The sequence below is a fragment of the Streptomyces sp. NPDC049627 genome, from assembly GCF_044465645.1.
Classification (GTDB): Bacteria; Actinomycetota; Actinomycetes; order Streptomycetales; family Streptomycetaceae; genus Streptomyces.
Genome location: NZ_JBITLW010000014.1, coordinates 199,221 through 254,307 on the forward strand (window position 1 = coordinate 199,221; position 55,087 = coordinate 254,307).

A 55,087-nucleotide genomic window follows, 5' to 3' on the forward strand; every position below is an offset into this window, starting at 1 on the left:
GCTCGGGGGGGGGGCGCGCCGGCGGGCGGTGCGCGCTTTAAGACCGTCGCGCGCGCGGACTCGCCCGGGGAGCGGGGCGCGTAAGCCCACAAGAGCGCGGGCGGGGGGGCGGGGTTTGACACCCCCGCCCCCCTCAGGCGTCCCCTTGCCGCTCACTTCCAGGCGCGGTCCAGGAAGTCGGCGATCAGCGGGGCGATCCGAGGCAGGTGGGTCTCGAGTGCGAAGTGACCGGTGTCGAGGAGGTGGAGTTCGGCGTCGGGCAGGTCGCGCAGGTAGGAGCGGGCCCCGGACTCGGTGAAGAAGGGGTCGCCGGTCCCCCAGACGATCAGGGCGGGCGGGGTGTGCCGGCGCAGCCACGCCTGCCAGTCGGCGTAGCGCTCGACGTTGGAGTGGTAGTCGAAGAGCAGTGCCTGCTGGGCCTCCTTGCGGCCCGGCAGGTCGAGGAAGTGCTGGTCCAGGGTCCAGCCGTCCGGGGCGACGAGGTCGGGGTCGGTGACGCCGGTCTCGTACTGGCTGCGGGTGCCGTCGAGCGTGAGCAGGCCGTGGACGACGTCCTGGGCGCCGGGGGTGTCGGGGGTCAGGCCGATGAGTCCGCGGGCGGCGTCCGAGAGGCCTTCCTCGTAGGCGTTGGCGTTCTGCACGACCAGCCCGGCGATCCATTCGGGGTGGCGTTCGGCGATGCGGAAGCCGATGGGTGCGCCGAAGTCGAAGACGTACATCACGAACTGCTCGAGCCCGATGTGCCGGACGAACCCTTCGGTGATGCCGGCGAGTTCGTCGAAGGAGTAGGTGAAGCCGTCCGGCGCCTGGGTGTGCCCGAAACCGGGGTAGTCCGGGGCGATCAGCCGGTAGTGCGAGCCGAGCACGTCGATGAGGCTGCGGAACTGGTGGGAACCGGACGGAAAGCCGTGCAGGAGCAGCAGGACGGGCGCGTCGGACCGGTCGGGGAGGGACTCCCGGTAGAAGACGCGGACGCCGTCGACCTCGACGTGGCGATGGCGGATGCGGGTGATCGGCGCAAGCATGCCTAATCCCTTGATTGTCGATTGATGCATTAGGTGTACCTCCTGGCGGCCTAACGCGTCAAGGGGCTCGTGTAGCATTAGCCCTATGAGTGATCTCGCGCCGCTGACCGGAGAACCGCTCGCGCTGGACCTGGTCAACACCCGCACCTCCGCCGGCGACGCGCTCACGACACCCCGCGACCTGCGGGCTTGGTGGACATTGCAGGCCGACCGCCTCCCGGACGAGATGCCACAGGAGGTCACCGCGGCGGACCTCAGCGCCGTGCGGGCCGTGCGCGAGCACACCGCCCGCGCGCTCGACCGCGTGCGGCGGGGCGACGAGCCCCTGGCCGCCGATCTGGAGGCGCTCAACCGGGCACAGCGCGCCGCGCCGGCGATCAACGAACTGATGTGGGACGGGTCGGCGGTGACCGCGACGCGCCGGCGCGACGGCTCACCGGGCCGACGGCTGGCCGCCTGCCTCGCGGAGGCCGCCGCCGAACTGTTGGCCGATCCGGCCGTCACCAAGATCCGCAAGTGCGAGGCCGACGACTGCGTGACGCTCTTCCTGCCCACCCATCCACGCCGCCGCTGGTGCTCGGCCGCACGCTGCGGAAACCGCATGCGCGTGGCCCGCCACTACCAGCGCCACAAGGCCGGCTGAGCGGTTGAGGGGTCAGCGGTCGGCCACCAGCAGCCGGTAGCCGACATCCATGACTTCGAGGGTGTGCAGCTCGGCGTAACGCCTGTGCCAGCGGCCGGTCTTCAAGTCGTCCGCCAGCCGGGCCAGCCCCGGCGCGAGCGCGTCGTCTCCGGTCTGGGCCAGCATGGAGATCCCCGCGCGCACGTGCGGGTCGAGGTAGGCGTGCGGACGGCGCCAGTACGCGGCGCCGAAGCCGTCGACGCAGTCATGGGGGACGGCGACCGGTTCCTGGCGTCCGCCGCCGAGCAGATCGATCAGCTGCTCGCAAGGAACAGCGCGGGTGTCGTCGTACACGGCCGCCTCGGGGAGGTAGTCGCGCACGAGCCAGAACCGCTCACGGAAGACGCGCTGGTCCCAGGTCAGGACGACGATGCGGCGGCGGGCGACTCGGCGCAGTTCTCTGATCCCGGCCCTCAAGTCGGCCCAGTGGTGGACGGTCAGCAGCGCCATGACGGCGTCGGCGGCGTTGTCGCGCAGCGGGAGGCGTTCCGCGACGGCTTGCACCGCAGGCGCCGCTCCGGGCGGACGCTGGCTGATCATGACCCGGCTGGGCTCGACCGCGAGGACCGTCCGCGGTGGTTCGTACGAGCCGCTGCCCGCCCCGACGTTGACCACGTGTTCGGCGTCCCCGAGCGCCGCGTGGATCTGCGCGGCGATCCGGGGATCGGGCTGTCGGGTCCGGGCATATGTCGCACCGAGCGCGTCATAGATAGCCACGGCAGTAAGTATGCGAGGCGGGCAGCGGTGATCGCCGCCTGTTAGCGTCCCTCGGTGTTCTCACTTCTGGAGCCCCCCTTCTTCACCCGGCTGCGCGATGCGCGGCGGGTCCTCGTCGCCGGTGCGGGCGGCGGTTTCGACGTGTACGCCGGTGTGCCGCTGGCCCTCGCGCTGCGGGCGGCCGGCAAAGACGTCCATCTCGCCAATCTGTCCTTCGCGGACCTGTACGGGCTGGCCCTCGACGTGTGGGTGGACGTCGATGTCGCCGCGATACGCCCGGACACCGCTACCCGCGGCGACTACTTCCCCGAGCGCACCCTCGCGCAGTGGCTGGGCCTACAGGGCCTGCCGGACACGGTGTACGCGTTCCCGCTCACCGGCGTCCGGCCGCTCAGGGCCGCCTACCGCACGCTCCTGGAGCACCTGGGCGGCGTGGACGCCATTGTGCTGGTGGACGGCGGGACCGACATCCTGATGCGCGGTGACGAGAACGGCCTGGGCACACCGGAGGAGGACATGGCAAGCCTCGCCGCCGTGGCCGGACTCGACGAGGTTCCCGTGCGGCTGGTGGCGAGTCTCGGATTCGGGGTCGACTCCTATCACGGGGTCAACCACTCCCTGGTGCTGGAGAATCTCGCCGCGCTGGACCGCGAGGGCGGCTACCTCGGCGCCTTCTCTCTGCCGCGCGACAGCCGTGAGGGGCGCCTCTACCTCGACGCGGTGGAGCACGCCCAGCGGTGCACGCCGGACCACCCGAGCATCGTGCAGGGTTCCGTCGCCGCCGCCGCGCGCGGCGAATTCGGCGACGTACGGTTCACCGAGCGGACCAAGGACAGCGAGTTGTTCGTCAATCCCCTCATGGCGCTGTACTTCTGCGTCGACGCGCCCGCCCTCGCGCGGCGCAACCTCTATCTCGACCGGCTCGAGAACACCGCGCTCATGCGCCAGATCAGCTCGGTCATCGCAAAGTTCCGCGACGGGCTGACTCATCAGCGGCCACCGCGTGCCTACCCCCACTGACCCGCCCACGTCTCACATTTCGGCGAAACCGCACCGCCACGCGTGGGCGATGCCTACACTCCTGATCTTCACGGAAGCTCCACACAGGGGGGATGTTTCTCCATGCGCATACGCCATTTCGCCACAACCGCCGTCACGGCCGGCGCACTCGCCGCGCTGTCCGCCGTACCGGCCCAGGCCACCGAGTACTCGTCCGCGCTGAAGATCAAGGGCATCCAGTACGACGCCCCCGGCCGGGACTCCAACAACTGCTCCACGGGCAACACCGACGAGGAATACGTGACGATCAAGAACTACTCGTCGAGCAGGACCGTGAACCTCAAGGGTTACGTCGTGCGGGACGCCAGCAGCACCAACAAGTTCGTCTTCACCGCGAACCACTATCTCCAGCCCGGTGACTACGTGAAGCTCCGGGGCGGCCACGGCACCGACTCCGACAGCAGGAACGTCGTGTACCGCGACAACTGCAACTTCATGTGGAACAACGACAAGGACACCATCAAGCTCTACAAGCCCTCGGGCGCCGGCGCCGACCTGCACTCCTACACCAAGAGCGGCAGCGACCCGGACGGCAACGGCTACATCACCTACCACGGCTGAGCCGACGGCACGGCGTGAGCAGGACCCGCCCCAATGCGGATGGTGGGCGGGTCCTGCTCACCGAGTCATTGTCATGACCGAATGTGGCGCGGGCCACGAGTGAGCGGCAGTTGAGCTGTGCGGACCGCGCACACCCCGTGTGCGGACCCCGCCTGACCGACATCCGGCGGCGGCGACGATACTGGTACGCGCACGTGCCCCCGGCCACAGATGGACCGATGCCCAGCTCCTCCAGCGCCCGCCCCACGACCCCGCCCTCGGTGTGGTTGGCCCGTGGCCGCCACCTCGGACCCGCCGCTGAAGACGTCCTCCGGCTCAGCCTGCGGCAGCTCAAGGACAACGGGGTCATCGACGACTTCCTGGACGACTCCGTGGAGGTGCCCGAGGCCGAGGGCACCCCGCTGCAGATCTTCGAGGCCCGGTGGCGGGTCGCCGGGTCGGTGACCGTGCGGGCCCGGCTGACCCTCCAGCCGGGTTCCGGCGACGGGCAGGAGTGGGTGCTGGCCGCGGAGGCGGAGGCCCCGTGGGACCCGCGATGGCCGTCGCCGGCCGCCATGTTCTGGCCGCAGGAGCCGGACGCGAGCTGGGACCACGAGGCGGTCACGGGCCTGCGCCTGCGGGACATCAACCCGCTCCCGTCGGACGACAAGGCCGTACGGCGCGGGTTGCGGGACGCCGCCCGCGACCGCTGGAGCATCCATGTCGTCGTCCACGAGGCCATGACCCCGGACCGGCACGGCCGCGTGCCCCTGGCCGGGATGCTGCCACCGAGCCTGCGCCACCGGGTCGTCGAACACCGGGCCGCGCCGAGTCAGCTGCGCGTCGTGAACTGGGCACTGCGGGACGTCGGCGTACAGGTGCCGCGCGGAGGCGCCGTGGTGCTGCCCGGGGCTCCCGTGCCGGCGGACTACGAGGCGGACGACTTCGCCGTACGCACCGTCTTCCTGGACGGCTCGGAGCCGGCCGAGCTCATCCATGCCGTGACGCGCTTCGCCGCGCTGCAGCGGCCCCTGCCGGACGGCGGCGAGGAAGCCGTCACCGCCCTGCGGGAGGACTGGCGGCTGCTGACGCTCGAGGAGGAGCTGGCCCGCGAGCGCAAGCTGGTGGCGATGTACGCCGAGGCGCTCGAGGCGATGACGAAGTCCCGCGACCTGTACCGGGAGGCGGCCGAGCAGGCGCACGCGGCGCTGGCCGCCTACCGGGAGTCCGCCGACACCGTGAGCGGGGCGTCGCCCCGGTCACTCGCCGCCCCGCCGGCGTCTCCCCTTCAGCAGCTGACCCGGACCTTCGAGCGCCTCAAGAGCTCCGCCCGCTCACGCAAGGCCGCCTCGGACGCGAACGGTACGCGGGAAGACGGAGCCGTCCAGACGCAGCCGGAGGCGTCGGACCGCTAGGCCGTGTCCGCAAAGTCCCGTCGTCCGCCCGGAGGGCGGGCCCCGCGGCGTCTGGTGCGTGCTCTCGGCGTGCCGGGCGGAAGCCCTCGTACTGGGCGTACTTGGGCTTTCGCCCGGTGCGGCGAGAGGGCGTGCCAGGCGTCGCGGGGCAGGCGGGACTTTGCGGACACGGCCTAGCGGCGGCGGAAGGAGCACGGGGACCGGCGTGCGGGCTCGTGCGCCCTGTGCGTACGGCGGCTGCGCAGGACTCGTACAGGGCGCGTACTGCGTCGAGTGGGTTCACTCCAGTGCCGGTGTGGACGGTTCACGCACCTGGCCAGGCAGGTGGCTCGGCCGCATTGCGCGTCTTCCGTCCTGACGGGTGAGGGGGTGCGTCTGGTGACGGCCGTCATGCAATGCGTTCGCCGCAAGCGGGAATCCGACCAGCAGTGCGTGTGGTGCGCACCCCCGCAGAAGGAGGGTCCGTGGAGTCGACCACCACGCTGATCGTCGTCGCCGCTGCCCTCGCGGCCGTCCTGCTCGCCGTGGCCGTCGGGGTGCTGGTGCGACTCGTGCGCACCCGGCGCATGATGCGGCGCGCCGGACTGCCGACCGGGCCGCGATGGGTGTTCTGGGGCGCCCTGCTGTACTTCGTGCTGCCGGCCGATCTGGTGCCGGATCCGGTGTATCTGGACGACATCGGCGTGCTCCTGCTGGCACTGCGCGCGATGCGCCGTTCCCCCCGGACGGGACCGCCCGACCCCGTTGATTACAGAAAGTAAGGAAACCAACCACGCGTTCGATTCGTTTAAGTAAGAGAAAGCAAAAGGGCGTCGACGGACCGAGGGGCGGCGCCGGGTGATCAGGCTCGTTCGGAGCAGCACCTGTGAGGGAGAGACGATGCAACCGTTCGCGCTCAACTACGCACGGCCGGCAGCGGAGTTGGAGGCCACCGCTCCGTACGTCTATGACTCCGGTCTGCAGTTGAACGTGCTGCGTGACGGGCGGATAGCCGCCTGTGATCATGCGCTGTTGCGGGAGCTGGGCACCACGACGTCCACCGCGGGCTCGAAGACTCACTTCGACGACTGAACACAGGCCGACGTCGATGACCGTCTTGATTCTGACCAGCGAAGCGGACGTGACGGCGGACATGGTGGTCGTGCACCTGAACGCCTCGGGCGTCCCGGTGGTCCGGCTCGACCCCGCCGACCTGACCGGCGGGGTCGCACTGTCGGGCGAGTATGTGCACGGCGCGTTCCGCGGCCATCTGTCGGCTGCGGGACGGCTGGTGAGCATCGGCGGGCTGCGGTCCGTGTGGATGCGCAGGCCCGGGACCCCTGCCGCCCGGGCGGCCGCACCGTCGGCCTGGCTGGCGGAGGAGGCCGGGCAGGCGCTCTACGGCATGCTGCGCGGGTGTGACGCCCGCTGGATGAACCACCCCGACGCGGCGCGCCGGGCCCGTTACAAGCCCTGGCAGTTGCGGCTGGCCCAGCGCTGCGGCCTGCCCGTGCCGGCCACGCTGATCACGACGTTCCCGCAGGCCGCCCGTGAGTTCGCCGAGCGGTACCCGGACCTCGTGGTCAAGCCGGTGTCCGGCGCGCATCCGCAGGACCCGCCCCTGGCGGTGCCGACCAGCAGGGTGGCCCCGGACGCGGACTTCTCTGCGGTCGCGTTCGGCCCCACCCTGCTGCAACGGCGCGTGGCCAAGCGCGCCGACATCCGTCTCACCGCGGTGGGCGAGCGACTGCTGGCCGCCCGCAGGACCGCCGACGCCGAGGCCGAGGTGGACGTACGCTTCGACGGGTCCGGGGCGCCGTGGCATCCCGTCGACGTCGCGCCCCGCGTCGCCGAGGCCGTCCGCGCCTATCTGCGGGAGGCCGAACTCGCCTACGGCGCCTTCGACTTCGTCGAGGACGCCGACGGGACGTGGTGGTTCCTGGAGTGCAATCAGTCGGGACAGTTCGGATTCATCGAGGTCGACACAGGGCAGCCGATCGCCCGCGCCATCGCCGAGTGGCTCGCCCGGCCCACTTCCGGGCGGGAGTCGCACGTCAACGGGGCGAGCGCGAAGGTCATCTGAGCGGGCTCAGCGGTGCGGCGGGCCGGGCGGCAGGGCGCTGCGCTGCCATGTCGGGGGCGGGGCCGTGGGGAGTCCGGTGGGAAGGCCGGGGGCCGGCGCGTTGCCGCCGGACAGCAGCGGCTGCATGGCGAACTCCACTTCCCTGCTGACGCGTTCGGCCTCCCTGCGCACCTGGGTGGGGATGTCGCCGCGCTCCGCGATGAGCCGGTCGTAAATGGGGGAATCCTGGAACACCCGTCAACGCGCCTTTCCTGTCGTGGCCCTGTGTGCATATGGGCAAGGCTGTCGAGTCTAGGCGCCGACGCACACTGAAGTACGAATTCTGCCAGAGCGCTTGACGGCACTTGACGGCAGACGACCACGGACTGCCGCCCCGCAGCGTCACCGTGGGCCCCTCCCCCGGTTCAGGCACCCGTCGTCGAGCCCGGCCGGACGATCATCAGGACGGTGACGGTGGCCCACAGGAGGTTGAAGACGCCGGTGAACAGGGCGAGTTGCACGGTGGCCGGGCGCTCGACGGGCTTGGCGGCGTTCAGCCGGTCGAGGAGTTCCTCCTGGCGGGGCAGGACGAAGGCGACCAGGATTCCGGCGGCCGCGGCGGTCAGCCCGATGGACGCGACGAGCCAGCCGCTGCCCAGGACGTCCATCGCCAGGGCGGTGGCCAGGCCGAGGACGGGCACCGAGACTCCGATGCCCGCGTAGACGCGGCAGATGCGGTGCAGGAGCCGGACGGTGCCGACCGCCACCGCACCGTCCGCCGCGGGGACGCGGCGCGCGGCCGGCGGGAACATGCTGGCCGCGACGGTGACGGGACCGACGGCGACGATGGCGGCCAGGACGTGAAGCGTGAGAAGGATCTTGGTCATCGGGTGGTGTCGGTCTCCGTGTCGGCGTGGTGGTCAAGGGCCCCTGCCCTGTCGGTGCGGGCGGCCCGGCCCGGACCACGTTAGGGATCTCCCCGGTGATCGCACAGGGGCTGAAACGACAGCACCCAACGGGTTCTCGCCACCAGTGTGTCCAGTGCCCCGCTTCACCCGTCGCTCGTGACCTGCTCTTTTGTGGATGGCGGGAATCCGCCTAGGGTGGCGCCTCATGCACAACGTCGCGATCCTGGTCCTCGACCACGTGGTGCCGTTCGACATGGCGACGCCCTTCCAGATGTTCGGCTGGACGCGGCTTCCGGACGGCCGCCGCCCCTACCGCGTCCGGCTGTGCGCCGAGTCGCCGGAGGTGCCCACGGAGGGCTTCGCGCTGCGGATCGACCGGGGGCTCGACGCGCTTGCGGACGCGGACACGGTCATCGTGCCGGGCTGCGACGGGACCGGCCCGCCCTCCGCCCGGGTGGTGGCGGCCCTTCGGGAGGCCGCGCAGGCCGGCACCCGGATCGCTTCCGTGTGCGTGGGCGCCTTCGTCCTGGCCGAGGCCGGGCTGCTGGACGGGCTGCGCGCCACCACCCACTGGATGGCCACCGACGAACTGGCCCGGCGCTTCCCGCGCGTCGATGTGCAGCCGGACGTGCTGTACGTCGACAACGGGCAGATCCTCACCTCCGCCGGAGCCGCCGCGGGACTGGACATGTGCCTGCACATGATCCGGCAGGACCTGGGATCGGCCGTCGCCGCGCACACCGCGCGCATGTCCGTCGTACCGCTCGAACGGGAGGGCGGGCAGGCGCAGTTCATCGTGCACGAGCACCCGCCTGTGCCGCGCGGCTCGGCGCTCGAACCTCTCCTGGAGTGGATCGAGGACAACCTGGCCCGGGAGATCACCCTGGCGGAGATGGCGGCGCACTCGGGCATGAGCGAGCGCACCCTCAGCCGCCGCTTCCGTGAGCAGACCGGCACGACTCCGCTGCAGTGGCTGCTGCGGACACGTGTGCGGCGGGCGCAGTATCTGCTGGAGAACAGCGATCACCCGGTCGAGCGGATCGCCCGCCAGGCGGGGTTCGGCTCACCGACGGCGTTCCGTGACCGTTTCCGCCGGGTGGTCGGCACCACGCCGTACGCCTACCGCTCGGCGTTCCGGGGGAAGACCGCGGTCCTCGCCGAGGACAGGCCCTAGTCATTACCGGTGGAGGGCCGTCGTCAGTCACGGTGGAATAAATCACCCGAGTCCCCATGGGCAGTCAGTAGTTGGACAAGGTGTGTCGATCCTCCCGAAGGACGGTGTACACCCATGAATCACTACAGCCGCCTCCTCTGCGCCCTCTACATCGCCACGAGCGCGGGGCTCGCCTGGACCTCTGTCCTCGAAGTCCGGTACGGCCCCGCGTGGGCCGCATGCCTGTTCGCCGCCGCCGGCCTTGTGCCGCTCATCGCCGTCGTACGGGAGACCGTGATCGGCGAACAGCGTCGGTGGCTCCTGGAGATGGTCGCGCAGGCGGGGCGCGGTGGCGATGCCGCCGAGGCGATCGTCCGGGCGGAGCTCGACTCGGCGTGCTGCGAGCGCTGGTGGACGAGCCTCGGCAGCCAGCACGACGTGACGTGCCGGCACGGGATGCCGCGCAGCAGCAGCGCCGCGTGAGCATCCGCGCCACCGTTGCGCGGAACAGCGGGCGAGGGTGCATACGGGGTGTTCGTCACGGCAGCGGTGGTCGAGCGGTCTGTCGTACACGCGCTCGACCACCGGTTCCCGGAAGAGCCTCAGACGGCGTCCAGCTCCGCGATCTCCTCGGCGGAGAGCAGGAGACCGGTCGCGGCGAGCGAGTCCAGGATCGTCTCCGGCCGGCTCGCGCCCGGAATCGGCACGACGACCGGCGACTTGGCGAGCATCCACGCCAGGCACACCCGCTGCGGGCTCACCCCGTGGGCCCCGGCGACCCGGGCGAACGGGGCGTAGGCGGACCCCAGTTCACGCGCCCGGGAGATGCCGCCGAGCGGGCTCCAGGGCAGGAACGCGATGCCGAGCTCGTCGCACAGGCGCAGCTCCGGCTCGCTGGAGCGGAACGCCGGGGAGAACTGGTTCTGTACGGAGACCAGCCGACCGCCGAGGATCTCGTTCGCCTGCCTGATCTGGTCGGGGTTCGCGTTGGAGATCCCAGCCATGCGGATCTTGCCCTCGTCGAGCAGGTCGCGTACGGCGCCGACCGACTCGGCGTACGGCACCCGGGGGTCGGGGCGGTGGAACTGGTAGAGCCCGATGGCCTCGACGCCGAGCCGGCGCAGGGACGCCTCGCAGGCCTCCTTGAGGTGCCGGGGGCTGCCGTCCAGGGTCCAGCTGCCGTCGCCGGGGCGCAGATGACCGCCCTTGGTGGCGACCAGGACGTCCTTGCCCCGGTCGTGGGAGGCGAGGGCCTTGGCGATCAGGGTCTCGTTGTGGCCGACCTCGTCCGCGTCCCGGTGGTAGGCGTCCGCGGTGTCGATGAGGGTCACGCCGGCATCGAGCGCGGCGTGCAGCGTGGCGAGAGAACGTGTCTCGTCCGGGCGCCCCTCGATCGACATGGGCATCGCGCCCAGACCGATCGCGCTGACCTCGACGTCACCGATGCGGTGGGTGTGCATGGGCTCGTGACCTCTTTCCGGCTGTCGCTCGGGAACATTACGGGGAACGGCACCCTGTGCCGGACGTACACCAGCGTGGCTGTAGCGCCCGCGCGAGGTCCAATGGAAGAAAGAGAACGCATTCAGCGACGGCACCACTGAATCCCTGGCGGTGGGACGGGCCCCCGGTCCACTTGCGCGGCCTCCCGGTTGATGTGCACGCTCGTGCCCGACCAGCACAGTGAGAGGCGGCGGCATGCGCATAGGACTGCTCGGCACCGGCCCGTGGGCCCGGATGGCCTACGCTCCCGCCCTGAGCCGGCACAGCGAGCTGGAGTTCGCGGGAGTGTGGGGCCGACGTGCGGCCGCCGCCAAGGAGTTGGCCGACAGCCACGGCGTGCGCGCCTACGACGACGTCGACACGCTGCTCGCCGACGTGGACGCCGTCGCCGTGGCCCTGCCGCCGGCCGTCCAGGCCGACTTGGCGGTGCGGGCCGCGCGGGCGGGGCGCCATCTGCTGCTGGACAAGCCGCTCGCGCTGACGGTGGAGGAAGGACGGGCGGTCGCCGAGGCGGCCGAGGAGGCCGGTGTGGCCTCGGTCGTCTTCTTCACGGCCCGTTTCCAGCCGGAGACCGAGGCGTGGATCACCGAACAGGCCGCCTCCGGGGGCTGGTTCACGGGGCGGGCGGAGTGGCTCGGCGCGTTGTTCGGCGGTGACGGCAGCAACCCGTTCGCGGCGTCGCCGTGGCGGCGGGAGAAGGGTGCGCTGTGGGACGTGGGTCCGCACGCGCTGTCCGTGCTGCTGCCGGTCCTGGGTGACGCGCGGCGTGTGACGGCGGCCGCGCCGGGCCCGGGCGACACCGTCCATCTGGTCCTCGAGCACGTCGGCGGCGCGTCGAGCACGCTCGCCCTGAGCCTCACGGCGCCGCCCGCGGCCGCGGGAGCAGCGGTGGAACTGCGGGGCGCCGCCGGGGTGACGCAGCTCCCGGCGAGCAGCGAGAGCGCGGTGTCCGCCCTGATCCGCGCCGGGGACGCCCTGCTGGCCGCCTCCCGCACCGGGCAGGCACACGCGTGCGACGCGGCGTTCGGCCTGCGGGTCACGGAGATTCTGGCCGCGGCCGAAGCGCTGTTGAACGGCGGGGCCTGACGGGGCAGCCACCGACCCGCTTGTGCTGCCTGTCATGGGCGTCACCGGTGCGGACGGTCTCGCGCTGCCTGCGCGACAGCTCTTCGGGGTTAGCGCACGGCATAGAGCCCGGTGATGAGGCCGTCGTCGATGCGTACCGCCGGGACGGTGTCGATGGCGCCGTCGAGCCGGAGACCCAGCGTCGGCCGGCCGTTCACCTGTGCCGGTTGCAGCGTGGCCTGCACGACTCCGTCGCCGTCGCCCAGGAAGACCACATCCGGCGCGAGGATGTCGAGCAGACTTTGCACGTCGCCCGGTGCGACCGCCCGTTGGAATACGCGCCGAGTGCCTCGCGCGTCTCGGCCGGTCCAACCGGTTCGGCGTGATCCTCAACAACCAGGGCGGTTCCTACGCGCCCGGCATGTTCGCCGCCATGACGAGCTGACCGGCGGACCGGACGCGCCGTCAGTCCGCGAACCGCTCCTCGCTCCACCGGAACCAGGCCCTGTCGCCCTCGATGTGCAGCAGGAACTCGGCGACAGGGCCGTCCGGTGAGCACAGCGAGACCCGTCTTCGGATCTCGTCGTAGGCCGCCTCCCACGCCTCCCAGGCGTCGTCGTACCGCTCCAGCAGGGCGAGTTCACGGGCGAACAGGGCGCGGACCGCGTCGTACCCGGGGCCGGGCGTGAAACGGCCCGACAGCCAGGGGAAGTCGGCCTCGTCGATCAGGATCTCCCCGACCGGATCGTCGCCGCCGCGCACCCGCCAGACCTCACCGTCGAAACCCATGCCCCCACCCCCGCGCCCGCTGCCGATCACACCGCCGATCAGCATGCCACCCGGCACTGACAGGCGGCCCGGACCCGAGGCCGGACCGCCCGCTCAGTACTGCCTCTTCGTGCTACTCCTCGCTAGGACCGGCCCGCCGCATGGAAGTTGATGCGCTCCTTGACGATCGGGAAGCCCGCCTTCGCGAAGTTGGCGGCCATGGGGAAGTTGCCCCGGTCCGTCGCTGCGGTGACGAACTCCGCGCCCTGCTGGACGAGGAAGTGGGTGCATTCCGCGAGGAGGTCGTAGGCGTAGCCGCGGCCGCGCTGTTCCGGGACGACTCCGATGAAGCCGACGGTCGGGCCCGAGGGGTTGTGTGCCGGGATGTGGATGCCGGCGAGCTCGCCGTCCGGGGTGTGCGCGAGCTGCCACCACTCCCGCGGGGAGGGGCACCAGTGGAAGAAGTCGAGTTCCTCCTGGGCGGCCCGGTCGAGGCCGCCCTCCTCGATGGCCCGCAGCGAGTGGGCGTCGAGGGTGACGGAATGGATGCGGCGCAGCGCGTCGAAGAAGACCGCGTCATCGGGTTCGGCGTGGAAACGCAGGCGTCCGGGGCGCTCGGGCAGGCCGTGCTCCGGGGTCCAGCGGTACAGGAAGCGTTCCACCAGGAGGTCGTATCCGGCGGCACGTGCGGCGTTGAAGCGGGCCTCGGCGGCGGCTTTCAGCTCGGGCTCCTCACGCCAGTCACCGGGCAGGTTGATCTCGAGTTCGACCTGCCAGGGGGCGGTGCGCAGGAGTTCGGCGCCGGCCTCCTCCTCGCCCTCGGCCACGTCGAACCAGTTGATGTTGATCGGCTCCGAGTCGTCGGGGCCGCCCCACCAGGCGCCCCGGGCGACGACCGTGCCGTCGCGCAGGGCCACCCGCTGCCACTCGGGGCGGAACCGGGTCCGCCGGTGTCCCTCACGGGCGCCGAGCGGGTCGGGGTGGGCGTCGAAGAGATGGGCGTCGCTCGCGGAGAGCGCGCGGATGACCAGATCGGTCACGGATTCCTCCGGGATACAGGCTGCTTGGAGCGCTCCCGGTCAGATCGTGAGAAGCACGCCGGGGCAACGGAAGTGGGAGCGCTGGAAAGGTGTGAACCGCACGGCACTCGCCTCCTTCCGTCCGTCTCAGGGCGTGGAGCAACACAGTACGTGATCTTCCGCGCGCACGTCCACGGAATTCCACGGCCTGCCGGGAGCGCTCTCAGAACCCCTGTACGCCTTAAGTGAGCCTTAGGTCAGGGTTAAGCGGTCGTGGTCATTCCGTGGTCTTTCAAGTTTCCGCAGTTCAGGGCGATTTGGGATCCTCGCAGACCCGTTGGATCGTGCGGGGGCCGTGCGTAGCATCGGGGCCCACCGGTGGCGGTGACACCCGGTGAGAGAGCGCTCTCAGATCGCCCGCTCGCTCGTACGTCTCCCCACCGCGCAGCACAAGTACCCGCACACGTACTCCGGGAGACCCCCCACATGACATCCCGCCATCAGCGCCGTCTCGGTCGCCGCAGGCTCCTCTTCGCCCTCGGCGGCGCGGCCGTCGCCGCGCCCGCTGTCGCCGCCGTTGCCCCGTACGCCCTCGCGGGCACGACCACCGACGGCGCCCCGCGAGCCGCGGCCGACTCGCTGCCGCTCACGATCGTCAACGACAGCGGATCCTTCGACAACGCGAACGTCCACGTCTACATCGTCGGCAACCAGGACGGCAGGCAGGTGCGCGTCACGCCGGACGGCACCCTCGCGCCGATCGCCCTCTCGGACAACGGCGCCGACGGCTTCACCGACTACGCCATCAGCCTGTCCGGCAGCGGCGAGACCCGGCTGTCCCTCCCCCGGATGTCCGGCCGGATCTATGTGGCGCTCGGCCAGAAGCTCAAGTTCAAGGCCGTCGCCGACGGCAACGGCAACGCCGCGCTCCAGTACCCGGCGGGCTGGGTGACGTCGGACCCGAACTACCCGGTGCTGCACGACTGTGCGGAGTTCACCTTCAACGACGCCGGCATGTTCTGCAACACCACCATGGTCGACATGTTCAGCGTGCCCCTGAGCATCCGGCTGACGGGCGCCAAGGACCAGACGACGGGCACACTGCGGTCCGGAGGACGTGCGGCCGCGTTCGCCGCGGTCCGCCAGGTCGAGGAGTTCGCACGGCTCGTCGTCGACGACACCCGCGTGATCGCTCCGGGGCACGGTCTGGACGCCGGCCTGTTCGCCAAGGACTACTTCGCCCCGTACATCGACGAGGTGTGGAGCACGTACACCGGGCGGGACCTCACCGTCACCACCAACGCGGGCACCTTCACGGGGCGGGTGCGCGGTGAGCGGTTCACCTTCGACGGGCCCGCCCAGGTGTCCTTCGCCAAGCCGTCGACCCGGGACGTGCTGTTCTGCGACGGCAGCCTCGCCGCACCCAACGACGGCACGACCGGGCCGGTCGCCGCCGTGCTGGGCGCCGGGTTCAACCGCTCGACGCTGATCAGCCATGCGGCTCAGCCGACGACCGACGCCGCCGCCTTCTACCGGACCGGCCTGACCAACCACTACGCCAAGGCGATGCACGCGGCCACGCAGGACGGCAAGGCGTACGGCTTCGCCTTCGACGACGTGGCCGACTTCGCGTCGTACATCCAGGACACGGCGCCGACGGGGATACGGCTGACGCTCACGCCCTTCGAGGGCTGACGCGAGCCGCCGCCGGCCCGGCCGGGTGGTGGCCCGTCCGGGCCTCGGGCGGTTTCCCTCCGGTGCAGAGAGGTACCCCGGAGGTCCAGGGGCCGACCGGTGCACAGCGGGGTTCGTCCGCCTCCGGATGCAGGGTCCGCTCCGGCGTTGAATGGTGATAACAGACCCGATGACCGCACCGGGCCCGAAGAAGTCTCCGGATCCGAGGAGCAGAGATGATGCCGACGTCCCAGCCCGAAGCCTCCGGGCCGTCCGGGGAGCGCGCCACCCCGGACGACCTGCTCCACGCCCGCACCGGCACCGAGGTGTCCCCCGAGGACATCGTGCTTGCCTCAGGCAAGGACATCACCCCACGCAATCTGGAATGGGCCAAGCGCAAGCTGGAGGCAGAGGGTCCCTCCGCCCTGGACAAGCTGCTGCCCTGACCGCGCCCGCCACGGTCCGCACGGGTCGCTCTCGGGTGCGGTACGGCACCCGAGGCGGCCGATGCGGCTGCTGTGCCGTGCCCGCGGACTCCCCGGCCCAGGGCGCGACGCCGCCCTGACCCGGACGAAGGCCTCTAGGCACGGTCCTCGTCCGGGCACACCACCGGCACCCGCTGCACGAGGTTGTTGGCGAAGCCTCCCCGGTTCCAGGGCGGGACCAGCGGCTGGGTGTGCCCCTCGGCGTCGGTGGCCCGTGCGCTGAGCACATGCTCGCCCGGCGTCGCCGTCCAGCTGTGCCGCCAGCGGCGCCACGCCCACCGGTGCCCCGTGTCCGGTTCCAGCCCGGCCTCCTGCCAGCTGCGCCCCGCGTCCGTGCTGACCTCGACGCGGGCCACTGGGGCCTGCCCGGACCAGGCACGCCCCTCCAGGGCCACCGGGCCGGGCCGCACGACACGGGTCCGGGACATGAAGTCCGGGAAGCCGGGTGGCACCAGCAGGGCGCGCGGCGCGATCCGGGTCACCGGCTCGCCCTCGTCCTCGGGGTGCCGGCGCAGCCGGTAGGCGACCGCTTGCTGGAAACCCGTGAACGGTACGTCCGTGACCGTCACCTCGCGCAGCCACTTCACGTGTGCCATGCCGTACCAGCCGGGTACGACCAGCCGCAGTGGACGGCCGTGCTGCGGTGGCAGCGGGGCACCGTTCATCGCGTACGCCACCAGCACCTCGGGATCGGTGCCCGCGGCCACGTCCAGGGGCAGCGCGCGCTGGTAGTCCTGCTCGACGCCGCGCTCGACCCCGTGATCCGCCCCGGTGAAGACCACGTCGACCGCGTCGGGCTCGACTGCGGCCTCGGCGAGCAGCAGGCGCAGGGGTACGCCCGTCCACTCGGCGGTGCCGACCGCCTCGACCAGCCAGGGCTGGCTGACCGGCCGGGGGGTCAGCAGGGCCCGGCCGTTGCCCGCGCACTCCAGCGTGACCCGGGTGGTGATCTGCGGGAACGTCCGCAGACCGGCCAGATCCAGGCGCAGCGGGCGGCGGACACGGCCACCGAGGGTCAGGTGCCACGGGGAGTCCTCGGGGATGTACGGGATGTCGTAATGGGTCAGGACGTAGTGCAGGCCCGGCGGGGTGACGTCGTGACGCAGGGCTTCGAGCGGGAGGCCGTGGTTGCGGGTCGCCAGCGCCAGTTCGTCCCGGCCGATGCCCTCCTCAGGGGCGGCCAGCCGGGCCGGTGCGCTCGCGTCCGCGAGTCGATGACCCATAGCCGCATTATCGGCCCATATCCGGGTAATGACGCCGATCCGCCGCAAGGCCCAGCCGACCGGCTGCGGGCACTTCGGCCTCGGAGCAAAGGAGGAAGCACAACTTCCGTGGCTTCTCCGGCACTTCACACCATCAATGGTTTTCCGCTCACCCTTTCGTCAGAGGTGCTCCGGCTGTCAGACTCCGGAAGGTGCCCGACTTCGACATGCTCGTCATCGGATCCGGCCCGGGTGGCCAGAAGGCCGCCATCGCCGCGGCCAAGCTGGGCCGCCGGGTCGCCGTCGTCGACCGCCCCGACATGGTCGGCGGCGTCTCCATCCACACCGGGACCATCCCCTCCAAGACCATGCGGGAGGCGGTGCTGTACCTGACCGGCCTCACCCAGCGCGATCTGTACGGCCAGAGCTACCGACTGAAGGAGGACATCACCGTCGCCGACCTGACCGCCCGCACCCAGCACGTGGTCGGCCGCGAGGTGGACGTCATCCGCAGTCAGCTGGCCCGCAACCACGTCGCCCTGTACGCGGGGACCGGCCGCTTCACCGACCCCCACACGGTCGCGCTGCGCGAGGTCACCGGCCATGAACGGCTGCTGACCGCCGAGCACATCGTGATCGCCACCGGTACCCGGCCCGCGCGGCCGGACAGTGTGGAGTTCGACGGGCGGACGATCATGGATTCCGACAACGTCCTCACGCTGGAACGGGTGCCGCGCTCCATGGTGATCGTCGGTGCCGGTGTGATCGGCATGGAGTACGCCTCGATGTTCGCCGCGCTGGGCAGCAAGGTCACCGTGGTGGAGAAGCGGGCGGGGATGCTCGACATGTGCGACGTCGAGGTGATCGAGTCGCTCAAGTACCACCTGCGGGACCTCGCCGTGACGTTCCGCTTCGGGGAGACCGTCGCCGCGGTCGAGCGGCATCCCCGGGGGACGCTGACCGTCCTGGAGAGCGGCAAGAAGATACCCGCCGACGCGGTGATGTACTCGGCCGGACGGCAGGGGCTCACCGACGGGCTCGACCTGGACAAGGCCGGGCTGACGGCGGACCCGCGCGGCCGGATCACGGTAGACGAGCACTACCGCACCGAGGTGCCGCACATCTACGCCGTCGGCGACGTCATCGGCTTCCCGGCGCTGGCGGCGACCTCGATGGAACAGGGGCGCGCGGCGGCGTACCACGCCTGCGGGGAGCCCGTCGGCCGGATGCACAACCTCCAGCCGATCGGCATCTACACCATCCCGGAGATCAGCTTCGTGGGGCGGACCGAGGACCAGCTCACCGAGGACCGGGTGCCGTTCGAGGTCGGCATCTCCCGCTACCGGGAGCTGGCCCGCGGGCAGATCATCGGCGACTCGCACGGCATGCTGAAACTGCTGGTCTACCCCGAGGACCGCACGCTGCTCGGGGTGCACTGCTTCGGCACCGGGGCGACGGAGCTCATCCACATCGGGCAGTCGGTGATGGGGTGCGGGGGAACCGTCGACTACCTGGTCGACGCGGTGTTCAACTATCCGACCCTCGCGGAGTCGTACAAGGTCGCCGCGCTGGACGCCACGAACAGGTTGCGGCAGATCGACCGCATCGGGGACTGAGGCGCCGCGTCAGGGCTCCTGGTCGCCCTCCGGCAGCCGGGTGTCGTCCTCGACGACGTGCATCGCGGCCTCCTCCGCGCCGGCCGCGCCGGCGTCCACGCCCTTGTCGGAGGCGATCTCCTCCTTGGTGGTGTCGGCGTGCGCCCCTTCGTCCGGGGCGACCAGGCGTCCCGCGCGCTCGGCGCCCGCCTCGGGATCCACGGGCTCCCCCGCGCCGCCCGGCAGGTCGCCCACGCCGTCGCCGGCCGGCTCGGCCACGTCGGGGACCTCCTGGGTGAGCCGCTGGTCGAGGGTCTCGCCGTCGTGCTGTTCGGCGGCCGTGATGCCGTGCTTGGTCACGCCGAGCGGCTTCTCCGGCGGGGAGTAGCCCTCGTCGAGGGTGTCGTCGTAGGTCCGCTCGTCGACGGCGTCCTGCAGGTCGAGCGGCGCCGCGTCCTGCTGTTCCTCGTTGCTTCCGGTGGGCTGGTACGCGTCGTCCGCCATCGCCTCGGAGGGCGTGCGTTCGGTCCCCATGGCTGCCTCCCTCGCTCGCGTGTGGGGGCTGGTTCGGCTTGTGCATGTGCTGAACCGCGTTTCCCGTTGCGCGCTCTCCAACCCCGGAAGATTGCAAGGCCCTTGAAGACTCAATGAGCAGGGCTATCATCACTCGCACACACCGCGTGACCGTACGGCGACGCAACGGCGTACCGTATCCCTCACCCCTTCGTTCCGCCCTTGGCCCGAGGCCATCCCCTCTCCGGCTCGTGGTGTCGTTCCACCCCCCACCCCCCACCCTTTACGCCGTCGGGGCCGGTCGGCCTCGCGTCGTGCAAGACGGAAAGCAGCGCATCGATGAGCAACAGCAGGGGCAGAGGTCTGCAGGCCAATGCCCTCGGTATGTTCGACACGGTGGTGATGGCGGTCGCGGGCAGCGCCCCGGCGTACTCGATCGCCGCGACCACGTCGGTCCTCGTCGGCGCAGTGGGCCTGGCCAGTCCGGCCACGCTGCTGTACTGCTCGATACCGATGCTGGGCATCGCGCTCGCCTTCAGCTATCTCAGCCGCATCGACGTGAACGCGGGCGCCAGTTACTCGTGGGTGGGGCGTACGCTGCACCCCTTTCTGGGGTTCATCAGCGGCTGGGCACTGGTGATCTCGGCGACCATCTTCATGGTGGCCGGTTCCCTGCCGGCCGGTTCGATGACGCTCGCCCTCTTCGACGAGGAACTCGCGGAGCACACCGGGCTGTCCACGCTGGTCGGCGCCGGCTGGTTCCTGATCATGCTGTTCGTGGTGCTGGGCGGCGCGCGCCTCACGGTCCGGGCGCAGCTCGTGATGTCCGGTGTCGAGCTGGCCATACTGGCCCTGTTCGCCGTCCTCGCCCTCTTCCACTCGGGCAGCGCCCGGGCGTTCGACTGGTCCTGGCTCGGCTTCGGGCACTTCGACGGGGTGACGGGGTTCGCCTCGGGGGCGCTGATCGCCGCGTTCTACTACTGGGGTTGGGACGTCACCAGCAACCTCAGTGAGGAGACCCGCAACAGCCGTCGTACGACGGGCCTCGCGGGCCTCATCGGTGTGGGCATCGTGTTCCTGCTGTTCGAGGCGTTCACCATCGCGGTGAACGTCATCCTGTCCTCGAAGCAGATCCAGGACAACGACGCCAACGTGCTGGCCGTGCTCGGTGAGGAGATCTGGCCGGGTTGGGGCGGCAAGTTGCTGGTCGTGGCGGTGATGCTGTCCACGATCGCCACCCTGGAGACCACGCTCATCCAGGTCACGCGCGCGCTGTTCGCGATGGGCCGGGACCGTACGATGCCGCCCGCGCTGGGCCGTGTGCACCGCCGCTGGAACACCCCATGGGTGGCGATCACGGTGGTCGGCGTGGTGGCGCTGGCGCTGTTCATCGCCTCCAACGCCCTCGGTACGGTCGGTGAGATCCTCTCCGACGCCATCTCGGCGATGGGCCTGCAGATCGCCGTCTACTACGGGCTGACAGGGCTCGCGGCGGTCGTCGCCTACCGCAGGATGCTGCTGAAGTCGGTGGCCAACCTCGTCCTCGGCGGTCTGTGGCCGCTGTTCGGGGCCCTGTTCATGTTCTGGATCTTCGTCGAGTCGCTGGGCGAGCTGAGCCGTTCGGTGATCGCGATCGGCATCGGCGGCCTCGCGGCCGGGCTGGTCCCGATGCTCTGGTACTGGCGGCAGGGCAGCGACTACTACCACCCGGCCAAGCTGGACGCCGCACGGACCGTCGAGGCGGACTACGTCCCGGCCGGGGCCGGCGGCACGAACTCCCTTGCCCATGAGGGTCTTCCCACCGACTTCTGAGGAAGGCCCCGATGGCGAAAGACCGCTTCGCTCCCGACTTCGACCCCGACTGCGGGGACGCGCCCCTCACCTGTGCCCGCCAGGACATCGTCATCGGCCGCTGGCAGGGCCTGCGGGAGCTGCTGCGGGCCACCGGTCCCGACTGGCTGGTCCGTGGCCACCGGGTCCGGCTGCTCGCGCAGGCCTGTGCGGGCAGTTCGACGGTGGAGTCGTGGCTGGCCGCCGAACCGCACAGCGCCGACGCGCTGGTGCTGCGGGCGGCCACGGAGACGACCCGGGCCTTCAACCTGGCCATCGCCGCGGGCCGGGGCGTGCCGATCGACAGCCGTCGCATCGACGCCGCGGTGCTGTCGTGCCTGAAGGCCGCCGACGCCTACCCGGACGACCCGACGCCGTGGATCTCGCTGATGTCCGTGGCCCGGCTGTATCCGTCGGGTGTACGGCGGCAGGAACTGGGCCGCTGGTGGGACGAGTTGCACCAGCGCGACCCGTACAGCGTGGAGGGGCATCTGCAGGTGCTGCACTACTACTCCTCGCGCTGGCACGGCACCCACGGCCTGATGTACGACTTCGCCCGCGACGCGGCCGGCGTCGCACCGCCCGGCTGTCCGCTGCCGGTGCTCGTGCAGTACGCGCGGGTCGAGGAGTTCCGCTACGCCCTCGACGCGGCCAGGGGCCGGCATGCCTCCATGGCACTGGGCCAGCACTGGAGTCACGACGGCGCCGTCAGCGACGTACGCCGCACCTGGGAGCGCTGGATCACCAACCGCACCTCCGACGAGGTGGCCCCCGGCGAGCTGCGCGACCTCAACTACCTGGCGCACGCGGCGTGCTACGCCGGGGCCCACGACATCGCCGCGTCCCTGCTGCGGATGCTGGGGCGCCGGGCGACGCGGGCGCCGTGGGCGTACACCGGCGATCCGGAGAAGCAGTTCGTCAGGTGGCGCAGGGAGGTGGGTCTGCGCGGGTGACCGGCTCACCGGCCGTGGGAAGGTCCGGGGTGTCAGGGCGCGGCGTTCGGGCCGTCCGGCCGACGGTGGCGCTGCTCGACCATCTCGCGGCTCAGTTCCTCCGTCTCCGACTCGGGCAGCCGCTCGAAGCCGCTTTCCGTGATCACCGAAACGGTGGGGAAGATCCGGCGGTTGATGTCCGGTCCGCCGGTCGCGGAGTCGTCGTCCGCCGCGTCGTACAGCGCGTGCAGCGCCGCCAGCGCCGCCTCGTGCCGCGACATGCCCGCGCGGAACAGCTTCTTCAGCGCGCCTCGGGCGTACGGCGATCCGGAGCCCTCGGCGTGGAAGTCGTACTTCTCGTACGGTCCGCCGGTGACCTCGAAGTCGAAGATGCGGCCTCGCGCACCCTCGGGCGCCCTGACGTCGTAACCGGCGAGGAGCGGTACGACGGCGAGGCCCTGCATGGCCTGGCCGAGGTTTTGCCGGATCATGCCGGCGAGCCGGGACGCCTTCGCCTTGAGGGTCATGGGGATGCCCTCGATCTTCTCGAAGTGCTTCAGCTCCACCTGGTAGAGCTTCACCATGTCCAGCGCGAGTCCGACGGTTCCGGCGAAGGCGACGGCGGTGTGGTCGTCCGCGGGGTGGACCTTCTCCAGGTCGCGCTGGGCGATGAGGTTGCCCATGGTGGCCCTGCGGTCGCCGGCGATCAGCACACCGTCGCGGTAGGTGAGGGCCAGCACCGTGGTGCCGTGCGGAATGCGGTCGGGTGCGGCGCGGACGCCGTCGGGCAACGGGCGGCGCATGGGCAGCAGGGCAGGGCGGTGTGCCGCCAGGAACTCGGTGAAGGACGAGGTTCCCGGAGTGAAGAACTCCTCCCCCAGCCGTCCCTCGTGCTCACTGTTCGCCATGGCACTCCCCTCCTGCGTCCGGCCGACAACCGGACTCCTACCTGAACGGGCCGACCGGGAAACGCCCTCGGAGCTCACAGCGCCCCGCGCCGGACGAGCACCGCCAGCACCACCAGCCCGGGAAGGAGGGGCAGCCACACCGTGAGCAGCCGATAGCCGAGCACCGCGGAGGCGGCCAGCGCGGCCGGGGCGCCGACGGCGGTGAGGGCGAGGGCGAGTGCCGCGTCCAGGGAGCCGATCCCGCCGGGCGTGGGCAGCAGGGCGGCCGCGGTGCCGGCGGCGAGGTAGAGCAGTGCCACCAGGGCGGGTGGGAGGGGCAGGGCGACCGCGCGGGTGACGGCGACGAGTACGCCGCAGTGCAGCGTGACGAAGGCCAGCGAGCCGCCCCACAGGGCCGCGGCCCTCGCGGGTCGCGCGTGCACGGCCGCGAGGTACGCCCGTATCGCCGCCAGGCCCTGTCGTCGCACGGCCGTCGTCCGCCCGAAAAGCCTGTCAGTGGCCGCCGGGCGGGCGGGACTTCGACGGCAGGGCCCAAGGGCCCGCCGGGACCGGAGCCACAGCGGTCCGGCCAGCAGGACGGCCGCGGCGCCGGTCACGAGGCACACGGCGCGGACGTGTCCCCCGCCGACGTGCGGGAGACGCAGCACTCCGGGGCGGGTCGCGACGAGTACGGCGATCAGGGTGCCGCGCACGACCGCGCCGGCCGTGCCCTTGACCGCGACTGCGGTGGCGGCGCCGGCGAGCGACGTGCCGGAGCGCATCAGGAAGCGCAGGTTCACCGCGCCCGAGCCCAGGCCGGCGGGCAGCACCTGGTTGGCGGCACAGGCGGCGAACTGCGCCGCCACGAGCCGCGCCGGGGGCAGCCGGCGGGGCACCGCGCCCTGCAGGGCGAGCGCCGAGCACGGCCACGTCACCAGGGTTGCCGCGGCGGCCACCAGAAGCCAGCCCCGGTCCGCGACGGACAGGCGGACCACGCCGGTGGCGAGCACCGGCCAGTGCCGCCGGGCCAGCCAGACCACCGCCACCAGGACGACGAGCGCCAGGGCGATGTGCCAGGGGCCCGTCTGCGCGGGGGCCCGGCGAGGACCTGCTCCGGCGTCATTCGGGTCCGCCTGCGCCCGGCGCCGGGGCGATGCGGACCTCCAGGCCGTCGAGGCGGTGCGGCTGCCAGTCGCGGGCGTACCGGGGCGGTGTGCCGCCGGGGGTGGTGAGGGCGCCGACCGGGATGTTGCGGGCGGTCCGCAGGATCCCGGCAAGCGTGGTGTTGGCGTTGTGGCCGCGGGTCGCGCCGGATGCGCAGCCGGTGTAGTAGGCGACGGGGATGGCCTCGTGCCCGGTGAGCAGACAGGGCGGACGTACGCCCAGGCGGTGCAGTTCGGCGGCCGAGCGGGCCCAGTCCTGTCGGCCTGCGGTGGTGCGGTCCACGGCACGGGCCAGGACGGCGTACTGCACGGCCAGATGTCCGGCCAGCCCGAACGCCAGCACGCCGGCGACCGCGGGCCGCCACCGGCCGTAGCGCGTCTTGGCCAGGTGACGCAGCGCGTCCGCGACCGGGACGGCGAGAAGGGCGTAGGCGGGCAGGAGGAAGCGGGGTGCCGCGTATCCGATCAGGAAGAGGTACGGGAAGGCGGCCGTCGCGGCGCAGAGCAGCGGGACCAGGGTGCGGGTGGTGCGCCCGGCGAGGATCGCGGCCCCCAGCGCGCAGGCGGCGAGCAGGGGCAGGGCGAACCACCAGGCGTAGACGACCGGGTGGGGCATCTCGCCGGTGCAGGGCCGGCACAGGGCCCGGCCGACCAGGCTGCGCATCTGGTCGTCGACGGCGAAGTTCCAGCCCAGGTCGCCCTGGATGCGGGAGGCCTCGTTCAGCCGCTCCCGCAGGCCGCCGTAGCTGATGAACGCCTCGATCACCCACTCGACGCCCCCGGCCACCAGGCCCGCCGCCAGGGCGGCCCCGAGCCGCCAGTGCCGTACCGCCACCGCGAGGACGAGCAGCGGCAGCGCGACCCATACGGCGTCGGTGGGCCGCATCCACGCCATCACCGCGGCACCGGCCAGGACACCCCACAGGGCCCGTCCGTCGAAGCGGTCCTCTCGGGCGCTCAGGAAGCAGCCGACGCAGACCAGGGCGCCGAACGCGACCCAGAGGTTGGGCATGGCCTGCGGGCCGTAGAAGAGGGTCACCCACAGGGTGACGAACAGGGCGCCGGCACCGGCCAGGACGCGGGCCGGGAACAGTCCGCGCCAGGCGCGCAGGGCCAGGTGCAGGGCCAGTCCGGACAGGACCGCGAGATAGACGCGCAGCAGTGTCGTGGACGACGACCAGGAGGCGACGGGCCACACCAGCAGGGAGACGCCACGCGCGCGTGGGGCGCTGAAGAAGGCGGCCGGGGTTTCGGTGCCGGCTTGGCTGACGTACACCACCTCGTCCCAGCCGAGGCCGATCGAGGGTCCCACGAGGAGGAGTTGGGCGAGGGTGAAGGCGCCTGCCACCGCCGCGAGCAGGCCGTCGCCGCGGGCCCTTCGCGACCTGCCGGACACGAGCGCCTCGTCGCGCCGTCCCCTGCCGACGAGCACGGGCTGCGTGCCGTAGGTCATCGTCCGCCCCTCACCCCTACGTGTCGTAGGGCTTCTCAGCCCCACGGCCCGGCGAGTGGGCGGCGGGGAACCGGGAAACACCGAAAACACGGACAAACTAGCGCGCAAGGGATGAGCGTGCAGCGCGGAGTTCGGCCAAGAGCCTGACGTGGCCGGCCGCCCGCTCCGGGTGGGCGCTGCCTCCTCCGCTCGTCGGCCGGGTGACAGACTCTGCGTGTGACCCTGACCTTCGAGAGCCTCCTCGCTCGGGCCCGGTCCCTCCCTCAAGGGGGCCGCCGCGCCGTCCTCGGCATCGCCGGCAGCCCCGGCGCGGGCAAGACCACGCTCGCCGAGCACCTGGTGCGGGAGCTCAACGGTGCCGGGGAGCCATGGGTCGCGCATGTGCCCATGGACGGCTTCCACCTCGCCGACGTCGAGCTGGACCGGCTCGGCCGCCGGGACCGCAAGGGCGCGCCGGACACCTTCGACGCGGCGGGGTACGCGGCGCTGCTGCGGCGCCTGCACGAGGAGGCCGGGGACACCGTGTACGCGCCCGGCTTCGAACGGGTGCTGGAGCAGCCGATCGCGGGCGCCGTGCCGGTGGAACCGACGGCCCGGCTGGTCGTGACCGAGGGCAACTACCTGCTGCTGGACACCGGCGCGTGGGCGCGGGTCCGGCCGCAGCTGGACGAGGTGTGGTTCTGCGAGCTCGACGAACCGGAGCGGCTGCGGCGGCTGGTCGCCCGGCACGAGCAGTTCGGCAAGACCCACGACCAGGCGGTGGCCTGGGTCCTGCGCTCCGACCAGCACAATGCGGAGCTCGTCGCCGCGACCCGGGCCAGGGCCGATCTGGTGGTGCCGGGCGCGGCACTGCCGGTCCCTGCGCAGCCCTCAGGGCCGGCTCCGGCTCTGCGTGAGCGCCGGTGAGGCGGAGTTCACCGGCGGGCGTGCAGTGCGACGGTCAGTGTGTGTGGCCCATGCCCACCGATGTAGACGCGGTTCCCGGCCGTGGCATCGGTGCCGCCCACCACCGTGTAGTCCTGCCCCGGGTCGTAGCGCAGTACGTCGCTCCGGTCCGGACCGGAGAGCGGTTCGCCCGCCTCGACGGTGACCTCGACCCGGATCTCGTCGTCGCCGACCCGGTAGGTCATCGGCCCGGTCGCCAGGCACCAGCGCCCGTCGCCGATCGGTACGGCGCCCTCCGGCACGCCGCCCGGCCGGAAGGTCAGTTCGAGGGCCCAGGGCACCCGTGGTCCGCTGATGTCGATCCGCAGGTCGGCGCCGTCCTCCCGCAGGTCCGCCTCGACGCGGGTGGTGTGGGAGACCTCGTCCCCAGGCCGGTCCGGGAAGGCCATCGCGGCCGAGAAGCGTCCCTCGTCCACCAGCCGGTAGACGCCGTCGTCCCGCCTCCGGTCCGGCGGGAGCGGCTGGTAGTAGGCGGCCGTGAGGGTTTCGGTGAGCCGGTACCGGTCGTCGGCGAGCTGTTGCATGCCGGCGGCGCGGAACGGGCCCAGGTCGAAGAACCCCCGCGAGAGACGGACGGCGTCGAGGACGGCGCCGCCGGCGAACAGGCGCAGGAAGGTGGGATTGCAGGCGAGACCCGAGCGGATCCGCCGGTGCTCGGGCACGTCGGAGCCGCCGTACACCACCGTGTGCGCGGTGGCCGAGGAGTGCGCGGCGAGGCGCGCGGTGGTGAGGTAGCGGTCGCGGGGCAGTGTCTCCGCGGCCGGGGCCGGTAGCTCGCGGCACAGGTCCGGGGTGAGGAGGGTCTCGGCGAGCAGGTCGGGGTCCTCGATGCCGCGGGCGGCCGCCAGCAGCGCCGCCCGGCTGAAGTCGCCCCGGCCGGTGCGGATCGCGAGCAGCCGGTAGTGCGGCAGATAGGGCGCCAGCGGGAACGGGTGGTGCTGGTCCTGCCGTCGCGAGAGGACGGTCTCCACCGTGCCGTCCGGCCTGATGAGGTCCAGGGTCGTGGCGAGATTGCGTTCGACGGCGTCCAGCAGGTCGGCGCGGCCGAGCACACCCGCCAGCAGCAGCAGCGAAGGGTTGGACACATGGGCCGCGTAGTTCGCGCTCCGTTCCGAGTACAGGCCCTCCGCGTCGATGTCGACGCCCTCGGAGAGCCACTCCTCGATGCGGTCGAGCAGCCGGTCGTCGGGGAACGACCGGTGCAGCCGGGCCAGCGCCGCGCACAGCTCCCAGCGGTGGTTCGGGGTGTGCACCCCACCGGTCAGGAGACCGGCGGTGGCGGCGCCGGCGATCTCGGCGAGCGCGGCCGTGACGTCGCCCAGTTCGGGCCCCCCGCCGGCGGCGAGGACATGCGCGTCGCACACGTCGTTGACGGTGAACGCGGAGTCCGGCGGTGACTGCACGTTGTCGCCGCCGGCGAAGAGACCGGTGCCGGTCTGCGCGGCCCGCAGGGCGCGCAGGTGGGTCAGCGCGGCGGCGACGGCCTGCCCGCTGCCGTGCAGTGCCGAGTCCGGGGAACGGTACGCCGCGACCAGAGTCTTCACCCGGCGTGCCAGAACGCGGTGGGTCACCTCGGCGAGGTCCTGGCCGGGGTCGGCTGCCAGCGGGGCGGCCAGCCGGTCGGCGGCGCGGGCCACCTCACGGACGAACTCGCGGTCGAGTGTGATCTGCAAGGTCAGTCCTTCAGTCCGGCGTTGATGTCGGCGCTCATGACGTAGCGCTGGAAGACCAGGAAGACGGCGATCAGCGGGATCATGGAGATGACCGACGCGCCGAGCAGGACCGACCAGTTGATGTTCTGCGCGCCGACGATGGACTGGATGCCGATCTGCACGGTGAACTTGTTGGGGTCGTTGAGCATCAGCAGCGGCCAGATGTAGTCGTTCCACCGCCACTGGAACGACAGGATGGCGAGGGTCAGCATGATGGGCCGGGAGAGCGGCACCATGATCCGCGCGAAGATCGCCAGTTCGCGGGCGCCGTCGATGCGTGCGGCTTCCACCAGTTCGTCGGGCACCGTCAGGAAGAACTGGCGGAACATGAAGCATCCGGTCGCGGTGAGCACGGCCGGGAGGATGATGCCGGCGAAGGAGTTGTAGAGGCCGAGGTTGCGGACCACCAGGAACTCCGGGGCGAGCATGACCTCGGACGGCAGCATCGTGGTGGCCAGGATGCAGAGGAAGAAGACCTTGAGCCACTTGTTGTCGTACTTGGCGAGCGCGTACCCGGTGCAGCAGCTGACACCCACCGTGAGGATCGTCGTGATCACGCACACGATGGCCGTGTTGATGAAGTACTGGGAGAAGTTGGCGCTGTCCCACGCTGCCTTGAAACCCGACAGGGTGGGGTTGTGCGGAACCAGCGTCAGCGGATAGGAGAACAGGTCGCTGGCCGGCTTGAAGGAGCTGAGGATGAACCACAGCACCGGCAGCCCGTACAGGCACGCGAGGACCCACAGAAGTGTCGTGGCGGGCACCGCCCGCCGGATCCCACCGCCGGCCGCCTTGCGGGGCCGCTTCTTGGAAACGGGCTGTTTGGCATCGGCGTCGAGCGGGCGGGGCATGTCTGTGGTTGTCATCGGTTCTCCACCCGCCGGTTGACGATCAGCTGGATGATCGCGACGGCCATCAGGATGAGCATGAGCACGAATGACGCGGCACTCGCGTAGCCGATCTGGCCCCGTTTGAAGCCGGTCTCATAGATGTACTGGACGAGCAGGTTGTTCGACGTTCCGGGTCCGCCGTTGTTGAGGGCGACGAACACCGGGTATTCCTTCATCGCGTTGATCGTGTTGAGCAGGATGACGATGAACGAGGTGGGCGCGATGCTGGGCAGCGTGATGCTGATGAACTGGCGCCACGGACCGGCGCCGTCGAGCGAGGCCGCCTCGTAGTACGACACCGGTACGTTCTTGATCGCCGCGATGAACAGCAGCATGGTGAAACCCGTCCACATCCAGGACGCCGCCATCACTACCACCAGCAGCGACAGGTCCGCGTTCGACTGCCACGGAACGGCGCTTCCGCCGAGCTTCTCGATGACGTAGTTGACCAGCCCGAAGTTCTCACCGAACAGCCACCGCCACAGGACGCCCACGACGATGGGCGACAGCAGCCACGGGATGAAGAAGATGACGCGAGCGACCGACGAGCCCTTGGCGTGTTTGTTCACCACCAGGTTGGCGGCGAGCAGCGAGAGCGCGAAGTTCAGCGGGACGAAGAGGACGGTGTACAGCAGCGTCCTGGTCAGCGCGTCGTAGAACGTGGAGTCCCCGAACAGGTTGTGGTAGTTGTCCAGTCCGACCCACTGGAACACCCCCACGCCCGTGTAGTTCGTGAAGGAGTAGACGAGCCCGATCACCGCAGGCCAGACGAAGAACAGCGCGAAGAGCACGACATTGGCCGCGATGAGGACGAGCGGCGCAAGGGTGTACTTACTGCGTCTCCTGGGCGGGCTCGTGGACACGTCCGAGGCGCGTTTGGTCATCTTCCTGACTCCGTGCTGGTGGAAGGGATTGCAGGTGGGCTCACACCACGAGCCCGGCGTCACGGGGGCCGGCCGGGGCCGGGCGGCGGTGTCTCGCCCCCGCCGCCCGGCCCGGCGGCCTACGATCCGCCGCCGACCTGCTGGTTGTAGCCGGCCACGATGTTCTCCAGGGCCTTGTCGGACGACTGCTGGCCGTTGATCGCCTTGCCGAGCTCCGTCTTGGTCGGGTCCTCGGTGAGGCTCTTGCCCTTCAGCACCCACTGCGTCTGCGCGCCGTTGAAGTAGCCGGAGATCGGGGCGTAGAGCGGGATCGACTCGTTGTACAGCTTGAACGCCGCCTGCGCCGCCTCGGAGGTGAAGGGGTACTTCGGGTTCAGACCGTTCTCGACCGGCAGGAATCCGGAGGCCTCGCACAGCGTGCGGTAGTGGTCGGGCTCGTAGATCCAGGACAGGAACTTCTCCGCGGCGGTGGCCGCTTCACCGTTGTTGTTGAAGCCGACCATCATGCCGCCGCTGTTGACGTCGCTGGCCTGCACCGGCTGGGCGGGGGTCGGGACGCTGGCCCAGTCGAACTTCTTGATGCTCTCGGAGAAGGCGGCGACCTGCCACACGCCGGACCAGTAGGCGACCACGTCACCGCTCTGGAACATGGCGGACGGGTCGGCGCCGCTGGTCCACACCGACTTCGGCATGATCTTGTTGTCGTTCCACCCGACGAAGGTGTTCACGGCCTTCCTGGTCGCCGCGTCCACCGAGAACTTGCCGGAGGAGTCCGCGTGGACGTACTTCCCGCCCATCTCGTACACCATCGCCCGGAGCCGGGACGGCGACTGGTCGAAGGTCAGGGAGTACTTGACGCCGGTCTTCTCGCGGACCTTGTTCGCCGCGGCGATGAAGTCGGTCCAGGTCCAGGTCTTCTGGGGCGAGGTCGGGAAGTCGACGCCGGCCTTCTTGAACAGCGTCTTGTTGATGAACAGGCCGGACGCGGTGATGTCCGAGGGGATGGCCAGCACCTTCCCGGACGAGTCCTTGGCGAGGAAGTTGGCGTTGATGTTGTAGCTCTTGTTGCCTGCGATGGACTTGAGGTCGATCAGCTTGTTCGACCAGATCGGGTCCAGCGCCGGCACGGCCGCCACGTCGGGCAGGGAGTTCGCCTGCGCGGCGTTGTGCAGCTTCGTCGTGTAGCCGTCGTAAGGGATGTTGACGAGCTTGACCGTGACGCCGGCTTCCTTCTTGTACTGCGCCACAAGCTTCTTCCAGCCCGCGTCCTGCCCCGGAACCGTGGAGATCCAGAAGGTCAGCGACTTGGAGTTGCCGCCCGAGCCGGAGTCCGACCCGCAGGCGGAGAGCAGAAGGGCACCTGCCGTGGCCACGGCAGCGAGGGGAACCACGCGGCGTATGCCGCCGCGGCCGAGTCGGCGGGAGCGCCGCACACCCACACTGGTCATTTTCGATCCCTTTTCGTCGTACTGGACGGAGCACGGCGCCAGCCGAGGCGGCACGGGTGCATTTTGCAGGAAACGTCGCTTTCCGGGGGCGCGGCCTCGCCCGGCCGCGTCGCCTTCACAGGTGGGATCCCCGGCCAAGAAGGGCCGTCGTCGCACAAGCTCGCCCTCGTGCGACTGCCGTACTTCGCGTACGGGCGGGATGCTCCACCCAAGCCGGCGTCCCGGCCGACTTAGAAAGCGCTTGTCCGGACATTGGCAGATCGAGTCGGAGGCCGTCAATCCTTCGCCCCCGCGGCCTCGGTCACGGTTTGGACTCCTCGGGAGACCGCGAGCCGGGCGGCGCCCACGACCGTGCCGAGGTCACCGACCGTGCTGCTGACGACTTCGGTGGGCCAGCTCAGCCGGGCGAGTTCCGCCCGCACACCGGGCAGTATCTGCGGGTCCGCGCCGGTGCTGCCGCCCAGCACGATCAGTCCGGGGTCGAGTACGGCGGTCACGGCGGCGGCGAGACGGCCGATGTCGGTGGCATGGCGGCCGATCACGGCGCGTGCCGCCGGCCGCCCCTCCCCGGCCAGGGCGAAGAGCTGCTCGGCGCTGCGCGGGCACGGCCCGTCCTCGTCCGCCCAGCCCTCGGCCGCCCGCCGCAGGAGGGAGCGGGCGCCGATGTACTCCTCCAGGGCCTCGTGGCGCGGCTCGCGGCCGTCGTCCCAGGGATAGGGCAGCCGGGCCAGCTCACCGGCGGCGCCGTTGGCTCCGCGCAGCACCTCACCGCCGACCACGATGCCGAGGCCGATACCGACGCCGATCCGCAGGTAGCCGAAGGTGCGCCGGCCGCGCGCGGCGCCCTCGTGCAGTTCGGCGAGCGCGGCGCAGTTGACGTTGTTCTCGAGGTGGACGGGAACGCCCGGCGGCAGGGCGACGGCCATGGCGTCGAAGACGGGGCCGGCCTTGGCCGTGGCGGGGCGCATCCGGGCACCCTCCTTCTCGCGTGCGGTGACGTCGCCGACGGCGACGACGACGGTGCGCAGCGGGGCGTCGGCGGGCAGCGCGTCCAGTGCCTCGCGCACCACGTCGGCGGCCTCCTCCCGGGTCCCGGTGGCCTGGGCGAGCAGGGTGCCGTCCAGGGCGCAGCCGCGCACCCGGGTCAGGGCGGGGCCGAGGTCCACGGCGAGCACGGCACCGGCGGCCGGCCCGAGACCGTAGACGGCGGCGGTACGGCCCGTGCCGCCGGAGGCGGTGCCGGAGTGGGCGGCCAGGCGGGCGTTCTCCAGCTCGGCGACGGCGGCGGACACGGTGGGCTTCGACAGGCCCGCCAGGCTCGCGAGCTGCGGCCGGGTCGCGCTGCCGGCCGCGGCCAGTACGGCGAACACCGCACGCGCGCTCTCGCTCAGGTCCATGCTCTCCCCAGGTGATGCTGCGGTGGCCGGACGGCGCCGGGGAGTCCGGCGAGGCTCCCACGCCGCCCGGCACGCGGTCTCGCCGCACCGGCCGACACGGGAACGCCCCCGGGACTTCCCCTGCGCCGCCAGGGCCGCCAAAGGTCGTTCGGCATCGGGTTTCCGCGCCTCTTGACGCGCACCCTACTTCGTTAGTTAACTTCCTAACGAACTGCACGGTACTCGCCTGCCGTGTTCCGCACGAGGCCCGTCCCGGGGCTTCCCGATCTTTTACGCCCGCTTTCCCGAGCGAAGTCCGCGGCGGTTCCCGCAGCGCCCCGAAGGGGTGTGCGGGGCTGCGCCGGCGGAGCGCTCGGCACGGTTCGCCCGCCGTCATCGCGCTGCGCAACGACGAAAGAGGAACCGTGCAGGAAACCACGCCACTCGTGGTTGGTATCGACGTGGGCGGCACCAAGACGCATCTCCGGGCCTGTGCCGGGGACGCCCTGGTCGCCGATCACGTCCGGACGAGCAGCGGCTGGCGGCCGCACGACCCCGTGGCCGCCGCCGGCTGGCTGGCCGCGCTGGTCGCCGACGCCCTGCCCACGGGTGCCCGCCCGTCCGCGCTGGCGCTGGGCGGACACGCCTGCGAGACGCCTCGCCAGTGCACCCAGATCCGTACCGCGCTGCAACTCCACTTCGACGCGCCCGCGCTGGTCGTGGGCGATGCCGAACTCCTCGTACCCACCGCCGGGTTGGACAAGGGCGTCGGCCTCGTGGCCGGCACCGGTTCCGTCGCGGTGGGGCGGCTGGCCGACGGCACCCCCGTGCAGGTCGGCGGCTGGGGCGCGGTGCTCGGCGACGAGGGCGGCGCGGCCGGTCTCGTCCGCGAGGCCGCGCGGGCCGTCTGGGCGGCCCACGACTGCGGGGAGGAGCCCGACGCCCTGGCGCTCGGGCTCCTCGACGCGTTCGGGGTCGCCGAAGTGCCCGCGCTCGGCGCGGCGTTGGAGAGCGCCAAGGACATCTCCGCGGAGTGGGGCCGGCACGCGCCCGTGGTCTTCGCGGCCGCCGAGACCGGCTCACCCCTCGCGCGTGCGGTGATCGACGAGGGCGGCCGTGCGCTGGCCGCACTCGTGGCACTGCTCGCCGCACGCGGGGTCGCGGTGGACGACGTCGTCGTCGCGGGCAGCACCGTCCTCGCCCAGCCGCTCCTCTACGACGCCTTCACGTCCGCGCTCGCCGACCGTGTGCCGGGGGCCCGGCCGCAGCCGCTCGCGCGGCCGCCGGTCGAGGGGGCGGTGGCGCTCGCTCGTTCACTCCTGTGACATCCGCCGGACGCCGGGCCATCCCGGCTCCGACACAACCCGCCCGTAGATCTTCGCTCGTACGACTCGACCACTTCCTGTGCCACGGACGGCTCTCTCTTCGCCTCGAATGCGCACTTCGGTCGAGTCGGTCCACTCGATCCATTCGATCTCCCCGGCCGTACGGCCGAAGAACTCCAGAGAGGCAGACGCATGCCGTCATCAGCCGGGCACCGCTCCCCCGCGTCGGTCCGTGAACGCGCCGTTGACCGAAGGGGTTTCCTCAAGACGTCCCTGGGCGCCTCGGCCGGTGTGCTGGCCGCACCCACCTTCGCCGGCTGGCTGGCAGCCGCGGACGCGAAGGCCGCCACCCCGGGTGCTCTTCCGTTCGTCGACGACTACAAGACCAACGTCGTGGCGAACCAGACGCCCGAGACCAACGCCGTCATCCGGATCCTGGGCGGCTTCGCGAAGGTGTGGAAGACCGGCGGCGCCTGGAACACCGGCACGCCGCTGATGCCCGAGGTGCTGCGCGCCAACATGCGCTACTGCGCCCGGATCACCGCCGCGCGCACGGACGCCCAGGCGAAGGAATCGTTCATCGTCGACCGCCAGCACCAGAGCTACTCGGTGATCGCCGGCCTCGGTCCGCTCGCCGACCTGTACAAGTCGGGTGCCAAGGCGGTCACTTCGATCACCGCCGCGCCGGACGGCACCCCCGCCGGGAAGATCAGCGACGCCGTGCCCGCGGACGCCCCGGCCGGGTCGGCGATCGGCGCCGGTTCGTACGACTCGGAGCTCGGCAGGGTGGCCAGGCTGGTCGACACCGTGCGCGGTCCGTTCGCCTCCGGCAACCCGGCGAAGTTCGCCTTCCAGTACCCGCGTCCGTGGCGCATGAACGAGGACAGCGAGGTCGTCGACACCGGCAGGAAGGACGCGCTCGGCTTCCCGGTCTACGAGTCGGAGGTGGTCGTCGCTCCGCAGCTGCTGCGCCAGCGCGGCGAGACCGCGGCCGACGACGGCGGCTTCCCCAGCGGGCACACCAACGCCCTGCACCTGGCGGCCCTGGCGTACGCCTACGCCGTGCCGGAGCGTTTCCAGGAGCTGGTGACCCGCGCCTTCGAGCTCAGCCACACCCGCATCGTGGCGGGCATGCACTCCACGGTCGACGTCCTCGGCGGCCGCATCATGGCCACCGCCCTGGCCGCCGCTGCCCTGGCCGATCCGGCCAACGCCGACCTCAAGGCGGCGGCCCGCGCCCAGGCCCTGGCGTACTTCACCCAGCGGACCGGCACGACGGCCGACACCCTGTACGCGTACGCCCACTCGACCGGCACCGACAGCGACCCGTACGCCGACCGGGGTGCCAACGCCCGCACGGTCGAGCCCAAGCTGACGTATGTGCTGACCCGCCACGGCCGCGACGAGCCGCTCGCCGTGCCGAAGGGCGCCGAGGTGCTGCTGGAGACGCGCCAGCCGTATCTGGACGCGGCCCAGCGCCGCGAGGTGCTGCGGACGACCGCGCTGCCCGCCGGGTACGTGCTGCTGGACGGCTTCGAGCAGTGGGGGCGGCTCAACCTGTTCGCCGCCGCCGACGGCTACGGCGCCTTCGACGCCGATGTGACCGTCACGCTGGACGCGGCGGCCGGGGGCTTCGGCGCGGCCGACACCTGGCGCAACGACATTCGCGGCGAGGGCGGTCTGACCAAGCGCGGCACCGGGACGCTCACGCTGACGGGGCACAACCGCTACCACGGCGGCACGGTGGTCCAGGACGGCGTGCTGGTCGCCGGGTCGGCGTGCGCTCTCGGGCAGGGCGATGTGCGGGTCGTCGGCGGCACGCTGCGCGCCGACCAGGTTGTGCGGGTGCGCGGTTCATTCGTCCAGGAGGGCGACACGACCCTGGAGCTGCTGCTGCGCAAGCACCACGGTCCGGCGCTCGAGGTGTCCCGCCGGGTGGTGCTGGGCCGGGGCAGCGTGCTGTCGCTGCGGCTCGACGCCGAGCGCCCGCCGGTCGCGGGGACCACGGTTCCCGTCATCGAGGCGTCGCAGCTGTGTGGTCAGTTCCACCGGGTGGAGCTGAACTCCGACACGCTGCGGGCCGTACCCGTCTACACGACGGAAGGTCTGTCGGTACGACTCCTCAAGCGGTAACGGCGTCCCCGGCGGGTGGTGAGGCAGAGTGGGCCCATGCGCCGGCTCTCCCTCACCACCCGCCGCCGTGGGGCCGACGGCGCCGCGGAGCGGATGATGGCGCTCGAACAGCACTCGGCCCCGGCCCCTGAGGCGTTCCCTCAGAAGCCTGACGCATCCGGCGCGCCCGTCACGCCCGGAACACCCGACACGCCTGGCGGTCTCCCCTGGCGGCGGTCCGCCCGCCGCCTGCTCGTGCCGCTCCTCGTGGCCGTGCTGCTCGGACAGATGGCTGTCGCGATGGTGACGACGGCCGTGCAGCAGACCCCGACGATCGACGAACCCGTGTACGTGGGCACGGCGGCCGAGTATCTGAGTGAGCACCGCCTGCGTCACAACCCGGAGCATCCGCCGCTAGGAAAGCTGGCCATCGGCGTCGGAGTGGCCCTGGCCGATCCGCACGTCGATCCCTCGTTCAGCGGCGATCAGGGCGAGCTGGGGCGGCATCTGCTGTACGAGTCCGGGAACGATCCGTGGCGGCTGATGCTGTTCGCCCGACTGCCCGTGATCGTTTTGACGCTTCTGTTCGGACTGATCGTTTTCAGTTTCGCCCGTGAAGTGGCCGGCGCGGCGGGCGGTTTGGCGGCGCTGGGCCTGTACGCCTTCTCCCCCGACGTGATCGCGCACGGCTCGCTGGCCACACTGGACGTGCCGGCGGCCGGATTCCTGCTGACGTCGGTCTGGCTGTTGTGGCGGGCCCGCCGCCGGCCGCGCTGGTATGTGCCGCTCGCCGGGGTGGCGCTGGGTGCGGCCCTGGCCACGAAGATGAGCGCGCTGTCGGCGGTCCCGGTACTGATGGCACTCGCGGGTGTGTCCGTGTGGTGCGCAAGGCCGTCCGACGGAACCCGGCGTGGGGCATTCGTGCGTCGTGGGGCATTCATGCGGGGGCCATTCGTTCGCGGGCCGTTCGTGCGCGCGGTTGCGGGCGCCGTTGTCGTGGCGCTGGCCGCGATCGCGGTCGTATGGCTCTCGTACCTGGTGGTGGATCCGCGGTTGCGCTGGACGCCAGAGCAGTCGGTGCCCGTCGTGCACGGGCTGCGGGGAACGGCCGTGGATCTGCTGCCGTTCCCGGAGGCGTACCGGGACGGGATGCGGATCCAGTTCGGCTTCGAGAACTACCCGTGGCAGGGCTTTCTCTTCGGCCGTCTCTACACCGGCTCGCTCTGGTACTACCTGCCGGCCGCGCTGCTGGTGAAGACGCCGCTCGGCATGCTGGCCCTGTGGGCGGCGGGTGCCGTCTCGCTGCTCGCCGTACGGCGGCTGCGGCCGGTGGCGCCGTATCTGCTGGTGCCCACCGGGGTGTTGCTGGCGTCGGCCATGCTCGGGTCGCGGGACTTCGGCACGCGGTACGCCGTCTTCGTGCCGATGTTCCTGGCGGTGGCGGCTGGTTGCGCGGTCGCCGGGCGGTGGCGCTGGTCGCGGGTCGTGGTGGGCGTGCTGGCGCTGTTCGTCGCGGTCAGTTCGCTGCGCACGTACCCCTATTACCTGCCGTACTCCAACGAGGCGTTCGGCGGTCCGGACAAGACGCATCTGCGGTTGCACGACTCCAACGTGGACTGGGGTCAGGACCTCGGCCGGCTGGCCGACCGGCTGCGCGAGCGGTATCGGGGCGAGCGGGTGTGGCTCGTGTACAAGGGCAGTGGGGTGCCGTCCGCTTACGGCATCCGCGCCGCAGATCCACGCAAGGTGCCGGTCGACGAAGTGCGGGGGCTGCTGGTCGTGTCCGACTCTTCCGTGGCCAAGGCGACCGGGCCGTTGGCCGAATTGATCGAGACCAGTCGTTCGATCGATACGGTCGGCCATTCGATCATGATCTATCGCCGCTGAGCGTTGCCGCTCGGAGCAACCTCGTTCGCCACAGTGTGTGAGCTATGTTGAAGCACTGTGGGAGACAAAGGAGGCGCACCGGTGTCATCGCCCCAGCAGGCACGTGCGCAGGCATCCGCGATCACCTCGGGCAAGACGGCTCCGGAGGCCGAGGCATCCCCGACTTCCCAGCTCAGGGAGCTCTTCGACCAGCCGAGGCTGTCGCCTGGGCAGCGGCGCATCGCCCAGTACCTGATCGAGCACATCACGGAGGCCGCGTTCCTTTCGATCACCGATCTGGCGGAGCGGGTCGGCGTGAGCCAGCCGTCGGTGACGCGGTTCGCCGCGGCGGTCGGTTTCAGTGGTTACCCCGCGCTACGGGAGAAGCTCCAGTCGATCGCCCTGGGCACCCTCGCCGGAGGGCCGGCGGCGGCCGAGGAGAACGGCGCCAACGAGCTGCAGGCCGCGGTGGACGCCGAGCTGGAGAACCTGGAGAACCTGCGGCGCGACTTCGCCGACCCCGACCAGGTGATCGACATCGGCCGCAAACTGTCGCAGTCGACCCCGCTGACCATCCTGGGGCTGCGCATCTCGGCGTCGCTCGCCGAGTACTTCGCCTACGCGGCGCGCCGTATCCACCCGGACGTGCGGCTGGTGACCCGGGGCGGCAGCGTCGCCTACGACGCGCTGCTGCAGTCGCGCGAGGCCGGCGGCACCTGGGTGCTGGCGTTCTCCATGCCGCGGCACGCCCAGGAGACGCTCACGGCCGTACGGGTCGCGCGCAGCGCCGGGCTGCGGGTCGCCCTGGTCACCGACCTGGCGCTCGGGCCGGTGGCCGACACCGCCGACGTCGTCTTCGCCACCGGCACCGGCTCACGGCTGGTCTTCGACTCCTACGCCGCGCCCGGCGTGATGGCGGCCGCGCTGCTGCAGGCCATGACCGACGCCGACCCGGAGCGGACACAGGCGCGGCTGGAGGAGTACGAGCAGATCTCCGACCAGCACCAGTTCTTCCTCCGGGACTGACCCCTCCGCAGCGGCCGCCTCACGGCCGTAATCCGCCCCGTCAAAGCAGGCCACAGGGGCATCATTCACATCAAATCACGCATGAATGTTTTCATGCTTCTTGCAAAGCGGACGGCATATATAAATACTTCACACCGCACCACCCGCCCGCAGAAAGCAGCCGGTCCGTTCATGTGCACGTCACCCCATCCGCCGTGCGAACACCGTCTGTCTTCCCGGGCTCCTTCGCGAACACCCGTAGCCGCCGTCTCCTACCCGCGTCGGCGCTCGGGCTGTTCGGTCGGGCATCGCATGCGCGAGCGCCCGTGGCGGCGGCCCCGGTCATCCCCTAGGCCGGGGCCGCCCCGACCCCGTCGGACACCCCGAACGACGCCGCACACCCGGAAGCGATGACCATGCAACTGACGACCACGCGCATCAGCCCGGACTGGCCGTGCCAGGTCAAGACCCCCGGTTCCTACGACTGGGAACGCTCCGCGGCCAAGTGGCTGCGTGACCTGGTGCCGGCCCGCTACGCCAGCTACCCCGCGCTGATCCGCCACCCCGTCCTGCTGGCGCGCCACGCCCAGATCCAGGTCCAGAACGAGATCCGGGTCGCGCGCACCGCGCTGCAGACCGCGCGGGCCGACCTGCCGTCGCTCGGCATGCCCGAGTCGGTCATCGAGCACACCATCAAGCTGTACGCGGCGGAGGTCATGCAACTGCAGCACATCGCCCGCAGCGTGCGCGCGGTGTCCCAGGCGCTGGTCGACCACGGGCGCTGATCCCGCCGCGCCCGAGTCGCCGTCAGGACGCTTCAGTCATCGCCAGGGCCCTCGGCCGTAGCCGCACAGGTGACCGTCGCCGCCGGGTCGCCGGCCGCCGAAGTGTCGGCGAGGAAGCCGAACTTGACGCTCGCGCCGGGCTCCAGTCTGCCGTTCCACGACGCGTTGGCGACGGTGGCCCGGCCGTCCGCGGACCTGGTGAGGGTGCCGTCCCACACTTGGGTGAGGCGGGCACCGTGGGACGGTACGACCGTCGCGGTCCAGCCGGAGACGGCGGAGGCGGGCGCGTTCGTCACCGTCACCTCGCCCTGGTAACCGCCCTGCCAGGAGGAGACGGTCCGGAAGGACGCGGTACAGGCGGCAGGGCCGCCCGGACCATCCCGATCACCGGAACCGGGGGCGTCCGAGGCGGTCGGTGCGGGCTCGGCCGGTGCGGAGGAGGCCGCGGAGGGAGCCGGTGTCCGGGCCTCGGCATCGTCACCGCGTCCGGGGAGCAGCAGAGCCCCGCCGAAGCCGATGACCGCGGCCGCCGTCACGGCGACCACGACGGCGGTGCGGCGAAATCCGGGGCCGGACGCGGTCGTCCCGGCTCGGACGCCGCCGCCACGTGACGGGCTCTTGCCGTCCTCGGCGAAGGGCGGCAGTTCCTGCGTCGCATCCTCGGTGCCGGGCAGGGTTGCGGGCAGGGCCACGCTCTCGTAGCCGCCCTTGTTCTCCTCCCACTCCTTGAACAGTTCCGCCAGGGCGTCGGTGCGGCGGGGGCGCAGCACGCGGATCGGTTCCAGGGCCGGGCCATCGTCGGGCTGCGCAGGATCGGGCCGTGTGGGCACACCGCTCTCCTTCCGTCCCGTCTGCACGGGCTTCGCCATTCCCCCGAGGAGTCATACGGGGATGCCGTCCGGCCGGTTCAGCGGAAGGCGTGGGGGCCGGGGCGACCCTGCTTCAGCAAACGATCCATACGATCACTTCGATACCTCCTATTGAGCGTTTGAGGGTCACCCTGCCAGGAAGCGCCGTCATGACGACTCGTTGGTCACGTCACGGCTTTCTGACCGTGGCTCACCGTGCTCGCCAACGCCAACGACCAGCAAGGCGTGGCCGTTCCCTCGCTCGGCTTCACCGGGGTCAATTTCTGGTGCTCTCCAAGCCGTCCACCGTGACCGCGGCAACGACGGGCTCCACGCTGAAGCTCGCCTTCGGGGACCTGAGCCCCACCAAGGGCGTCACGCAGAGGATCACCGTCCGGCTGGGGTGAGCGCGCGCGGTCTCGGTCAGGCCTCCGTGGCGAGGAAACGGTGCAGGGACGCCTTCATCGCGGCGACGAAGGCGTCCCGTCGCGTGTCGTCCACAGCGTCCAGCGACAGATAGGGGTTGAGGTCCTCCAGCTCCACCAGCAGGAGCTCGCCCCCAGGCGCACGGCAGGCGTCCACGCGCTGGATGCCGTGGCCCATGCCGTTCCACTCGATGAAGCGCCGGGCGAACTCCAGGTCGCCGTCGGCGGGTTCGTACGGCTCCAGCTGCCAGCGGCGGTCGGGGTGCGGCGCGTACAGGGCGTACTGGAAGTCGTGGTCGACGAAGTAGAAGGAGACCTCGTAGGCGAAATCGACATAAGGCTGGACGAGGACCGCCCCGTCGACCGACGCGCGCAGGTCCGCCGCGGACACGATCCGCAGCCCTATGGAGTCGGCGCCCAGTTTGGGCTTGACGACGTACCGGTCGGCCTCGGGCAGGAGGCGCAGTTCCTCGACGCGGTCCACCGTGGGGATGACCGGATACCCGGCGACGGTCAGGTCGAGCAGGTACTGCTTGCCCGCCATGTCCGCCTTGCCGGAGAGCGGGTTGTACACGCGCACTCCGCCGGCGGCGGCGGCGGCGCGTCGGCGGAAGGCGTCGTACGCGTCCTGGTAGGTCAGCACCGGACCGCTGTTGCGGACGACGACCGCGTCGAAGGCGTCCATGAGCGCGGCCGCGTGCCGGGGATGGCACAGGGCGAGGTCGAAGTCGTCCCGCAGGCGGGAGGTGAGGAAGATGTCCTCGTCGCAGTAGCGGCGTCCGCGTGCCTGGTAGGCGAGGTCGGTGACGTACAGGATGCGGTGTCGGGCGGGTGGCATGCGGGACTCCTCGACTGCGGCGGCAGCCGGATCGTATGCAGACCGGCACTCACCGAACAAATGTCGGATCCGCCGGGGTCACCGTCCCACCAACTCTTCGGCGACGGTTCGCTGAACGGGGTCGACAGGTCGTTCACGCCGAGCGCGTCAACTCCTCCGGCGCGACCTCAAGAGCGTTCGCGCGAAACAATCACACCGATCGCCGATCGATCACTCGGCGATCGGTGTGGCGCCGCAAGACGAGCGGATCCTCAACTCCGGGAGCAGATCAAGGTGTTGACGCGGCCCGGGCTTCTGCCCGCTGCGGCGTTCGGCCAGCCGCTGCAGCAGCAGCCCGGCGGCCAGCTCCCCCACCGAGCGCGTGGGCGGCGCGATCGCGGTGAGCGGTACGTCGGAGAGGCCGGCGACCTCGTCCTCGTACGCGATCAGCGCCAGGTCGTCCGGCACCCGGATGCCGCACGCCTGCAGCCGCGGCACCAGCACGATCGCGTCCTCGTCGCTGTGCACCAGCGCGGCGGTGACGCCACGCTTCTTCACCGCCGCGACGAGATGGTCGACGCCGGCCTCGTAGTCCCCGTGCTCGCGCACGGTCGGGGCGCCCTTGTCCGCGTCGAGGCCCAGCGCCCGCACCGCCGACTGGTAGCCGGCGGTGATCTGGTCGGCGTGCGGGCCCTCCTGCAGGACGGCGGTGATCCTGCGGTGGCCGAGTGCCGCGAAGTGGCCGACGGCGACGGCGGCGCCGTGGGCCCGGTCGGAGCGCACCCGGTCGAGTACCGCGGCGGGGTTGCCGGGCGGGGCCAGCCGCTCGACCAGGACGGCGGGCACATCGTGGTCCAGCAGCCACTTCTCCTGGCCGTTCTCGGGAACACCGCCGGACCAGCTGGGCGCGACGAGCAGTCCCTGCGCGCCACCGGACAGGAGGTGCTCGGCCTGGACCGGGTCCTCGGTGTCGACATAGCCGGACACCCCGAGGACCAGGCGGCCGCCCTGAGCCGCCACCGCCTCGCGGGCGCCGCGGACGATGTCGGCGAAGACGTGGTTCGCGGTCGGGACGATCATTCCGATCACCACGCTCTCGGCGCTCTGCGGCCGCTCCCCCACTTCGCCGGCCGCGTCCCCCGGCCACACCACCGCGCCGTGCAGCCGCCGCACCCGGCCCTGGGCGGCGAGCGCCTCCACATCACGCCTGAGAGTGACGGCCGAGACGCCGAGTTCCGCGGCGAGTTCGGAGACCCGGATGCTGCCCCGCTCACGGACGAGTTCCAGTACCCGCTCATGGCGCCGGTCCACGTGCAGTCGCATCGGTTCCCCCTGAGGCAAGGCCGGTCGAACGATCCACGGGCCCGCGCGAGCGTGATCCCGAGGCCGCACACTCTACGCCCACCATCGTATCGATCGTTTTCGATCAATACGATCACCAAGTCGCTCAGTCTGCCGGTCAAGCGTGTGTGCCGGTCAAGCGTTCGGATCGGTGAGCTCTCCACGCAACCGGCGCGTGCGCAGGATCAGTTCGAGTTCGAACCGGCGATCGGGGTCGTCCAGGTCGTCGCCCCACAACTCCTTGATCTGCCGCAGACGGTTGCGCACCGTCTGGGGATGGACACCGAGCCGGGCCGCCACCTCGGGCGCGCCGCCCTGGGTCTCCAGCCGGGCGAGCAGCGTCTCGGCCAGGCGGCGGGCCTGCTCCGGGCCCACCTCGGTCAGCCGGTCGAGCCGGCGACGGGCGAGGTCGTCGATGAGTTTCCCGGCAGGGAGCAGCACGAGCGCCTCGGCGTGTTCGCTGCAGCTCAGAAGACCTCCGTGCGGAAGCAACCCCTCCTGGATCATGCGCGCGGCCGCCGTCGCCCAGTGCAGCGAGGTGGCGGCCTGCGTCACGGGAACGCTGGGGCCGATGGCTCCGGACCAGCCGCCCATGGCACGGTGCAGCCGCTCCACGCGGCCGGGTGCCTCGGGATCCGGGAGAACCAGCCGGGGCGGTTCGCCGTCCAGGTCGAGCAGGACCTCGTCGCCCAGGGCGGGCGTGAGGAGTTGCCGGTCGGGACGGAGCAGGACGGCCACGGCGACCTCGTCGGGCAATGGCCAGTCGACGGCGGCGGCGCGTTCGGCGACGGCGGCGAGGGTGGCCGGCGGATCGGCGCGGTGCTCGGTGAGGAGGAGGTCGACCAGCAGACGCCGGCGGCGGATCCGCTCTCCGGCCTGGCCGGCGGCGACCTCGGCGTAGCCGTGCAGGGAATGGGACACGAGCTCGTCGAGGTACTCGAACGCGGACTCGGCGAGTTCGTACATCGCCGGTGGCGGAATCTCGACCTTCTGCCCGATCTCGGCGAGGCTGCGCCAGGCCAACCGTACGTTCAGCCGGTAGATCGCCTGGAGGGAGTCCAGGCGACGGCCCGCGAGTGCCTGGTTGCGTCCGAACTCCCGGAAGACCTCGGGGAGTTCGCGGGGCTGTTCGATGTCGGTGGTCAGCTGCCCCACGAAGTTCTCCAGGGCGAGCCGGATCGCCAGAAGTGCCTTCGGCTCGCCCAGGGCGTCGGTCGTCAGCTGGAGGTTCGGGAACTCCTGACGCATGGCCCGCAGGATGTCCCGCGCGATGTCCGGCACCTGTTCCATGGCGAGGTCGGCGAACCGCCGTACCTGGTCGGGCGGCACCTTCTGCCAGGCGGGGGGTGCGGGCACGGGCACGCCTCCTAGCGCTCCGTGGCCTGCGTGCGCGGTCCGGGCGGCGCAGACCGCTCGGGCGGCGCGGGCGCGGGCCGGTCGTCGGCCGGGTCGGGGAAGGTGACGAGCGGCACGTTGGGCTGCTCGGGAGGGGCGTTCAGGGCGGCGACGAGACCGAAGGCGGCGCCCGCGGCCAGGACGGCGGAGAGCGCGGACGTCAGCAGGGCGGCGAAGGTTCTGGGCATGGGGACGAGGAGCCTCTCGGTCGATGAGGTTGTCACCCAGCGTTCCGGCCCGGTCCGGCACGATCAGTATTAAGTCGGTGTTGACACCGGGTCAAGAGCGGCTTAATTTCGCCGGTCATAACTACTTACCGCCCGGTAGGTCATCTTTGCCCCGGGTGAGCCGGACTGTCCAGCGCAGGGTCGCACAGTCCGTTTCTTTCCGCTGCCACCGGAGTGCCCTCATGCGCCGTACAGCTTCCGTTCTGTCGCTGATCCTGCTTGGGTCGGGCGTGTTCGCGCTGGTTTTCGGCCAGCTTCTCGACCGGTATGTGGAGCCGCGGGTCAAACGCACGCCGGTGGATGTCGTGACGGACTCGGTCCTCACCGGTACCGGCAGCTATTTCGACGCCGGCGCCCTGAAGACCGTGCAGGGGAAGCAGATCACGATCACCCGCCGCATCGTGGGCGACGTGGCCGCTGCCGAGCGCAGCGGGAACGCGGTGTGGAACGTCTCCACGCAGATCGACACCCCCGCCACCCTGCCGCTCCGGGACCCGCGCAGGTCACTGCAGTGGACCACCGAGCGCTGGGTCACGGACCGGCGGACCAACCTGCCGGTGCACTGCTGCGGCGAGCAGCCGTCGTTCCGGGGCGACGCCTATCTGAAGTTCCCGTTCGACGTGCGCAAACGCACCTACCGCTGGTGGGACGGCGTGCTGGGCGCGGCCGTACCGCTGAAGTTCTCGGGGACCGAGAAGGTGCTCGGGCACGAGGGCTACCGCTTCACCGCGGCCGTGCCGCCCAGGCCGACGGGTGTCACCCGTGAGGTGCCCGGAGCGCTGGTGGGACGGCCGAAGCAGCGGCAGGTGACGGCCGAGGAGTGGTATGCCGACGCCGGGATCGAGCTGGTGGTGGAGCGGCGCACGGGCCGGATCATGAATGCGCGTATCGCGCCGAAGATCACGCTGCGCGCGCCCGGCGCCCGGTACGACGCCGTCACCCTGCTGGCGAGCGACGGACTGGCGTTCACCGACGCGACCCGGCGCACCCAGGTGGCCCAGACCGTGCGCGACAGCCGCCGGCTGGAGCTGCTGGGCGAGACCGTGCCCGGGCTCGCCACGGTCACGGGCGGGGTGCTCGCGGCCGCCGGACTGGCGTTGCCGGCCCGTGCGCGGCGGCGGCAGGCGGCGGTGGCGGAGGGCGCACAGGGGACCGACGGCACTCATCCAGGTGACTGATCCGGGCGCTCGGCCAGGGCGAAATTGTCACCCGCGTGCGTAGCCAGACCGAACAGTCCATCCGAAAACTTACGTTACCTACCAGTACATCCGTGTTCTCCCGGAACCGGCCAACCGTCATACAACGTCCCCGCCCAGCGTGTCTCCCCGGACGCCCGGCTCCCCCACCCCCCGCATCCGACGAGGTGGAGCAACGATGCCCCAGCACGCTCCCTCCCTGGTCCCCGGCCAGGAGGACATCGCCCCCGCTCATCCGCGTACCGCTGATCCCCGTACCGCCCGCCACCGGGCCTCCGGTACCGAGGCGACCGCCTCCGGCTCGTCCCCGTACCCGCGCCGGATCGTCTTCCTCGCCCGCCGCGACCTGGGCAACCCCGCCGCCGGCGGCTCCGAACTGCTCGTCGACCGCATCGCCGACGGACTGACGGCCGCGGGCCACCAGGTCACGCTGCTGTGCGGCGGCCCGGCTGCGTACCGCGACTACCGCGTGGTGTCGGCGGGCGGCGACGCCGGTCATTTCCTGCGCGCCAGGCGGGCGTTCGCCCGTCAGGTGGGCGACTGCGACCTGCTGGTGGAGGTGTGCAACGGCATGCCGTACCTGGCACCGCTGTGGCACAACGGCCCGACGCTGTGCCTGGTGAACCATGTGCACACCGACCTGTGGGACATGCGCTACCCGGGCCCGATGGCCCGCCTCGGCCGCAGGCTGGAGCACTGGGCGCTGGCCGGCCCGCACCGCGACGGCCTGACCGTCGCCGTGTCCGACTCGACGGCAGCGGCCCTGCGCGCGATCGGGGTGGGGCCGGAGCGCATCAGGGTGGTCCACAACGGCGTCGACGCCCCCGCCCCGCTGCTGCCCAAGGCGCCCGAGCCGCTGTTCGTCGCGGTGGGACGGCTGGTCGAGTACAAGCGGATCGACCTGCTGCTGCGGCTGTGGGAGCGGGTGCGTCCGGTCACCGGCGGCCGGCTGGTCGTCGTCGGCGACGGCCCCGAGCGCGCGCGGCTGCAGGCCCTGGCCGGGCCCGACGTGGTGTTCACCGGCCGGGTCTCGGAGACGGAGAAGCACCGGCTGCTGTGCCGGGCGTGGCTCCTGCTGCATCCGTCCCTGGTGGAGGGTTGGGGCCTGGTGGTCACCGAGGCCGCCGCGCGCGGCACTCCGGCCGTCGGCTTCGACGTACCCGGTCTGCGCGACTCCGTGGTGCACGGGGTGACGGGTGTGCTGGCCGGGGGCGAGAGCGCGTTCGCCGCGGCCTGGTGCACCCTCGCGCTCACGCCGGAGCGCCGCGCCGTCATGGGACGGGCCGCCGAGGCGCGCGCCGAGCACTTCCGGTGGAGCAGCACGGTCCGGCAGTTCCGGGAGGTGGCCGCGGAGGCCTGGCGCCCGGCACGGTCCGCAGCGGGCGGCCCGCCCGTGGCACCCGGCGCACGAGGTGACCGCACATGACTGACGTCGTCGAACACACCCTCAGGGACCCTTCCCTGCGCCGGTCGTTCACCCTGTTCAGAGCCTTCATGCGGGAGCAGGGCGACCCCGACCGCTGCTACTCGCTGCTGGCGCGCGACGCGGTCGACCAGGTGGCCCGCCACACGGATCTGCGGGGCCGGATCGTCCTCGACGTCGGCGGCGGACCGGGCCACTTCACCGAGGAGTTCCGCCGCCGGGGCGCGCACGGCTACCTCTTCGAGCCCGACCTGCGCGAGTTGGGGGCGCGGGGCCGCCCGCCGGAGGGTGCGGTGGTCGCCGACGGCTATCTGCTGCCGGTGCCCGACGGCGTCGCGGACGTGTGCTTCTCCTCGAACGTGCTGGAGCACGTGGCGGATCCGCAGACCTTCCTCAGCGAGATGGTCCGGGTGACCCGGCCCGGCGGACTGATCTACGTCTCCTTCACCAACTGGCTCTCCCCCTGGGGCGGCCACGAGACCGCACCCTGGCACTACCTCGGAGCCGACCGGGCACGCGCGCGCTACCGGCGGCGCACCGGCCGCGCGGCCAAGCACACCGTGGGCGAGAACCTCTTCCCCCTCCACATCGGCCCCGTGCTGCGGTACGTGCGCGCCCGCGAGGACGTGCGCATCGTCTCGGCGCGCTCCCGCTACTGGCCGTTCCTCCCGGGCGCCGTCACCCGGATCCCCGGCCTGAGAGAGATCGCCACCTGGAATCTCCTGCTGATCCTGCGGACCGGCCAGGCCCCCGCCGGCGAGGCACGCTCATGAACACCACCGTCCACGCACTCGCGCACGCCGCCCCCGCACCTCCGCCGACGGCCCCGCCCGCGCAACGCCACGGCAGACGCCTGCTGTTCGGCTTCTGGGCGGCCGTGTTGACGGCCTTCCTCGCGGTGTCCCCGGGACGCATGACGTTCGAGACGAAGCTCGCGGTGGCCGCCGATCCGCTGCGTTTCCTCGGCGACCTCGGTCAGTTGTGGCACGACCGGGCGGGCTTCGGCGGTATCTCCGACCAGTACGTCGGTTACGCCTTCCCGATGCTGCCGTACTACGCCCTGACGGACCTGCTGCACATGCCGGTGTGGCTCGCCGAGCGACTGTGGCTGTCGATCGTCGTGACGACGGCGTTCTGGGGTGCCCTGCGGCTGGCGGAGCGGCTGGGCGTCGGTTCGTCCCGGACCCGGCCGCCGGCCGCGGTGGCGTACGCGCTGTGGCCCACGTTCACGATCGTCGTCGGCTCGACGTCCGCCGCCGCACTGCCCGGCGCCCTGCTGCCCTGGGTGCTGCTGCCCCTGACCCGCGCGACGCTCGGCCCGCGCATCGCCGCCGCCCGTTCCGCGCTGCTCGTGCCCTTCATGGGCGGAGTCAACGCGGCGTCGACTCTCGCCTCTCTCCTGCCGGTCGGCCTGTATCTGCTCAGTCGGCCGAAGGGCCCCCGGCGCCGCGCGCTGCTCGCCTGGTGGCTGCCGGGTGTGGCGCTGGCGACCGCCTGGTGGACGGTGCCTCTGCTGCTCCTGCGCGTCTACGGCGAGGACTTCATGCCGTACGTCGAGCAGGCGGACACCACCACCGCCACCATGTCCGCGACCGAACTGCTGCGCGGCGCGGGCAACTGGGTGGCGTACCTGAACTTCGGCGAGGCCTGGCTGCCGGCGGGCTGGACCGTCGCCGCCTCCGTCGTCACGGTGCTCGGCTCGGCGTTCGCCGCCGCCCTGGGCCTGGCCGGTCTGGCCCGCCGGGACATCCCCGAGCGGCGCTGGCTGCTGCTGACCGTGCTGTCGGTCGCACTCATCGCCCTCGCCGGATACGGCGGCACCCTCGGCGCGCCCTTCCACGACACCGTGCAGGGCTGGCTCGACGGCACGCTCCGGCCGTTCCGCAACATCTACAAGTTCCAGCCGGGACTCGCCCTGGCGCTCGCCCTCGGCCTCGCCCACCTGACGGCGGTGGTCGCCGAGCGCCGCGGCTCCCGGGCCTCGCGCGGCCGCCGGTTCGTTCCGCTGGTCGCCGCCCTCCTCGTCCTGCCGGGTCTGGCCTGGCCGTACGTGAACGGCACCGTCCTCCAGCCGGGCGCGTTCACCAGGCTGCCCGCGCACTGGGAGCAGGCCGCCGACTGGCTGGACGACCATGCCGCGGACAGCCGTGCCCTCGTCGTACCGGCCACCGCGCACGGCATCTACACCTGGGGCTCCCCTATCGACCAGCCCTTCGACGTCCTGGCGAGGACCCGGTGGGCGCAACGGGACTTCGTACCGTTCGGCACCGCCGGCTCGCGGCGGGCGCTGGACGCGGTCGAGCAGGCACTGCTGTCCGGCGGTGAGGTACCGGGCCTCAGGCCGTACCTGGCGCGGGCGGGGTTGCACGAGGTGGTCGTGCGCAACGACCTCGACCCCGACCAGATCGGCTACGTCCCGCCGCAGACGGTCCGGCGGACCCTGGAAGCCTCCGGCTACCGAAAAGCCGCCGGCTTCGGCCCGCTCGTGACCGCCGGACGCATCCCCGCCGGCACGCCCGTCCAGGTGCAGGGCCTCTACCCGCGTCTGCAGGCGGTGGAGATCTACGAGCCCGAAGGCGTCGCCGAACGGCCGGGGCGCGTCGGGGTCGCCGCGGCGGGCGACACGGCCGTGGTGAGCGGCGGCCCCGAGGCCCTGCTCCAGCTGTCCGCCGACCCGGCGCTGCGCGACCGGCCCGCCGTGCTGGCCGGCGACGCCCATCCCGGTGTCGACGCCCCCGCGGTGGCGGCCGGGGCCGATGGACTGCGCCGCGCCGACACCCGCTTCGGCCTGGTCGACTCCAACACCTCGTACACCTACACCGCCACCGAGCGGAACCCGTCGGGCAGCCTGCAGAACCCGGGCGAGCGGCCGAAGCAGATCCTGCCCGTGCCGGGCGCCGGCCATCAGACGACGGCCGTGCTGCGCGGTGCGGCATCCGTGACCGCCTCCAGCAGCGGGAACTGGCTGTTCCATCTGCCGCAGTACGACCCGGTGAACGCCTTCGACGGCGATCCGGGCACCGCTTGGGCCGAAGGCAGCCCGGGCGAACCGTCCGGCCAATGGCTGCGGGTGGACTTCTCCCGGCCCCGGTCGCTGCCGTCGGTGCTCCAGCTGACCCCGCTCCCCGCGGACGCCACGCGGCCCGCTCCCACGCGGGTGCGGATCGAGACGGACCGGGGTTCGGCCGACAGCACCCTGCGGCCGAACGGTGAGCGGCAGTCGGTCCGCGCGCCCGGGGGCCGGGCGAAGTGGCTGAAGATCGGCGTTCTGGACGCCGAGGCCGCGCGCCCCGGGCTGTCCGGCGCCGGATTCTCCGAGGTGACCGTGCCGGGGCTGAAGGTGACCCGGCTGCTGGCCCTGCCGGCCGACGCCGAGCGCCCCGGTGCGGATGCGCAGGTGTACTCGCTGCACCGCGGCACCGACCCGGGCGGGCTCGCTCCGGCCTCGGCGGAAGCGGGACTGCACCGGCAGTTCCAGACCCGGGGCGACACCGCCGCGTACGGCGTGTCGGCCCGGGCCGTGGCCGTGCCCGGCGACGCGCTGGACCGCCTGCTGGAGCGCGTCGCGCCGCAGCAGCACCGGAAGATCACGGTGTCCGCCGACTCCACCAGCCGTAACGGCATCGCCCTCGGTGCGCGGAGCCTGGTCGACGGCGATCTGACGACGGCCTGGATCGCCGGGGACCGGCCCGTAATCCATCTGAGCTGGCCGGGCAGGAGGAAGATCGACGAGATCGTCCTCGGGGCCGCGGGCGGCCTCTCCGCCCGCCCCGAGCAGGTGCGGATCAGTTCACCGCACGGCACGGCGACGGCGGAGGTGGGCTCCGGCGGGCTCGCGCGGTTCGACGCGATCAGCACGGACCGCCTCGACATCACGGTCACCCGGACCGCCCCCTTGACCCTCTACAACCCGGTGGCCGACGAACGGCTCCACCTCCCGGTGGGCCTGAGCGAGGTGTACGTGCCGGCGCTGGCCGACCTCCGGGTGCCGCAGCCGAAGCCGGACGCCCGCTTCTCGCTGCCGTGCGGACAGGGCCCGGCGCTCGACGTCGACGGGACGCCGCATCCGACGAAGGTGTCCGGTCCGGTCCGCGACCTGACGGAGCGCCGGCCGGTGCGGGTCGAGCTGTGCGGGGCCGAGGCGAAGGGCGGCAACCTGGCACTGGCCGCCGGCAGGCACCGTGTGGAGTCCGCCGACACCGGGCCGCTCGCCCTCACGGACGTCACCCTGTCCCGGGGCGACCCGCGTGCCCTCTCCGGCGCGGCGGACCGCGAGGTCGCCGTACGGAAGTGGGCCGGCGACAGCCGGGCGGTCGCCGTGTCCGCCGGTTCGGGCGAGGCGGCGTACCTGCGGACGTACGAGAACGTCAACGACGGCTGGAAGGCCACGCTGAACGGCGAGGAGCTCACCCCGGTCCGGCTCGACGGCTGGCAGCAGGCCTGGCTGATTCCGGCCGGGAAGTCCGGCACCGTACACATGGAGTACGAGCCCGCGGGGCCGTACCGGGCCGGGCTGATCGGTGGGGCTGCCTCGGTCGCCGTGCTCGTGGCACTCGCCTTGGTGGGGCGGCGACGCCCCGCTCGAACCGCCCCCGGGGACACGGGAGTTGCGCCGCCGCCGGGTCCGGTTCTCGGCATCGTGGCGCTCACCGCGGTCGTCGCGCTGGTGGCGGGCCCGCTCGCCCTGGTGGTTCCCGTACTCGCACTGGTCGCCCGGGTGCGGCCCGGCGCCCTGGTGCCGGTCGCGGCGGCGGCGATGGCGGGGGCGGGCATCACCGCGGCGACGGGAGCGGGCGTACCGGTTTCCGCCGACCGTGGCGCGTTCGGCGGGGTCGCGCAGGTGCTGGCGCTCGTGGCCCTGTCCGCCGCCGTGGTGACGACCGGCGCGGGCAGGCCGGGAATGCGCGGCGGCGAGAGTGCGGGCGGGCCGGGAAGCCGCGGCGGCCCTGGAGCGGACGGGCCGGGAACCGGTGTCCGGGTCAGAGGCGGTGCGCGGTGACCGCGCTCCCGGCCGACCCCGGCTTCGAGCGCGGCGGAGTTCCGGTCGGGTCACGGCTGGCCTTCCCGACCGTCGACGAGGTGTCCCGGCACTTCCTCAGCGACGACGAGCCGGAGACCGTCCACATCGAGGTCCATCTGCCCGGCCGGCCGGACCCGCGGCGCCTGCGGGAGGCCTTCCACCGGGCGCTGCTCCTCCACCCCCGGATGCTCGTACGTCAGGCACCGCACCGCTGGTACCGGCGGTCCTACGAGTGGGAGCTGACCGGCACCCCGGACGTGGACCCGGTGAGCTTCGCCGGTCCGGGGCCGCAGGCGCTCGCCCGTGCCCGGGCCCGGGCGCTCTCCGTGTGCCCGCCGCTGCACCGGTCGCCGCCCCTGCGGCTGGAGGTGGTCACGGTGAACGCCGTACGGTCCGTCCTCCTGCTCACCCTTCACCACACCGCGCTCGACGCGCCGGCCGGGTTGCGGCTCCTGGCCACGACGGCCGCGCTCTACGGCGGGGAGGGCACGGACACGGGAGGGAGCGCACGCGTCCGCCGGGCACTCGCCGGGCCGCGCGGGGACGGCCGGGTGCGCTGGGCCCGGCCCGCCCGGCTGGCCCCCGTCACCGCCGTCCGGCCGACGCGCGCAGGCAGTGCGGCGAACGGGATGCTGCTGCGGGAACTGCCGTTGCCACAGCCGGATCCGGCCGCCGAGTGGACCGTCAACGACCGGCTCCTGGTCGCCGCCTGCCTGGCGGTGGGCCGCTGGAACCACTCCCATGGCCTGCCCGACCGCCCGGTGCGGATCACCGTGCCCGTGGACGACCGTCCCCGTGACATGGCGATGCCCATCGGGAACGGGACGCGGCTCGTCGAGGTGCCGGTGACGCCGGAGGACCGTTCCGACGCACCGCTGCTCCTGGGCCGGCGTCCCGACCCCGCCGCCGTGACGCGGCTGCTGCACACCACCGCGCGGCGCACCCGGACGCTGACGGCCCAGCGGCGGACACCCCTCGGAGCGGGAGCGGACCTGCTCACAGCGCCCGTACTACCGGTCGGGATGCGCGGCGCCCTGACGCGGGGGGTGCGTCGGGCCGCCGCGCCGTGGACGTCGACGCTGCTGCTCAGCAACCTCGGGCGGATTCCGTATCCGCTGGACTTCGGCGATGCCGGGCGGGCCCGTGCCGTGTGGTTCTCCGCGCCCGCTCGCATGCCGCGCGGCCTGAGCGTGGCGGCCGCCTCCACCGGCGAACGCCTGCAGCTGGCGCTGCGCTGGTCGCACGCCCTCCTCGACGACCCGGCCGGCGCCGCACTGGCCCGGCTCTTCGAGGAGTGTCTCGCCCTGACGTACGGCCTTCGGAGCGCGCCATGACCACCTCCCCCGCCACCGCACACGCCCCCGCCGGCGGACTGCGCGACTTCTACGAGGACCCCGCCGTCCCCGTCGCCTCCGGCGAGGACCGCAGCCGGCGCCAGGCCCGGATGCTGGCCGGTGCGCTCGGTCCGGTACGGCCGGGCCGTGCGCCCGCCGTCGTGCTCGACGTGGGGTGCGGGGACGGGTCGGCGGCGGCTGTCGCCGCGCGCGTCCTGGACGGGCACCGGATCGTGGGCGTCGACTGGTCGCAGGACGCGCTGCGCCGGGCGGCACGGCGGCTCCCGCAGGTCGTACGGGGCGAACTGTCCGGCGGCGGGCTTCCGTTCGCGTCCGGCAGTGCGGACGCGGTGCTGTTCAGCGAGGTCGTCGAGCACCTCGTCGACCCCGACGGCGCCCTCGACGAGCTGCGCCGGGTGCTGCGGCCGGGCGGTCACCTGATGCTCTCCACCCCGAACCTCGCCGCCTGGTACAACCGGGCACTGCTGCTCGGCGGCGTCCAGCCCGTCTTCTCGGAGGTGAGCCTGCGCCGGATCCACGGCAGGCCGGGCAGCCAAGTGGTGGGCCATCTGCGGCTGTTCACGGCGCGCGCACTGCGGGAGTTCGTGACCGCGTCCGGCTTCGAGGTCGTACGGGTGGAGGGCGCCCCCTTCCACGGGGTTCCGCGTCCGCTGCGGCCGCTGGACCGGCTCGCATGCCGGCTGCCCTCCCTGGCCTCCGTCCTCCTCGTGCACGCGCGCAGGAGGTAGCGCGATGGTCTGGGGAGTGGCCGCGGCGCTGCTGGCGAACGTCCTGTACAGCACCGGGTTCGTGCTGGAGAAGCGGGCGCTGGCCGCTCTGCCGCCGCTGCGCGCCGGACGGCCGGGCCGGGCGGTGCTCCTGCTCGCCGGGAGCCCGCTGTGGCTGGGCGGCGCGCTGGCGCTGGCGCTGGGCTTCGCCGCTCAGCTGGCCGTCTACCGGGTGCTGCCGCTCGCGGCCGCGCAAGGGCTGTTCGTCTCCGGGCTGGCGCTGCTGCTCCTGCTGTCCTCGGTGGTGCTCGGCGAGCGGCTGACGGCCGCGGAGCTGCGGGGTGTCGCCGTCATCGGGG

53 protein-coding genes (1 of these 53 running past the window's edge) are annotated in these 55,087 nt (G+C 71.9%); 30 read left to right on the forward strand and 23 right to left on the reverse strand.

The genetic code is table 11. From position 1 onward, the window contains the following. Positions 1 to 152: 152 nt before the first annotated feature. Complete coding sequence (locus ACIBU0_RS34190; RefSeq protein WP_398826450.1) at positions 153 to 1,025, reverse strand: alpha/beta fold hydrolase; 873 nt, start codon at positions 1,023 to 1,025, stop codon at positions 153 to 155. Positions 1,026 to 1,110: 85 nt separating this feature from the next. On the opposite strand from ACIBU0_RS34190, the gene ACIBU0_RS34195 reads away from it, so the two are divergent. Then, complete coding sequence (locus ACIBU0_RS34195) at positions 1,111 to 1,668, forward strand: CGNR zinc finger domain-containing protein (RefSeq protein ID WP_398826452.1); 558 nt, start codon at positions 1,111 to 1,113, stop codon at positions 1,666 to 1,668. A gap of 12 nt (positions 1,669 to 1,680) precedes the next feature. On the opposite strand, the gene ACIBU0_RS34200 is transcribed toward ACIBU0_RS34195, so the two are convergent. Beyond that, the gene (locus tag ACIBU0_RS34200; RefSeq protein ID WP_398826454.1) at positions 1,681 to 2,424 is read right to left on the reverse strand and encodes a methyltransferase domain-containing protein; all 744 of its coding nucleotides are present in this window, start codon (positions 2,422 to 2,424) and stop codon (positions 1,681 to 1,683) included. A gap of 54 nt (positions 2,425 to 2,478) precedes the next feature. Between ACIBU0_RS34200 and ACIBU0_RS34205 the strand changes: the two genes are divergently transcribed. From ACIBU0_RS34205 to tgmB, 6 genes are all read left to right on the forward strand, one after another. Next, positions 2,479 to 3,444 carry a DUF1152 domain-containing protein gene (locus ACIBU0_RS34205; RefSeq protein WP_398826455.1) on the forward strand — a complete coding sequence of 322 codons (966 nt, stop codon included), beginning with the start codon at positions 2,479 to 2,481 and terminating at the stop codon, positions 3,442 to 3,444. Positions 3,445 to 3,546: 102 nt separating this feature from the next. Continuing rightward, positions 3,547 to 4,044, forward strand: coding sequence for a lamin tail domain-containing protein (locus tag ACIBU0_RS34210; RefSeq protein WP_398826457.1), 498 nt, complete (start codon positions 3,547 to 3,549; stop codon positions 4,042 to 4,044). 218 nt (positions 4,045 to 4,262) lie between these two features. Next, on the forward strand, positions 4,263 to 5,438 hold the full coding sequence (locus ACIBU0_RS34215; protein ID WP_398826459.1) for a hypothetical protein: 1,176 nt from the start codon (positions 4,263 to 4,265) through the stop codon (positions 5,436 to 5,438). A gap of 464 nt (positions 5,439 to 5,902) precedes the next feature. Continuing rightward, positions 5,903 to 6,199, forward strand: a complete 297-nt coding sequence (locus tag ACIBU0_RS34220; RefSeq protein ID WP_398826461.1) for a YkvA family protein — start codon at positions 5,903 to 5,905, stop codon at positions 6,197 to 6,199. Positions 6,200 to 6,317: 118 nt separating this feature from the next. Then, entirely contained in the window at positions 6,318 to 6,509 is a 192-nt protein-coding gene (tgmA, locus tag ACIBU0_RS34225) for a putative ATP-grasp-modified RiPP (protein WP_398826463.1), read from the forward strand. Between the two features lie 16 nt (positions 6,510 to 6,525). Then, complete coding sequence (tgmB, locus tag ACIBU0_RS34230) at positions 6,526 to 7,500, forward strand: ATP-grasp ribosomal peptide maturase (protein ID WP_398826465.1); 975 nt, start codon at positions 6,526 to 6,528, stop codon at positions 7,498 to 7,500. Positions 7,501 to 7,506: 6 nt separating this feature from the next. Here the strand turns inward: tgmB and ACIBU0_RS34235 are convergent, their stop codons facing one another. Together ACIBU0_RS34235 and ACIBU0_RS34240 are read right to left on the reverse strand one after the other, a co-directional pair. Next, positions 7,507 to 7,734, reverse strand: a complete 228-nt coding sequence (locus ACIBU0_RS34235; protein WP_398826466.1) for a hypothetical protein — start codon at positions 7,732 to 7,734, stop codon at positions 7,507 to 7,509. A 170-nt stretch (positions 7,735 to 7,904) separates the two neighbouring features. Further along, on the reverse strand, positions 7,905 to 8,366 hold the full coding sequence (locus ACIBU0_RS34240) for a DUF2269 family protein (RefSeq protein ID WP_398826468.1): 462 nt from the start codon (positions 8,364 to 8,366) through the stop codon (positions 7,905 to 7,907). Positions 8,367 to 8,592: 226 nt separating this feature from the next. Between ACIBU0_RS34240 and ACIBU0_RS34245 the strand changes: the two genes are divergently transcribed. Together ACIBU0_RS34245 and ACIBU0_RS34250 are read left to right on the forward strand one after the other, a co-directional pair. Then, a complete protein-coding gene (locus ACIBU0_RS34245; RefSeq protein ID WP_398826470.1) occupies positions 8,593 to 9,561 on the forward strand; it encodes a GlxA family transcriptional regulator in 969 nt (322 codons plus the stop codon). Between the two features lie 114 nt (positions 9,562 to 9,675). Beyond that, positions 9,676 to 10,023, forward strand: a complete 348-nt coding sequence (locus ACIBU0_RS34250; RefSeq protein WP_398826472.1) for a hypothetical protein — start codon at positions 9,676 to 9,678, stop codon at positions 10,021 to 10,023. Between the two features lie 119 nt (positions 10,024 to 10,142). On the opposite strand, the gene ACIBU0_RS34255 is transcribed toward ACIBU0_RS34250, so the two are convergent. Next, complete coding sequence (locus ACIBU0_RS34255; RefSeq protein ID WP_398826474.1) at positions 10,143 to 11,000, reverse strand: aldo/keto reductase; 858 nt, start codon at positions 10,998 to 11,000, stop codon at positions 10,143 to 10,145. A gap of 235 nt (positions 11,001 to 11,235) precedes the next feature. Here ACIBU0_RS34255 and ACIBU0_RS34260 point away from each other — a divergent pair, with 235 nt between their 5' ends. Further along, on the forward strand, positions 11,236 to 12,126 hold the full coding sequence (locus tag ACIBU0_RS34260; RefSeq protein ID WP_398826476.1) for a Gfo/Idh/MocA family protein: 891 nt from the start codon (positions 11,236 to 11,238) through the stop codon (positions 12,124 to 12,126). Positions 12,127 to 12,215: 89 nt separating this feature from the next. On the opposite strand, the gene ACIBU0_RS34265 is transcribed toward ACIBU0_RS34260, so the two are convergent. Next, a complete protein-coding gene (locus ACIBU0_RS34265) occupies positions 12,216 to 12,413 on the reverse strand; it encodes a hypothetical protein (protein ID WP_398826478.1) in 198 nt (65 codons plus the stop codon). 8 nt (positions 12,414 to 12,421) lie between these two features. On the opposite strand from ACIBU0_RS34265, the gene ACIBU0_RS34270 reads away from it, so the two are divergent. After that, positions 12,422 to 12,550 (forward strand): hypothetical protein, encoded by a 129-nt coding sequence (locus ACIBU0_RS34270; protein WP_398826480.1) that lies wholly within the window; start codon positions 12,422 to 12,424, stop codon positions 12,548 to 12,550. A gap of 20 nt (positions 12,551 to 12,570) precedes the next feature. Here the strand turns inward: ACIBU0_RS34270 and ACIBU0_RS34275 are convergent, their stop codons facing one another. Together ACIBU0_RS34275 and ACIBU0_RS34280 are read right to left on the reverse strand one after the other, a co-directional pair. Then, positions 12,571 to 12,894 carry a hypothetical protein gene (locus ACIBU0_RS34275; RefSeq protein WP_398826482.1) on the reverse strand — a complete coding sequence of 108 codons (324 nt, stop codon included), beginning with the start codon at positions 12,892 to 12,894 and terminating at the stop codon, positions 12,571 to 12,573. Between the two features lie 122 nt (positions 12,895 to 13,016). Next, positions 13,017 to 13,913, reverse strand: a complete 897-nt coding sequence (locus ACIBU0_RS34280) for a GNAT family N-acetyltransferase (protein ID WP_398826484.1) — start codon at positions 13,911 to 13,913, stop codon at positions 13,017 to 13,019. A 465-nt stretch (positions 13,914 to 14,378) separates the two neighbouring features. On the opposite strand from ACIBU0_RS34280, the gene ACIBU0_RS34285 reads away from it, so the two are divergent. Continuing rightward, positions 14,379 to 15,587, forward strand: coding sequence for a glycoside hydrolase family 64 protein (locus ACIBU0_RS34285; protein ID WP_398826486.1), 1,209 nt, complete (start codon positions 14,379 to 14,381; stop codon positions 15,585 to 15,587). A gap of 218 nt (positions 15,588 to 15,805) precedes the next feature. Then, positions 15,806 to 16,012: a hypothetical protein gene (locus ACIBU0_RS34290; RefSeq protein WP_398826664.1), complete on the forward strand. Its 207-nt coding sequence runs from the start codon at positions 15,806 to 15,808 to the stop codon at positions 16,010 to 16,012. A 134-nt stretch (positions 16,013 to 16,146) separates the two neighbouring features. On the opposite strand, the gene ACIBU0_RS34295 is transcribed toward ACIBU0_RS34290, so the two are convergent. After that, positions 16,147 to 17,274 (reverse strand): sulfite oxidase, encoded by a 1,128-nt coding sequence (locus ACIBU0_RS34295; protein WP_398826488.1) that lies wholly within the window; start codon positions 17,272 to 17,274, stop codon positions 16,147 to 16,149. Between the two features lie 191 nt (positions 17,275 to 17,465). Between ACIBU0_RS34295 and sthA the strand changes: the two genes are divergently transcribed. Further along, positions 17,466 to 18,869 (forward strand): Si-specific NAD(P)(+) transhydrogenase, encoded by a 1,404-nt coding sequence (gene sthA / locus ACIBU0_RS34300; protein WP_398826490.1) that lies wholly within the window; start codon positions 17,466 to 17,468, stop codon positions 18,867 to 18,869. 9 nt (positions 18,870 to 18,878) lie between these two features. Here sthA and ACIBU0_RS34305 read toward each other — a convergent pair whose 3' ends face one another. Continuing rightward, positions 18,879 to 19,382, reverse strand: a complete 504-nt coding sequence (locus ACIBU0_RS34305; protein WP_398826492.1) for a DUF5709 domain-containing protein — start codon at positions 19,380 to 19,382, stop codon at positions 18,879 to 18,881. A gap of 318 nt (positions 19,383 to 19,700) precedes the next feature. Here ACIBU0_RS34305 and ACIBU0_RS34310 point away from each other — a divergent pair, with 318 nt between their 5' ends. Further along, complete coding sequence (locus tag ACIBU0_RS34310) at positions 19,701 to 21,173, forward strand: APC family permease (protein ID WP_398826494.1); 1,473 nt, start codon at positions 19,701 to 19,703, stop codon at positions 21,171 to 21,173. Positions 21,174 to 21,184: 11 nt separating this feature from the next. Then, positions 21,185 to 22,144: a hypothetical protein gene (locus ACIBU0_RS34315; protein ID WP_398826496.1), complete on the forward strand. Its 960-nt coding sequence runs from the start codon at positions 21,185 to 21,187 to the stop codon at positions 22,142 to 22,144. Between the two features lie 32 nt (positions 22,145 to 22,176). Here ACIBU0_RS34315 and prcB read toward each other — a convergent pair whose 3' ends face one another. The 3 genes from prcB to ACIBU0_RS34330 form a co-directional block, all read right to left on the reverse strand. Continuing rightward, on the reverse strand, positions 22,177 to 23,031 hold the full coding sequence (gene prcB / locus ACIBU0_RS34320) for a proteasome subunit beta (RefSeq protein WP_398826498.1): 855 nt from the start codon (positions 23,029 to 23,031) through the stop codon (positions 22,177 to 22,179). Positions 23,032 to 23,105: 74 nt separating this feature from the next. Next, on the reverse strand, positions 23,106 to 24,056 hold the full coding sequence (locus ACIBU0_RS34325; RefSeq protein ID WP_398826500.1) for a lysylphosphatidylglycerol synthase domain-containing protein: 951 nt from the start codon (positions 24,054 to 24,056) through the stop codon (positions 23,106 to 23,108). Positions 24,057 to 24,129: 73 nt separating this feature from the next. Further along, on the reverse strand, positions 24,130 to 25,626 hold the full coding sequence (locus ACIBU0_RS34330; protein ID WP_398826502.1) for a hypothetical protein: 1,497 nt from the start codon (positions 25,624 to 25,626) through the stop codon (positions 24,130 to 24,132). 216 nt (positions 25,627 to 25,842) lie between these two features. On the opposite strand from ACIBU0_RS34330, the gene ACIBU0_RS34335 reads away from it, so the two are divergent. Beyond that, entirely contained in the window at positions 25,843 to 26,532 is a 690-nt protein-coding gene (locus ACIBU0_RS34335) for a nucleoside/nucleotide kinase family protein (RefSeq protein WP_398826504.1), read from the forward strand. A gap of 8 nt (positions 26,533 to 26,540) precedes the next feature. Here ACIBU0_RS34335 and ACIBU0_RS34340 read toward each other — a convergent pair whose 3' ends face one another. The 5 genes from ACIBU0_RS34340 to ACIBU0_RS34360 form a co-directional block, all read right to left on the reverse strand. Continuing rightward, positions 26,541 to 28,244, reverse strand: a complete 1,704-nt coding sequence (locus ACIBU0_RS34340) for a hypothetical protein (protein WP_398826507.1) — start codon at positions 28,242 to 28,244, stop codon at positions 26,541 to 26,543. 2 nt (positions 28,245 to 28,246) lie between these two features. Further along, positions 28,247 to 29,149, reverse strand: coding sequence for a carbohydrate ABC transporter permease (locus ACIBU0_RS34345; protein ID WP_398826509.1), 903 nt, complete (start codon positions 29,147 to 29,149; stop codon positions 28,247 to 28,249). Further along, entirely contained in the window at positions 29,146 to 30,057 is a 912-nt protein-coding gene (locus ACIBU0_RS34350) for a carbohydrate ABC transporter permease (RefSeq protein ID WP_398826511.1), read from the reverse strand. The genes ACIBU0_RS34345 and ACIBU0_RS34350 overlap by 4 nt, the downstream gene beginning before the upstream one ends. Before the next feature lie 119 nt (positions 30,058 to 30,176). Continuing rightward, entirely contained in the window at positions 30,177 to 31,505 is a 1,329-nt protein-coding gene (locus tag ACIBU0_RS34355; RefSeq protein ID WP_398826513.1) for an extracellular solute-binding protein, read from the reverse strand. Between the two features lie 275 nt (positions 31,506 to 31,780). Beyond that, a complete protein-coding gene (locus tag ACIBU0_RS34360) occupies positions 31,781 to 32,902 on the reverse strand; it encodes an ROK family transcriptional regulator (protein ID WP_398826515.1) in 1,122 nt (373 codons plus the stop codon). A gap of 404 nt (positions 32,903 to 33,306) precedes the next feature. Between ACIBU0_RS34360 and ACIBU0_RS34365 the strand changes: the two genes are divergently transcribed. The 5 genes from ACIBU0_RS34365 to ACIBU0_RS34385 all read left to right on the forward strand — a co-directional run bounded on the left by ACIBU0_RS34365 (position 33,307) and on the right by ACIBU0_RS34385 (position 39,974). Beyond that, positions 33,307 to 34,206 (forward strand): N-acetylglucosamine kinase, encoded by a 900-nt coding sequence (locus tag ACIBU0_RS34365; protein ID WP_398826517.1) that lies wholly within the window; start codon positions 33,307 to 33,309, stop codon positions 34,204 to 34,206. A gap of 192 nt (positions 34,207 to 34,398) precedes the next feature. Continuing rightward, positions 34,399 to 36,339 (forward strand): phosphatase PAP2 family protein, encoded by a 1,941-nt coding sequence (locus ACIBU0_RS34370; protein WP_398826519.1) that lies wholly within the window; start codon positions 34,399 to 34,401, stop codon positions 36,337 to 36,339. A gap of 267 nt (positions 36,340 to 36,606) precedes the next feature. Further along, positions 36,607 to 38,205 carry a phospholipid carrier-dependent glycosyltransferase gene (locus ACIBU0_RS34375; RefSeq protein WP_398826666.1) on the forward strand — a complete coding sequence of 533 codons (1,599 nt, stop codon included), beginning with the start codon at positions 36,607 to 36,609 and terminating at the stop codon, positions 38,203 to 38,205. An 81-nt stretch (positions 38,206 to 38,286) separates the two neighbouring features. After that, entirely contained in the window at positions 38,287 to 39,210 is a 924-nt protein-coding gene (locus ACIBU0_RS34380; protein ID WP_398826521.1) for a MurR/RpiR family transcriptional regulator, read from the forward strand. A gap of 389 nt (positions 39,211 to 39,599) precedes the next feature. Beyond that, positions 39,600 to 39,974, forward strand: coding sequence for a hypothetical protein (locus tag ACIBU0_RS34385; RefSeq protein WP_398826523.1), 375 nt, complete (start codon positions 39,600 to 39,602; stop codon positions 39,972 to 39,974). A gap of 32 nt (positions 39,975 to 40,006) precedes the next feature. On the opposite strand, the gene ACIBU0_RS34390 is transcribed toward ACIBU0_RS34385, so the two are convergent. Further along, complete coding sequence (locus tag ACIBU0_RS34390) at positions 40,007 to 40,804, reverse strand: cellulose binding domain-containing protein (protein WP_398826525.1); 798 nt, start codon at positions 40,802 to 40,804, stop codon at positions 40,007 to 40,009. A gap of 264 nt (positions 40,805 to 41,068) precedes the next feature. Between ACIBU0_RS34390 and ACIBU0_RS34395 the strand changes: the two genes are divergently transcribed. Continuing rightward, positions 41,069 to 41,134 (forward strand): hypothetical protein, encoded by a 66-nt coding sequence (locus ACIBU0_RS34395; protein WP_398826668.1) that lies wholly within the window; start codon positions 41,069 to 41,071, stop codon positions 41,132 to 41,134. A 111-nt stretch (positions 41,135 to 41,245) separates the two neighbouring features. On the opposite strand, the gene ACIBU0_RS34400 is transcribed toward ACIBU0_RS34395, so the two are convergent. From ACIBU0_RS34400 to ACIBU0_RS34415, 4 genes are all read right to left on the reverse strand, one after another. After that, positions 41,246 to 42,085, reverse strand: coding sequence for a hypothetical protein (locus tag ACIBU0_RS34400; RefSeq protein ID WP_398826527.1), 840 nt, complete (start codon positions 42,083 to 42,085; stop codon positions 41,246 to 41,248). Between the two features lie 210 nt (positions 42,086 to 42,295). Then, positions 42,296 to 43,387: a LacI family DNA-binding transcriptional regulator gene (locus tag ACIBU0_RS34405; RefSeq protein WP_398826529.1), complete on the reverse strand. Its 1,092-nt coding sequence runs from the start codon at positions 43,385 to 43,387 to the stop codon at positions 42,296 to 42,298. A gap of 153 nt (positions 43,388 to 43,540) precedes the next feature. Then, entirely contained in the window at positions 43,541 to 44,761 is a 1,221-nt protein-coding gene (locus ACIBU0_RS34410) for a helix-turn-helix domain-containing protein (RefSeq protein ID WP_398826531.1), read from the reverse strand. Between the two features lie 11 nt (positions 44,762 to 44,772). Then, positions 44,773 to 44,988 carry a hypothetical protein gene (locus ACIBU0_RS34415; RefSeq protein WP_398826533.1) on the reverse strand — a complete coding sequence of 72 codons (216 nt, stop codon included), beginning with the start codon at positions 44,986 to 44,988 and terminating at the stop codon, positions 44,773 to 44,775. A gap of 221 nt (positions 44,989 to 45,209) precedes the next feature. Here ACIBU0_RS34415 and ACIBU0_RS34420 point away from each other — a divergent pair, with 221 nt between their 5' ends. The 7 genes from ACIBU0_RS34420 to ACIBU0_RS34450 all read left to right on the forward strand — a co-directional run. After that, positions 45,210 to 46,205 carry a DUF3068 domain-containing protein gene (locus ACIBU0_RS34420; protein WP_398826535.1) on the forward strand — a complete coding sequence of 332 codons (996 nt, stop codon included), beginning with the start codon at positions 45,210 to 45,212 and terminating at the stop codon, positions 46,203 to 46,205. Positions 46,206 to 46,401: 196 nt separating this feature from the next. Continuing rightward, positions 46,402 to 47,649, forward strand: coding sequence for a glycosyltransferase family 4 protein (locus tag ACIBU0_RS34425; protein WP_398826537.1), 1,248 nt, complete (start codon positions 46,402 to 46,404; stop codon positions 47,647 to 47,649). Continuing rightward, complete coding sequence (locus ACIBU0_RS34430; protein ID WP_398826539.1) at positions 47,646 to 48,419, forward strand: class I SAM-dependent methyltransferase; 774 nt, start codon at positions 47,646 to 47,648, stop codon at positions 48,417 to 48,419. Before ACIBU0_RS34425 ends, ACIBU0_RS34430 begins: the two co-directional genes overlap by 4 nt. Then, a complete protein-coding gene (locus ACIBU0_RS34435; protein WP_398826541.1) occupies positions 48,416 to 52,645 on the forward strand; it encodes an alpha-(1->3)-arabinofuranosyltransferase family protein in 4,230 nt (1,409 codons plus the stop codon). The genes ACIBU0_RS34430 and ACIBU0_RS34435 overlap by 4 nt, the downstream gene beginning before the upstream one ends. Next, the gene (locus tag ACIBU0_RS34440; RefSeq protein WP_398826543.1) at positions 52,642 to 54,000 is read left to right on the forward strand and encodes a condensation protein; all 1,359 of its coding nucleotides are present in this window, start codon (positions 52,642 to 52,644) and stop codon (positions 53,998 to 54,000) included. The genes ACIBU0_RS34435 and ACIBU0_RS34440 overlap by 4 nt, the downstream gene beginning before the upstream one ends. After that, the gene (locus tag ACIBU0_RS34445) at positions 53,997 to 54,749 is read left to right on the forward strand and encodes a class I SAM-dependent methyltransferase (RefSeq protein ID WP_398826545.1); all 753 of its coding nucleotides are present in this window, start codon (positions 53,997 to 53,999) and stop codon (positions 54,747 to 54,749) included. The genes ACIBU0_RS34440 and ACIBU0_RS34445 overlap by 4 nt, the downstream gene beginning before the upstream one ends. Before the next feature lie 4 nt (positions 54,750 to 54,753). Next, a protein-coding gene (locus tag ACIBU0_RS34450) for a DMT family transporter (protein WP_398826547.1) crosses the window boundary here: on the forward strand, positions 54,754 to 55,087 show its 5' end (the start). 572 nt of this gene lie beyond the right edge of the window; the window shows 334 of its 906 coding nt (coding positions 1-334); it begins with the start codon at positions 54,754 to 54,756; its stop codon lies off the right edge, out of view.

Bases quoted from the DNA above. Each gene is read 5' to 3' on its own strand.
- ACIBU0_RS34190 (WP_398826450.1), bottom strand. From the start codon at position 1,025: ATGCTTGCGCCGATCACCCGCATCCGCCATCGCCACGTCGAGGTCGAC.
- ACIBU0_RS34195 (WP_398826452.1), top strand. From the start codon at position 1,111: ATGAGTGATCTCGCGCCGCTGACCGGAGAACCGCTCGCGCTGGACCTG.
- ACIBU0_RS34210 (WP_398826457.1), top strand. From the start codon at position 3,547: ATGCGCATACGCCATTTCGCCACAACCGCCGTCACGGCCGGCGCACTC.
- ACIBU0_RS34215 (WP_398826459.1), top strand. From the start codon at position 4,263: ATGCCCAGCTCCTCCAGCGCCCGCCCCACGACCCCGCCCTCGGTGTGG.
- tgmA (WP_398826463.1), top strand. From the start codon at position 6,318: ATGCAACCGTTCGCGCTCAACTACGCACGGCCGGCAGCGGAGTTGGAG.
- tgmB (WP_398826465.1), top strand. From the start codon at position 6,526: ATGACCGTCTTGATTCTGACCAGCGAAGCGGACGTGACGGCGGACATG.
- ACIBU0_RS34240 (WP_398826468.1), bottom strand. From the start codon at position 8,366: ATGACCAAGATCCTTCTCACGCTTCACGTCCTGGCCGCCATCGTCGCC.
- ACIBU0_RS34245 (WP_398826470.1), top strand. From the start codon at position 8,593: ATGCACAACGTCGCGATCCTGGTCCTCGACCACGTGGTGCCGTTCGAC.
- ACIBU0_RS34250 (WP_398826472.1), top strand. From the start codon at position 9,676: ATGAATCACTACAGCCGCCTCCTCTGCGCCCTCTACATCGCCACGAGC.
- ACIBU0_RS34255 (WP_398826474.1), bottom strand. From the start codon at position 11,000: ATGCACACCCACCGCATCGGTGACGTCGAGGTCAGCGCGATCGGTCTG.
- ACIBU0_RS34260 (WP_398826476.1), top strand. From the start codon at position 11,236: ATGCGCATAGGACTGCTCGGCACCGGCCCGTGGGCCCGGATGGCCTAC.
- ACIBU0_RS34275 (WP_398826482.1), bottom strand. From the start codon at position 12,894: ATGGGTTTCGACGGTGAGGTCTGGCGGGTGCGCGGCGGCGACGATCCG.
- ACIBU0_RS34285 (WP_398826486.1), top strand. From the start codon at position 14,379: ATGACATCCCGCCATCAGCGCCGTCTCGGTCGCCGCAGGCTCCTCTTC.
- ACIBU0_RS34290 (WP_398826664.1), top strand. From the start codon at position 15,806: ATGCCGACGTCCCAGCCCGAAGCCTCCGGGCCGTCCGGGGAGCGCGCC.
- ACIBU0_RS34295 (WP_398826488.1), bottom strand. From the start codon at position 17,274: ATGGGTCATCGACTCGCGGACGCGAGCGCACCGGCCCGGCTGGCCGCC.
- ACIBU0_RS34305 (WP_398826492.1), bottom strand. From the start codon at position 19,382: ATGGGGACCGAACGCACGCCCTCCGAGGCGATGGCGGACGACGCGTAC.
- ACIBU0_RS34310 (WP_398826494.1), top strand. From the start codon at position 19,701: ATGAGCAACAGCAGGGGCAGAGGTCTGCAGGCCAATGCCCTCGGTATG.
- ACIBU0_RS34315 (WP_398826496.1), top strand. From the start codon at position 21,185: ATGGCGAAAGACCGCTTCGCTCCCGACTTCGACCCCGACTGCGGGGAC.
- prcB (WP_398826498.1), bottom strand. From the start codon at position 23,031: ATGGCGAACAGTGAGCACGAGGGACGGCTGGGGGAGGAGTTCTTCACT.
- ACIBU0_RS34330 (WP_398826502.1), bottom strand. From the start codon at position 25,626: ATGACCTACGGCACGCAGCCCGTGCTCGTCGGCAGGGGACGGCGCGAC.
- ACIBU0_RS34345 (WP_398826509.1), bottom strand. From the start codon at position 29,149: ATGACAACCACAGACATGCCCCGCCCGCTCGACGCCGATGCCAAACAG.
- ACIBU0_RS34350 (WP_398826511.1), bottom strand. From the start codon at position 30,057: ATGACCAAACGCGCCTCGGACGTGTCCACGAGCCCGCCCAGGAGACGC.
- ACIBU0_RS34355 (WP_398826513.1), bottom strand. From the start codon at position 31,505: ATGACCAGTGTGGGTGTGCGGCGCTCCCGCCGACTCGGCCGCGGCGGC.
- ACIBU0_RS34360 (WP_398826515.1), bottom strand. From the start codon at position 32,902: ATGGACCTGAGCGAGAGCGCGCGTGCGGTGTTCGCCGTACTGGCCGCG.
- ACIBU0_RS34370 (WP_398826519.1), top strand. From the start codon at position 34,399: ATGCCGTCATCAGCCGGGCACCGCTCCCCCGCGTCGGTCCGTGAACGC.
- ACIBU0_RS34375 (WP_398826666.1), top strand. From the start codon at position 36,607: ATGGCTGTCGCGATGGTGACGACGGCCGTGCAGCAGACCCCGACGATC.
- ACIBU0_RS34385 (WP_398826523.1), top strand. From the start codon at position 39,600: ATGACCATGCAACTGACGACCACGCGCATCAGCCCGGACTGGCCGTGC.
- ACIBU0_RS34400 (WP_398826527.1), bottom strand. From the start codon at position 42,085: ATGCCACCCGCCCGACACCGCATCCTGTACGTCACCGACCTCGCCTAC.
- ACIBU0_RS34405 (WP_398826529.1), bottom strand. From the start codon at position 43,387: ATGCGACTGCACGTGGACCGGCGCCATGAGCGGGTACTGGAACTCGTC.
- ACIBU0_RS34415 (WP_398826533.1), bottom strand. From the start codon at position 44,988: ATGCCCAGAACCTTCGCCGCCCTGCTGACGTCCGCGCTCTCCGCCGTC.
- ACIBU0_RS34420 (WP_398826535.1), top strand. From the start codon at position 45,210: ATGCGCCGTACAGCTTCCGTTCTGTCGCTGATCCTGCTTGGGTCGGGC.
- ACIBU0_RS34425 (WP_398826537.1), top strand. From the start codon at position 46,402: ATGCCCCAGCACGCTCCCTCCCTGGTCCCCGGCCAGGAGGACATCGCC.
- ACIBU0_RS34430 (WP_398826539.1), top strand. From the start codon at position 47,646: ATGACTGACGTCGTCGAACACACCCTCAGGGACCCTTCCCTGCGCCGG.
- ACIBU0_RS34435 (WP_398826541.1), top strand. From the start codon at position 48,416: ATGAACACCACCGTCCACGCACTCGCGCACGCCGCCCCCGCACCTCCG.
- ACIBU0_RS34445 (WP_398826545.1), top strand. From the start codon at position 53,997: ATGACCACCTCCCCCGCCACCGCACACGCCCCCGCCGGCGGACTGCGC.